The organism is Escherichia sp. R1, from assembly GCF_003000935.1.
GTDB lineage: Bacteria > Pseudomonadota > Gammaproteobacteria > Enterobacterales > Enterobacteriaceae > Escherichia > Escherichia coli.
This window is the reverse complement of record NZ_PSRU01000015.1, coordinates 57,108-114,778: the sequence shown is the minus strand read 5'-3', so window position 1 is coordinate 114,778 and position 57,671 is coordinate 57,108. Positions and strand designations below refer to the sequence as shown.

52 protein-coding genes and 2 pseudogenes (2 of these 54 cut by a window edge) are annotated in these 57,671 nt (G+C 50.5%); 35 read left to right on the top strand and 19 right to left on the bottom strand.

The features are described 5' to 3' along the window. Both ppnN and queF read right to left on the bottom strand, forming a co-directional pair. Window positions 1-556: the start of a nucleotide 5'-monophosphate nucleosidase PpnN gene (ppnN, locus tag C4F37_RS18285; RefSeq protein WP_001774031.1), read on the bottom strand. Its footprint begins 809 nt before the window's first position; 556 of the gene's 1,365 nt are visible here — the first part of the coding sequence; it begins with the start codon at window positions 554-556; its stop codon lies off the left edge, out of view. Window positions 557-667: 111 nt separating this feature from the next. Then, on the bottom strand, window positions 668-1,516 hold the full coding sequence (gene queF / locus C4F37_RS18280) for an NADPH-dependent 7-cyano-7-deazaguanine reductase QueF (RefSeq protein WP_000100429.1): 849 nt from the start codon (window positions 1,514-1,516) through the stop codon (window positions 668-670). 67 nt (window positions 1,517-1,583) lie between these two features. On the opposite strand from queF, the gene syd reads away from it, so the two are divergent. The 7 genes from syd to gudD all read left to right on the top strand — a co-directional run bounded on the left by syd (window position 1,584) and on the right by gudD (window position 8,818). Continuing rightward, window positions 1,584-2,129, top strand: coding sequence for a SecY-interacting protein (gene syd / locus C4F37_RS18275; RefSeq protein ID WP_000342431.1), 546 nt, complete (start codon window positions 1,584-1,586; stop codon window positions 2,127-2,129). A 621-nt stretch (window positions 2,130-2,750) separates the two neighbouring features. Further along, window positions 2,751-3,080: a YqcC family protein gene (locus tag C4F37_RS18270; RefSeq protein WP_000206984.1), complete on the top strand. Its 330-nt coding sequence runs from the start codon at window positions 2,751-2,753 to the stop codon at window positions 3,078-3,080. Beyond that, window positions 3,080-3,862 carry a tRNA pseudouridine(65) synthase TruC gene (gene truC / locus C4F37_RS18265; RefSeq protein ID WP_001539476.1) on the top strand — a complete coding sequence of 261 codons (783 nt, stop codon included), beginning with the start codon at window positions 3,080-3,082 and terminating at the stop codon, window positions 3,860-3,862. The genes C4F37_RS18270 and truC overlap by 1 nt, the downstream gene beginning before the upstream one ends. 17 nt (window positions 3,863-3,879) lie before the next feature. Next, window positions 3,880-4,329, top strand: a complete 450-nt coding sequence (locus C4F37_RS18260; protein WP_000807752.1) for a flavodoxin — start codon at window positions 3,880-3,882, stop codon at window positions 4,327-4,329. A 433-nt stretch (window positions 4,330-4,762) separates the two neighbouring features. After that, window positions 4,763-6,115 carry a galactarate/glucarate/glycerate transporter GudP gene (gene gudP, locus C4F37_RS18255; protein ID WP_000097082.1) on the top strand — a complete coding sequence of 451 codons (1,353 nt, stop codon included), beginning with the start codon at window positions 4,763-4,765 and terminating at the stop codon, window positions 6,113-6,115. 1 nt (window position 6,116) lies between these two features. Further along, complete coding sequence (locus C4F37_RS18250) at window positions 6,117-7,457, top strand: enolase C-terminal domain-like protein (RefSeq protein ID WP_000211785.1); 1,341 nt, start codon at window positions 6,117-6,119, stop codon at window positions 7,455-7,457. Between the two features lie 20 nt (window positions 7,458-7,477). After that, window positions 7,478-8,818 (top strand): glucarate dehydratase, encoded by a 1,341-nt coding sequence (gene gudD / locus C4F37_RS18245; RefSeq protein WP_000098258.1) that lies wholly within the window; start codon window positions 7,478-7,480, stop codon window positions 8,816-8,818. 230 nt (window positions 8,819-9,048) lie between these two features. On the opposite strand, the gene barA is transcribed toward gudD, so the two are convergent. Next, window positions 9,049-11,805 (bottom strand): two-component sensor histidine kinase BarA, encoded by a 2,757-nt coding sequence (gene barA / locus C4F37_RS18240; RefSeq protein ID WP_000186448.1) that lies wholly within the window; start codon window positions 11,803-11,805, stop codon window positions 9,049-9,051. Between the two features lie 56 nt (window positions 11,806-11,861). Between barA and rlmD the strand changes: the two genes are divergently transcribed. The 7 genes from rlmD to eno all read left to right on the top strand — a co-directional run bounded on the left by rlmD (window position 11,862) and on the right by eno (window position 20,220). Next, window positions 11,862-13,163, top strand: a complete 1,302-nt coding sequence (gene rlmD / locus C4F37_RS18235) for a 23S rRNA (uracil(1939)-C(5))-methyltransferase RlmD (RefSeq protein WP_000046817.1) — start codon at window positions 11,862-11,864, stop codon at window positions 13,161-13,163. Window positions 13,164-13,210: 47 nt separating this feature from the next. Continuing rightward, window positions 13,211-15,445: a GTP diphosphokinase gene (relA, locus tag C4F37_RS18230; protein ID WP_000226797.1), complete on the top strand. Its 2,235-nt coding sequence runs from the start codon at window positions 13,211-13,213 to the stop codon at window positions 15,443-15,445. Window positions 15,446-15,522: 77 nt separating this feature from the next. Beyond that, window positions 15,523-15,771, top strand: a complete 249-nt coding sequence (gene mazE / locus C4F37_RS18225) for a type II toxin-antitoxin system antitoxin MazE (RefSeq protein ID WP_000581937.1) — start codon at window positions 15,523-15,525, stop codon at window positions 15,769-15,771. Further along, complete coding sequence (gene mazF, locus C4F37_RS18220) at window positions 15,771-16,106, top strand: endoribonuclease MazF (protein WP_000254749.1); 336 nt, start codon at window positions 15,771-15,773, stop codon at window positions 16,104-16,106. The genes mazE and mazF overlap by 1 nt, the downstream gene beginning before the upstream one ends. A gap of 71 nt (window positions 16,107-16,177) precedes the next feature. Further along, complete coding sequence (mazG, locus tag C4F37_RS18215; protein ID WP_001071648.1) at window positions 16,178-16,969, top strand: nucleoside triphosphate pyrophosphohydrolase; 792 nt, start codon at window positions 16,178-16,180, stop codon at window positions 16,967-16,969. Window positions 16,970-17,196: 227 nt separating this feature from the next. Beyond that, the gene (pyrG, locus tag C4F37_RS18210; RefSeq protein ID WP_001774030.1) at window positions 17,197-18,834 is read left to right on the top strand and encodes a glutamine hydrolyzing CTP synthase; all 1,638 of its coding nucleotides are present in this window, start codon (window positions 17,197-17,199) and stop codon (window positions 18,832-18,834) included. 87 nt (window positions 18,835-18,921) lie between these two features. After that, the gene (eno, locus tag C4F37_RS18205) at window positions 18,922-20,220 is read left to right on the top strand and encodes a phosphopyruvate hydratase (protein WP_000036723.1); all 1,299 of its coding nucleotides are present in this window, start codon (window positions 18,922-18,924) and stop codon (window positions 20,218-20,220) included. A gap of 59 nt (window positions 20,221-20,279) precedes the next feature. Here eno and C4F37_RS18200 read toward each other — a convergent pair whose 3' ends face one another. From C4F37_RS18200 to C4F37_RS18185, 4 genes and pseudogenes are all read right to left on the bottom strand, one after another. Beyond that, complete coding sequence (locus C4F37_RS18200) at window positions 20,280-21,152, bottom strand: TPM domain-containing protein (protein ID WP_011579171.1); 873 nt, start codon at window positions 21,150-21,152, stop codon at window positions 20,280-20,282. 5 nt (window positions 21,153-21,157) lie between these two features. Continuing rightward, the gene (locus C4F37_RS18195) at window positions 21,158-22,306 is read right to left on the bottom strand and encodes a TPM domain-containing protein (RefSeq protein WP_001217999.1); all 1,149 of its coding nucleotides are present in this window, start codon (window positions 22,304-22,306) and stop codon (window positions 21,158-21,160) included. 251 nt (window positions 22,307-22,557) lie between these two features. Next, window positions 22,558-23,229: pseudogene (locus C4F37_RS18190) on the bottom strand (TPM domain-containing protein); the annotation flags it as partial. A gap of 13 nt (window positions 23,230-23,242) precedes the next feature. Beyond that, entirely contained in the window at window positions 23,243-23,845 is a 603-nt protein-coding gene (locus C4F37_RS18185) for a LemA family protein (RefSeq protein WP_001774029.1), read from the bottom strand. 172 nt (window positions 23,846-24,017) lie between these two features. On the opposite strand from C4F37_RS18185, the gene queE reads away from it, so the two are divergent. Further along, entirely contained in the window at window positions 24,018-24,689 is a 672-nt protein-coding gene (queE, locus tag C4F37_RS18180) for a 7-carboxy-7-deazaguanine synthase QueE (RefSeq protein ID WP_001199974.1), read from the top strand. Window positions 24,690-24,773: 84 nt separating this feature from the next. Here the strand turns inward: queE and C4F37_RS18175 are convergent, their stop codons facing one another. The 7 genes and pseudogenes from C4F37_RS18175 to C4F37_RS18140 all read right to left on the bottom strand — a co-directional run bounded on the left by C4F37_RS18175 (window position 24,774) and on the right by C4F37_RS18140 (window position 34,199). Then, entirely contained in the window at window positions 24,774-25,781 is a 1,008-nt protein-coding gene (locus tag C4F37_RS18175; RefSeq protein ID WP_001232702.1) for a LacI family DNA-binding transcriptional regulator, read from the bottom strand. 25 nt (window positions 25,782-25,806) lie between these two features. Next, complete coding sequence (locus tag C4F37_RS18170; RefSeq protein WP_001334220.1) at window positions 25,807-27,216, bottom strand: sucrose-6-phosphate hydrolase; 1,410 nt, start codon at window positions 27,214-27,216, stop codon at window positions 25,807-25,809. Then, entirely contained in the window at window positions 27,216-28,586 is a 1,371-nt protein-coding gene (locus C4F37_RS18165) for a sucrose-specific PTS transporter subunit IIBC (RefSeq protein ID WP_000344912.1), read from the bottom strand. The genes C4F37_RS18170 and C4F37_RS18165 overlap by 1 nt, the downstream gene beginning before the upstream one ends. 60 nt (window positions 28,587-28,646) lie before the next feature. Then, complete coding sequence (locus tag C4F37_RS18160; RefSeq protein ID WP_000277208.1) at window positions 28,647-30,164, bottom strand: carbohydrate porin; 1,518 nt, start codon at window positions 30,162-30,164, stop codon at window positions 28,647-28,649. A 167-nt stretch (window positions 30,165-30,331) separates the two neighbouring features. Then, the gene (locus C4F37_RS18155) at window positions 30,332-31,252 is read right to left on the bottom strand and encodes an aminoimidazole riboside kinase (RefSeq protein ID WP_000107663.1); all 921 of its coding nucleotides are present in this window, start codon (window positions 31,250-31,252) and stop codon (window positions 30,332-30,334) included. A gap of 164 nt (window positions 31,253-31,416) precedes the next feature. Further along, window positions 31,417-32,895, bottom strand: coding sequence for an FGGY-family carbohydrate kinase (locus tag C4F37_RS18150; RefSeq protein WP_000039739.1), 1,479 nt, complete (start codon window positions 32,893-32,895; stop codon window positions 31,417-31,419). A 26-nt stretch (window positions 32,896-32,921) separates the two neighbouring features. After that, window positions 32,922-34,199, bottom strand: a pseudogene (locus tag C4F37_RS18140) (MFS transporter). 317 nt (window positions 34,200-34,516) lie between these two features. On the opposite strand from C4F37_RS18140, the gene C4F37_RS18135 reads away from it, so the two are divergent. The 5 genes from C4F37_RS18135 (at window position 34,517) to C4F37_RS18115 (ending at window position 39,871) form a co-directional block, all read left to right on the top strand. Beyond that, window positions 34,517-35,302, top strand: coding sequence for an SDR family oxidoreductase (locus C4F37_RS18135; protein WP_000021342.1), 786 nt, complete (start codon window positions 34,517-34,519; stop codon window positions 35,300-35,302). A 69-nt stretch (window positions 35,303-35,371) separates the two neighbouring features. Next, window positions 35,372-36,826, top strand: a complete 1,455-nt coding sequence (locus C4F37_RS18130) for an FAD-binding oxidoreductase (RefSeq protein ID WP_000059426.1) — start codon at window positions 35,372-35,374, stop codon at window positions 36,824-36,826. Window positions 36,827-36,847: 21 nt separating this feature from the next. Next, a complete protein-coding gene (locus C4F37_RS18125) occupies window positions 36,848-38,257 on the top strand; it encodes an MFS transporter (RefSeq protein ID WP_001539463.1) in 1,410 nt (469 codons plus the stop codon). Then, window positions 38,235-39,014 carry an electron transfer flavoprotein subunit beta/FixA family protein gene (locus C4F37_RS18120; protein WP_001539462.1) on the top strand — a complete coding sequence of 260 codons (780 nt, stop codon included), beginning with the start codon at window positions 38,235-38,237 and terminating at the stop codon, window positions 39,012-39,014. Before C4F37_RS18125 ends, C4F37_RS18120 begins: the two co-directional genes overlap by 23 nt. Then, window positions 39,011-39,871 (top strand): electron transfer flavoprotein subunit alpha/FixB family protein, encoded by an 861-nt coding sequence (locus C4F37_RS18115; protein ID WP_001539460.1) that lies wholly within the window; start codon window positions 39,011-39,013, stop codon window positions 39,869-39,871. Before C4F37_RS18120 ends, C4F37_RS18115 begins: the two co-directional genes overlap by 4 nt. Before the next feature lie 147 nt (window positions 39,872-40,018). Here C4F37_RS18115 and C4F37_RS18110 read toward each other — a convergent pair whose 3' ends face one another. The 4 genes from C4F37_RS18110 to queD form a co-directional block, all read right to left on the bottom strand. Further along, complete coding sequence (locus tag C4F37_RS18110) at window positions 40,019-40,594, bottom strand: glycerol-3-phosphate responsive antiterminator (protein WP_001130266.1); 576 nt, start codon at window positions 40,592-40,594, stop codon at window positions 40,019-40,021. 16 nt (window positions 40,595-40,610) lie between these two features. After that, complete coding sequence (locus C4F37_RS18105) at window positions 40,611-40,871, bottom strand: ferredoxin family protein (protein ID WP_000109509.1); 261 nt, start codon at window positions 40,869-40,871, stop codon at window positions 40,611-40,613. Continuing rightward, window positions 40,862-42,133, bottom strand: coding sequence for an FAD-dependent oxidoreductase (locus C4F37_RS18100; protein WP_001539459.1), 1,272 nt, complete (start codon window positions 42,131-42,133; stop codon window positions 40,862-40,864). The genes C4F37_RS18105 and C4F37_RS18100 overlap by 10 nt, the downstream gene beginning before the upstream one ends. Window positions 42,134-42,210: 77 nt before the next feature. Then, complete coding sequence (queD, locus tag C4F37_RS18095) at window positions 42,211-42,573, bottom strand: 6-carboxytetrahydropterin synthase QueD (RefSeq protein WP_000108301.1); 363 nt, start codon at window positions 42,571-42,573, stop codon at window positions 42,211-42,213. 318 nt (window positions 42,574-42,891) lie between these two features. Here queD and cysJ point away from each other — a divergent pair, with 318 nt between their 5' ends. The 4 genes from cysJ to C4F37_RS18070 all read left to right on the top strand — a co-directional run bounded on the left by cysJ (window position 42,892) and on the right by C4F37_RS18070 (window position 47,628). Further along, complete coding sequence (gene cysJ / locus C4F37_RS18090; RefSeq protein WP_000211918.1) at window positions 42,892-44,691, top strand: NADPH-dependent assimilatory sulfite reductase flavoprotein subunit; 1,800 nt, start codon at window positions 42,892-42,894, stop codon at window positions 44,689-44,691. Beyond that, on the top strand, window positions 44,691-46,403 hold the full coding sequence (gene cysI / locus C4F37_RS18085; RefSeq protein WP_001290706.1) for an assimilatory sulfite reductase (NADPH) hemoprotein subunit: 1,713 nt from the start codon (window positions 44,691-44,693) through the stop codon (window positions 46,401-46,403). Before cysJ ends, cysI begins: the two co-directional genes overlap by 1 nt. A 73-nt stretch (window positions 46,404-46,476) precedes the next feature. Continuing rightward, window positions 46,477-47,211, top strand: coding sequence for a phosphoadenosine phosphosulfate reductase (gene cysH, locus C4F37_RS18080; RefSeq protein ID WP_000039865.1), 735 nt, complete (start codon window positions 46,477-46,479; stop codon window positions 47,209-47,211). Window positions 47,212-47,475: 264 nt separating this feature from the next. Then, window positions 47,476-47,628 (top strand): Hok/Gef family protein, encoded by a 153-nt coding sequence (locus C4F37_RS18070; RefSeq protein ID WP_000956458.1) that lies wholly within the window; start codon window positions 47,476-47,478, stop codon window positions 47,626-47,628. Between the two features lie 124 nt (window positions 47,629-47,752). Here the strand turns inward: C4F37_RS18070 and iap are convergent, their stop codons facing one another. After that, window positions 47,753-48,790, bottom strand: a complete 1,038-nt coding sequence (iap, locus tag C4F37_RS18065; RefSeq protein WP_000490426.1) for an alkaline phosphatase isozyme conversion aminopeptidase — start codon at window positions 48,788-48,790, stop codon at window positions 47,753-47,755. A 251-nt stretch (window positions 48,791-49,041) separates the two neighbouring features. Here iap and cysD point away from each other — a divergent pair, with 251 nt between their 5' ends. The 11 genes from cysD to nlpD form a co-directional block, all read left to right on the top strand. Next, window positions 49,042-49,950, top strand: coding sequence for a sulfate adenylyltransferase subunit CysD (cysD, locus tag C4F37_RS18060; RefSeq protein WP_000372392.1), 909 nt, complete (start codon window positions 49,042-49,044; stop codon window positions 49,948-49,950). A 1-nt stretch (window position 49,951) separates the two neighbouring features. Next, window positions 49,952-51,379, top strand: coding sequence for a sulfate adenylyltransferase subunit CysN (cysN, locus tag C4F37_RS18055; RefSeq protein ID WP_001090361.1), 1,428 nt, complete (start codon window positions 49,952-49,954; stop codon window positions 51,377-51,379). Then, the gene (gene cysC, locus C4F37_RS18050) at window positions 51,379-51,984 is read left to right on the top strand and encodes an adenylyl-sulfate kinase (protein ID WP_001173653.1); all 606 of its coding nucleotides are present in this window, start codon (window positions 51,379-51,381) and stop codon (window positions 51,982-51,984) included. Before cysN ends, cysC begins: the two co-directional genes overlap by 1 nt. A 49-nt stretch (window positions 51,985-52,033) precedes the next feature. Continuing rightward, entirely contained in the window at window positions 52,034-52,357 is a 324-nt protein-coding gene (locus C4F37_RS18045) for a DUF3561 family protein (protein WP_001246113.1), read from the top strand. 192 nt (window positions 52,358-52,549) lie between these two features. Continuing rightward, window positions 52,550-52,861 (top strand): cell division protein FtsB, encoded by a 312-nt coding sequence (gene ftsB / locus C4F37_RS18040; RefSeq protein ID WP_000517479.1) that lies wholly within the window; start codon window positions 52,550-52,552, stop codon window positions 52,859-52,861. An 18-nt stretch (window positions 52,862-52,879) separates the two neighbouring features. Beyond that, a complete protein-coding gene (gene ispD / locus C4F37_RS18035) occupies window positions 52,880-53,590 on the top strand; it encodes a 2-C-methyl-D-erythritol 4-phosphate cytidylyltransferase (protein WP_001539454.1) in 711 nt (236 codons plus the stop codon). Beyond that, entirely contained in the window at window positions 53,590-54,069 is a 480-nt protein-coding gene (gene ispF / locus C4F37_RS18030; protein WP_001219237.1) for a 2-C-methyl-D-erythritol 2,4-cyclodiphosphate synthase, read from the top strand. Before ispD ends, ispF begins: the two co-directional genes overlap by 1 nt. After that, entirely contained in the window at window positions 54,066-55,115 is a 1,050-nt protein-coding gene (truD, locus tag C4F37_RS18025) for a tRNA pseudouridine(13) synthase TruD (RefSeq protein ID WP_000568931.1), read from the top strand. The genes ispF and truD overlap by 4 nt, the downstream gene beginning before the upstream one ends. Continuing rightward, window positions 55,096-55,857, top strand: a complete 762-nt coding sequence (gene surE, locus C4F37_RS18020) for a 5'/3'-nucleotidase SurE (protein ID WP_001295182.1) — start codon at window positions 55,096-55,098, stop codon at window positions 55,855-55,857. Before truD ends, surE begins: the two co-directional genes overlap by 20 nt. Then, the gene (gene pcm / locus C4F37_RS18015; protein ID WP_000254701.1) at window positions 55,851-56,477 is read left to right on the top strand and encodes a protein-L-isoaspartate O-methyltransferase; all 627 of its coding nucleotides are present in this window, start codon (window positions 55,851-55,853) and stop codon (window positions 56,475-56,477) included. Before surE ends, pcm begins: the two co-directional genes overlap by 7 nt. A gap of 184 nt (window positions 56,478-56,661) precedes the next feature. Further along, window positions 56,662-57,671: the 5' portion of a murein hydrolase activator NlpD gene (gene nlpD / locus C4F37_RS18010; RefSeq protein ID WP_306174120.1), read on the top strand. It continues 85 nt past the right edge of the window; 1,010 of the gene's 1,095 nt are visible here — the first part of the coding sequence; the start codon lies at window positions 56,662-56,664; its stop codon lies beyond the right edge, outside the window.

Genomic DNA, 57,671 nt, shown 5'->3' with positions numbered 1-57,671 from the left:
CACAGCCGGTGCAGATATTCAGCTCACGCAGGCCCAGCTGGTTCCCGACGCGACGGGCATACAAATACTCGTTTTCGTTAATTGAGTGACCGCCCCAGCAGACCACCATATTTGGCGCTTCACCGACATGCAGCGCGCGAGCGTTACGCAAGATGGAAAAGACCAGGTTAGTGATGTGGACGGAGTTGTCGAGATTCAGGTTGGGAAAACGAACGGTGTTATGAATTTGCCCATAAACGAAGAGAATGTCACGCAGAACCGCGAACAAGTTGGCCTGCAAAGCGCGAATAATTCGCCCATCGACAAAAGCCTCTTCCGGGGGATTAATCAGTTCCAGCTTTACGCCGCGTTCACGGCGCAGGACGTTAATATCGAAATTTTCAAAACGAGACAGCAATTCTTTGCTGTTATCGGTCAAACTACCGGAGTTCAGTACGGCAAGTGAACAGTTGCGAAACAGTTGATAGAGGTCGCTGCTGGCGGTGCGTTTAAGCATATCCACTTCCAGCTGCGACAACATATCCATGGAGCCAAGCGGGCTAATATGTGTAATCAAGAAAAACTCCTTATGGGACGAATATCGTCATTCCCTTTGATTACAATAGCCCTGCCTGCTGACCTTTCACAACCTTCTGCGTGAATCCAGCACGCAAAATTGAGAAAAAATTTATTGCCGAACCAGTCTTGTGGTCGATGGGACAAAATCGTTATTACTGCGCCACGGGTTAATGTCCAGACCGCCACGACGGGTATAACGTGCGTAAACGCTCAATTTCTCTGGCTGGCAGAAGCGTAACAGGTCATTAAAGATGCGTTCCACGCACTGTTCGTGGAACTCGTTGTGATGACGGAAAGAAACCAGGTAACGCAGCAGTTTTTCTCTGTCAATTTGGCGTCCACGATACTGAATTTGGATCGATCCCCAATCTGGTTGATGGGTGATCAGGCAATTTGATTTCAGCAGGTGGCTGACAAGCGTCTCTTCCACTACTTTTTCACCGCTGGTGGCATTCTCCAGATAGTCAGTAGTGAATTCATAGTTATCGATAGTGATATCCTGGTCATCAATGCAGGTGCCATTGAAATGACCTATCGGCTGGCCTTCCAGTTCATCAAGACGATATAACGCCACGCTAACCTTACCTTGGGCGCAAGTGCTTAAGTCGCGCTCCAGCGTCTGGCGCACCTCATCCCAGTTATTAAAACGCGTCTGGTTAAAACTGTTGAGATAGAGCTTAAAACTCTTCGACTCAATCAGATTTACGCTGGTGTAATCAAGTTCAACATGACCGACAGCGACCTGCGGCAAACCTTTCGCATTCAGCCAGGAAAGTTCATACAGCGTCCAGATATCCGTACCGTGAAAAGGCAGGTTATCCGCTTTCAGACCCAGCGGGTCGCGATTCAGGCTGCGTGGTACGCCTTGCAGTAGGCTGGCGTCATAGGTATCCCGGTAATCGGTTGATTTTCCAAGTGTCAGGCCCGCAAGTGCCTGATGGTTTGCATAAGAAGACATGTTTCACCGTCATAAACCAGATAAACTAAACGACAAGTGTATCTGGTTTAAGTGAAGAGAGAAATTAGTGGACGATTTGACCGCACAAGCCCTGAAAGATTTTACTGCACGCTACTGCGATGCGTGGCATGAAGAGCATAAAAGCTGGCCGTTAAGTGAGGAACTGTACGGCGTTCCTTCACCGTGCATTATTTCAACTACCGAAGATGCCGTATACTGGCAACCCCAGCCGTTTACCGGGGAACAAAATGTAAACGCGGTTGAACGCGCTTTTGATATTGTGATACAACCCACGATTCATACCTTTTATACGACTCAGTTTGCCGGGGATATGCACGCGCAGTTTGGCGATATCAAACTGACATTGCTGCAAACCTGGAGTGAAGACGACTTCCGTCGGGTGCAGGAAAATCTGATTGGTCATCTGGTGACTCAGAAAAGGCTAAAACTGCCGCCCACGCTATTTATCGCGACGCTGGAAGAAGAGTTAGAGGTCATCTCGGTGTGTAATCTCTCCGGTGAAGTGTGCAAAGAGACGCTGGGAACACGTAAACGGACGCATTTAGCCTCAAATCTTGCGGAATTCCTTAATCAACTTAAGCCTCTTCTGTAATCCAAATACCCCATCTGGTTGTGAGAGATCTCTTACAGACTCTGTAGGAGATCGCCAGGAAATAAGCGAATACTTAAAAAGATAAGAATCGTTATTCTCATTTAAAAACAACATGTTGCTTGTTAATTCTTAACTTTCATATGAAATTTTCCTTAAGGCATTGTCTGTAAGCGCCTTGTAAGACTTCGAGAAAAAGACGATTCTATCTTCGTCGACAGGGAGTCAGACAACGAAGTGAACATCAGGATGATGACACTTCTGAAGGACACACCAGGATGGTGTTTCAGGGAAAGGCTTCTGGATGAAGCGAAGAGGATGACGCAGGACGCGTTAAAGGACACCTCCAGGATGGAGAATGAGAACCGGTCAGGATGATTCGGTGGGTCAGGAAGGCCAGGAACACTTCAGGATGAAGTATCACATCGGGGTGGTGTGAGCAGGAAGCAATAGTTCAGGATGAACGATTGGCCGCAAGGCCAGAGGAAAAGTTGTCAAGGATGAGCAGGGAGCAATAAAAGTAGCCGGAATGCTGCGAAACGAACCGGGAGCACTGTGAATACAGTGCTCCCTTTTTTTATTCCTGCTATTCTTCGCGGCAGTTTTTCTTATTGAGGTTGCTTTATGACCACTCATGACCGCGTTCGTCTCCAGTTGCAGGCGCTTGAAGCGTTACTGCGTGAACATCAGCACTGGCGAAACGATGAACCCCTGCCGCATCAATTTAACAGTACTCAACCGTTCTTTATGGACACCATGGAACCACTGGAGTGGTTGCAGTGGGTGCTGATCCCGCGAATGCACGATTTGTTAGATAACAACCAGCCGTTACCGGGCGCTTTTGCTGTTGCGCCTTATTATGAAATGGCGCTGGCGACGGACTACCCGCAACGCGCGCTTATTCTGGCAGAGCTGGAAAAACTGGATGCTCTTTTTGCGGATGATGCGAGCTAATGCTGGAAATACTCTATCAGGATGAATGGCTGGTTGCGGTAAATAAACCCTCCGGCTGGCTGGTTCACCGCAGCTGGCTGGATCGCGACGAGAAAGTAGTGGTCATGCAAACCGTGCGTGACCAGATAGGCCAGCATGTTTTTACTGCTCATCGTCTGGACCGACCAACTTCTGGTGTGTTGTTGATGGGATTATCCAGCGAAGCCGGACGGCTGCTGGCACAACAGTTTGAACAGCACCAAATCCAGAAACGTTACCATGCGATTGTGCGTGGCTGGTTGATGGAAGAAGCGGTGCTGGATTATCCACTGGTGGAAGAACTGGACAAAATCGCTGATAAATTTGCCCGCGAAGATAAAGGCCCGCAGCCAGCAGTGACGCATTATCGCGGTCTGGCGACCGTAGAAATGCCGGTAGCGACTGGACGTTACCCGACCACGCGCTACGGCCTGGTGGAACTGGAGCCGAAAACTGGACGCAAGCACCAGCTTCGTCGCCATCTTGCCCATTTGCGGCACCCGATTATTGGCGACAGCAAACATGGTGATTTACGCCAGAATCGCAGCGGTGCTGAGCATTTTGGCCTTCAGCGGTTAATGCTGCATGCCAGTCAGTTGTCATTGACGCATCCTTTTACTGGCGAGCCGCTGGCTATTCACGCGGGCCTGGACGACACCTGGATGCAGGCATTATCACAATTTGGCTGGTGCGGTCTGCTTCCTGAAAATGAAAGGGTTGAGTTCAGTGCGCCATCGGGTCAGGATGGAGAGATAAGTTCCTAATCCAGGGAGAAAACGGTATGGCGGAAATTGGTATTTTTGTCGGCACCATGTACGGGAATTCACTGTTAGTGGCCGAAGAAGCGGAAGCGATTCTGACCGCGCAGGGCCACAAAGCAACGGTATTTGAAGATCCTGAATTAAGCGACTGGCTGCCCTATCAGGATAAGTATGTTCTGGTGGTTACGTCCACGACCGGGCAGGGCGACCTTCCTGATAGTATTGTGCCACTCTTTCAGGGAATCAAAGATAGTCTGGGCTTCCAGCCGAATCTGCGTTATGGCGTGATTGCGCTCGGCGACAGTAGTTATGTGAATTTCTGCAATGGCGGCAAACAGTTCGATGCCTTGTTGCAGGAACAGAGCGCTCAGCGGGTTGGCGAAATGCTGTTGATTGACGCCAGTGAGAACCCGGAACCGGAAACGGAATCAAATCCGTGGGTTGAACATTGGGGCACGATGTTGTCCTGATATGTTCAGCGAGCGGTAAATGCCGTTTTAGCGGTGCTGAATCGAATCTTTTCAGGCAAATGCCAGTAAAAACTGCTTCATAGCGCGGATTTTTACTGGCGTTTGCCTGGAGTCAAGCGATCCATTTCATACTCTTCTTTATTTCTTCGTTTTAACCCTTCCTTTCTTGTTCTTGTTTTCATTTCCGTGAAGTGGATTCCACCGTCCAGGGCTAATGCCAAAATCGGGCCTCATTGAACGCATTAATGTTGTGTTGTTGCACGGTGAGCCGCTATGGCGCGCTTTTTATACTGCTATTGCCAGATATAAACACGCGCCGTATTCGGCGAACGACCTATAAAAACGGCAAAAACACCCTACGTCACCTCTGATTTCCTGGCGATGTCGCAGTCCAGAGTGAGCGTGGCTAACGCGAATTTTCAGGAGTGCAACAATGAGTTCTTTAAGTCAGGCTGCGAGCAGTGTGGAAAAACGCACGAATGCTCGTTACTGGATAGTGGTGATGTTGTTTATCGTCACATCCTTCAACTACGGCGACCGCGCTACGCTTTCTATTGCCGGTTCGGAAATGGCCAAAGATATCGGCCTTGATCCCGTGGGAATGGGCTATGTGTTCTCTGCCTTCTCATGGGCGTATGTTATCGGGCAGATCCCTGGTGGCTGGTTGCTGGATCGTTTTGGTTCAAAACGCGTCTACTTCTGGTCGATCTTTATCTGGTCGATGTTTACCTTGCTGCAAGGCTTCGTCGATATCTTTAGTGGATTCGGCATTATCGTTGCCCTGTTTACACTGCGCTTCCTGGTCGGGCTTGCTGAAGCGCCCTCTTTCCCTGGCAACAGCCGCATTGTTGCGGCCTGGTTTCCGGCGCAGGAAAGGGGAACGGCGGTGTCGATTTTTAACTCCGCCCAATACTTCGCAACGGTTATCTTCGCGCCGATTATGGGCTGGTTGACTCATGAAGTGGGCTGGTCACACGTCTTCTTCTTTATGGGCGGTCTGGGCATTGTCATCAGCTTTATCTGGTTGAAAGTCATCCACGAGCCAAATCAACATCCGGGCGTAAATCAGAAAGAGCTGGAGTACATCGCCGCGGGTGGCGCGCTGATCAATATGGATCAGCAAAACACCAAAGTTAAAGTGCCGTTCAGCGTGAAGTGGGGGCAGATCAAACAGCTGCTCGGGTCACGGATGATGATCGGCGTTTATATCGGTCAGTACTGTATCAACGCCCTGACTTACTTTTTTATTACCTGGTTCCCGGTTTATCTGGTGCAGGCGCGCGGGATGTCGATTCTGAAAGCGGGCTTTGTGGCTTCCGTTCCGGCGGTTTGCGGTTTTATCGGCGGTGTGCTGGGTGGGATTATTTCCGACTGGCTGATGCGTCGCACGGGTTCACTGAACATTGCGCGTAAAACACCGATCGTGATGGGCATGTTGCTGTCGATGGTGATGGTGTTCTGCAACTACGTCAACGTTGAGTGGATGATCATCGGCTTTATGGCGCTGGCCTTCTTCGGTAAGGGGATCGGTGCGCTGGGTTGGGCTGTAATGGCTGATACTGCGCCAAAAGAGATCAGCGGTCTTTCCGGTGGCCTGTTTAACATGTTTGGTAACATTTCTGGCATCGTCACGCCAATCGCAATTGGTTATATCGTTGGCACGACTGGCTCCTTTAATGGGGCGCTGATTTATGTTGGTGTTCATGCCTTAATCGCGGTACTCAGCTACCTGGTGCTGGTGGGCGATATCAAGCGTATTGAGCTGAAACCTGTCGCGGGGCAATAAGATGACGACACAATCCAGTCCTGTTATTACTGATATGAAAGTCATTCCGGTCGCCGGACATGACAGCATGTTGCTTAATATTGGTGGTGCACATAACGCATATTTCACCCGCAATATTGTGGTACTCACCGATAATGCCGGGCATACCGGCATTGGTGAAGCGCCGGGCGGAGAGGTGATTTATCAAACACTGGTCAAGGCTATTCCGATGGTGCTGGGCCAGGAAGTTGCGCGCCTGAATAAAGTGGTTCAGCAGGCGCATAAAGGTAATCAGGCAGCCGATTTTGATACCTTCGGCAAAGGTGCCTGGACTTTTGAATTGCGCGTTAATGCCGTGGCGGCGCTGGAAGCCGCCTTGCTTGACCTGTTAGGTCAGGCGCTGAATGTTCCGGTCTGCGAACTGTTAGGGCCAGGCAAGCAACGTGATGCTATTACCGTTCTCGGTTATCTGTTTTATATCGGTGATCGGACCAAAACCGATCTTCCTTATCTGGAAAATACGCCGGGCAACCATGAGTGGTATCAGTTGCGGCATCAGAAAGCGATGAACAGCGAAGCCGTTGTGCGTCTGGCGGAAGCCTCACAGGATCGCTATGGCTTTAAAGATTTCAAACTTAAGGGTGGCGTGTTACCTGGCGAGCAAGAAATCGACACTGTTCGTGCATTGAAGAAACGCTTCCCTGATGCGCGGATTACCGTTGATCCCAATGGTGCCTGGCTGCTTGATGAAGCCATTTCTCTGTGCAAAGGGCTGAATGATGTCCTTACCTATGCGGAAGACCCGTGCGGCGCTGAGCAGGGTTTCTCCGGTCGTGAAGTGATGGCGGAGTTTCGACGGGCGACCGGCTTGCCCGTCGCGACCAACATGATCGCCACCAACTGGCGCGAAATGGGTCATGCGGTGATGCTCAATGCGGTAGATATTCCACTTGCCGATCCGCACTTCTGGACGCTTTCCGGTGCAGTCCGCGTGGCGCAACTTTGCGACGACTGGGGGCTGACCTGGGGCTGCCATTCTAATAACCACTTTGATATCTCTCTGGCGATGTTTACCCATGTGGGCGCGGCGGCACCGGGTAATCCTACCGCTATCGATACCCACTGGATTTGGCAGGAGGGCGATTGTCGTCTGACCAAAAATCCGCTGGAGATTAAAAACGGAAAAATTGCCGTTCCTGATGCGCCCGGTCTGGGCGTGGAACTGGACTGGGAACAGGTACAAAAGGCACATGAGGCCTATAAACGTCTGCCTGGCGGTGCGCGTAACGACGCAGGCCCGATGCAGTACCTGATCCCCGGCTGGACCTTTGACCGTAAACGTCCCGTTTTCGGCCGTCATTGATTCTGAAAAAGGACATAAATATGAGTTCTCAATTTACGACGCCTGTTGTTACTGAAATGCAGGTCATCCCGGTGGCGGGTCATGACAGTATGCTGATGAATCTGAGTGGTGCACATGCACCGTTCTTCACGCGTAATATTGTGATTATCAAAGATAATTCCGGTCACACTGGCGTAGGGGAAATTCCCGGCGGCGAGAAAATCCGTAAAACGCTGGAAGATGCGATTCCGCTGGTGGTGGGTAAAACGCTGGGTGAATACAAAAACGTTCTGACGCTGGTGCGTAATACTTTTGCCGATCGTGATGCCGGTGGGCGCGGTTTGCAGACATTTGATTTGCGTACCACTATTCATGTAGTTACCGGGATAGAAGCGGCAATGCTGGATCTGCTGGGGCAGCATCTGGGGGTAAACGTGGCATCGCTGCTGGGCGATGGTCAACAGCGTAGCGAAGTCGAAATGCTCGGTTATCTGTTCTTCGTCGGTAATCGCAAAGCTACACCGCTGCCGTATCAAAGCCAGCCGGATGACTCATGCGACTGGTATCGCCTGCGTCATGAAGAAGCGATGACGCCGGATGCGGTGGTGCGCCTGGCGGAAGCGGCGTATGAAAAATATGGCTTCAACGATTTCAAACTGAAAGGCGGTGTACTGGCCGGGGAAGAAGAAGCCGAATCTATTGTGGCACTGGCGCAACGTTTCCCGCAGGCGCGTATTACGCTCGATCCTAACGGTGCCTGGTCGCTGAACGAAGCGATTAAAATCGGTACATACCTGAAAGGTTCGCTGGCTTATGCAGAAGATCCGTGTGGTGCGGAGCAAGGTTTCTCCGGGCGTGAAGTGATGGCAGAGTTCCGTCGCGCAACTGGCCTGCCGACCGCAACCAATATGATCGCCACCGACTGGCGGCAGATGGGCCATACGCTCTCGTTGCAATCCGTTGATATCCCGCTTGCGGATCCGCATTTCTGGACGATGCAAGGTTCGGTACGTGTGGCGCAAATGTGTCATGAATTTGGCCTGACCTGGGGTTCACACTCCAACAACCACTTCGATATTTCCCTGGCGATGTTTACCCATGTTGCCGCTGCCGCACCGGGTAAAATCACCGCGATTGATACGCACTGGATCTGGCAGGAAGGTAATCAGCGCCTGACCAAAGAACCGTTAGAGATCAAAGGCGGTCTGGTTCAGGTGCCAGAAAAACCGGGGCTGGGTGTAGAAATCGATATGGATCAAGTGATGAAAGCGCACGAGCTGTATCAGAAACACGGGCTTGGCGCGCGTGACGATGCGATGGGAATGCAGTACCTGATCCCCGGCTGGACGTTCGATAACAAGCGTCCGTGCATGGTGCGTTAAGACAGAAAACCAAAACCGGCTCTATCTGGAGCCGGTTTGAGACTGATGCCAAACGCAAAATTGCCTGTTGCGCTACGTATCAGGGCTACATCATTTTTTAATTCATTGAATTTAATTGGTTTTGCAGGCCGGATAAGGCGTTAACGCCGCATCCGGCATAAACACAGGCACTTGTCACCAATCTGAAACCAGCGTCATAAAAATCCGGTTGCTACTCGACAAGACGTCCATTACCCGAGAATTTTGCTGGCTTCGCGCGCTACATTATCCATCTCGTCCAACAGTTCCAGCAGCTCCGGCTCTAAATCTTCTTCTTTAGTACCGTTACGTAGCTGTTGTTCGATCAGTTGGCAGAGATTCTTCATACGCGGTACACCGCTATAGCCGCAACTGCCATGCAGTTTATGAATCAAATCAACCAGGCCTTCCGGGTTTTCTCCAACCAGCTGTTCCTCAACTTTGTTGCGAACTTCAGGCAGGAAATCGAGTAACATTTGCAGCATATCGCGCGCTAAATCGGTTTTTCCTGCTGCCTGGCGTAGTGCCAGTTGCCAGTCGAGGGTCGCATTCGGGTTGACCACAATTTCGTTGACTTCGGGCGTCACGACGCGAGAGGAAATACCGCTGCCAGGCTTGTAGCGCAACAGCAAATTATGCAATCGCTCTTCTTCGATCGGTTTGGCCAGATAATCACTCATCCCCGCGCCAAGCAGTTTCTCTTTTTGCCCGGCCATCGCATGCGCCGTTACCGCGATAACCGGCGTTTGCTGCTGATGCGGGAGCTGGTGGATGAGCTCACATGCCCGAATGCCGTCCATGTCCGGCATTTGAATATCCATTAAGATTAAATCGAACGGCATCTGTTTCGCCCGTTCAACCGCCTGATGCCCGCTATCGCAAAGTTCCACATGTTGCACCATATCTTCCAGCAATGCGCCGATAAGTTTCAGGTTAGCGGGGTTGTCATCAACCGCCATGACTGTCATTGCCAGCTTACTTTCATCGGTTACAGGCAAAAGCGTGTTTTGTTTGTGATGACAAAATTCCGTCAGGGCAGGCAACAGGCGCGTAGGTGTTAATGGTTTCAGCAGACACGCGCCGATACCATCTTGCTTAAGTTTTTCAGCATTGACTTGTGCATGGCAAGGAAGTGCCAGCATCAGGAAATCGGTCATCGATACTGCTTTCGCTAATCGCTCATGTTGCATTGTTAGCGGCTCGCGGAAGGTCACCGCTATGCCTAATAACATCATGTCGTAATGCGCGGGAGGCAGCGCGGAGAACGTTGGGCTATAAACCACTTCCAGCGGCGTTTCACTTAAAATATCCAGCGTGCATTGTGCTGCTGCGGAGTTTGGTTCGACATAGGCCAGGCGCTTACCAGCGAGGCACTGGGTGGATGGCCCTTCGATAATAATGTTCGGGTTCAGATCGAGATTAATGTGGAACCAGAAAGTTGAACCGCGATTCGGCTGGCTATGGAACGAAATATCGCCGCCCATTTCATTAACCAGTTTTTGTGTAATCACCAGCCCCAGCCCGGTGCCACCATGACGGCGGGAAATACTGGCATCAGCCTGTCTGAAGGCCTGGAATAAGCGCGATTGATCGCGTTCAGGAATACCAATGCCGGTATCCCGAATCTGCACTTCAATTTGCACTTTGGTATTACTCAGCGCACGTTTTTCTACCAGAATATCAATGTTGCCATTCTCGGTGAATTTAATTGCATTCCCTACCAGGTTAGTGATGATTTGCTGTAATCGTAGTGGGTCGCCGATCACGTTATCAGGCACGTCGCTTTTAATATTGAGCGTCAGTTCCAGCCCTTTATCGTGAGAAGAATGTGCCAGCAGGGTAACGACTTCATCCAGCGTGCTGCGTAGTGGGAATGGAATACTTTCCAGAATCAGCTTACCGGCTTCCAGTTTCGAGAAGTCGAGAACATCATTAATAATTGCCAGCAAATTATTTGCCGAACGTTCAATCGTATTCAGGTGATCGCGCTGCGTTGGTGTTAATTCTGTTTTCAGCGTCAGGCGGGTAAAGCCAATAACACCATTCAGTGGTGTACGCAGCTCGTGTGACATATTTGCCAGAAACTCGGATTTAATACGCGCCGCTTCCTGGGCGCGCTTTTTCGCCAGATCCAACTCAACGTTCTGAATCTCCATTTGCTCCAGCGTCTCACGCAGATCGGACGTCGCCTGGTCGATATTGTGTTGCATCTCTTCGTGATAAGCCGCCAGCGACATTGCCATCGAGTTGATACCGTTTTTCAGCATATCCAGCTCGCCGAGCATAAATCCTTCCACCCGGCTGTCGAGTTGCCCGCGACGGATGCGGTCGACGGTATTCACCATGTTGCGAATCGGACCGGTTACATCGCGCATTAAGCGCCAGCCAAAAATAAGCGCAATACCGATACAAAACAGCATCATCACGCTGGAAATAAAGATCTCTTTATATTGCTGCAAGCGAACCGATTTAAGATCCAGCTCCAGCGCAATATATCCCAGCATATTTTGACTATTTTTGGCATCGCTACTGGGCGATTCGTCGGGGGAGTAACTTTCAGAAATAATCGGCGTGCGGAGGATCATAATATCGCCGTCACGAGTGACAGTGAGCTGGCGAGGAAACGGCACGTTGCTGCCGAGCTGCATTGATGAGGGATCAAGATGAAAATTGGAGGTGACAAAGAGTCGGTTATTTTCATCATAAACCGAAATCGCGCGAACAATATCGGAATGGCGACGATGCAGTACGCTTATTAACTGACCGATAGATTCGCGATTTTGCAGGCTCATGCCATATTCAGTAGAAACTGCAAGCGGCTCAATAATACTGGCACCGGCATCTTCCAGTTGACGCTGCAAGTCGTTATAGCGATGCACGACGAAAAAGATACTCAGCAATAAACCAATAAGGACGGTCGGTGCCAGGATCAGAATCATCATGCGTGCGCGCAGGCTGTAGTTGGTCATGGAGTTCCGTTATGGGACAATTAAGGTCACACTGTTAAATTGAGAAAGTCTCGCCAATGGCGCAATTCTACTCTGCAAAACGACGCACGACGACGCGTCAGATCATAACCGTTTCAGTCAACGACCTCGACTCTTTTGGTCAGGGTGTGGCGCGACATAACGGCAAAACATTATTTATCCCCGGATTATTGCCGCAGGAAAACGCGGAAGTTACTGTTACTGAAGATAAAAAACAGTATGCCCGCGCTAAAGTCGTACGTCGGTTAAGCGATAGCCCGGAACGCGAAACGCCACGCTGTCCTCATTTTGGCGTATGCGGCGGCTGTCAGCAACAACACGCCAGTGTGGATTTACAGCAGCGAAGCAAAAGTGCGGCACTCGCCCGATTAATGAAACACGAAGTCTCTGAAGTGATCGCCGATGTTCCCTGGGGCTATCGCCGTCGCGCGCGTTTAAGTCTGAACTACTTACCGAAAACACAGCAACTTCAGATGGGGTTTCGCAAAGCGGGCTCCAGTGACATTGTCGACGTGAAACAATGCCCCATTTTAGTGCCCCAACTTGAAGCATTGCTGCCCAAAGTCAGGGCATGCCTGGGCAGCTTACAAGCTATGCGCCATCTTGGTCATGTTGAACTGGTACAGGCAACCAGCGGCACGCTAATGATTTTGCGCCATACCGCACCGCTAAGTTCGGCAGATCGCGAAAAACTGGAATGCTTTTCGCATTCTGAAGGCCTGGATCTGTATCTCGCCCCCGATAGTGAGATACTCGAAACCGTCTCTGGTGAGATGCCCTGGTATGACTCAAATGGGTTGCGCTTAACTTTTAGCCCGCGCGATTTTATTCAGGTCAATGCGGGTGTGAACCAGAAAATGGTAGCGCGTGCGTTGGAATGGCTGGATGTGGAACCTGAAGATCGCGTACTGGATCTGTTCTGCGGTATGGGCAACTTTACACTGCCATTGGCGACACAAGCTGCCAGTGTGGTGGGTGTAGAAGGTGTTCCGGCGCTGGTGGAAAAAGGCCAGCAGAATGCGCGTCTTAATGGCTTACAGAATGTGACGTTTTATCACGAAAATCTTGAAGAAGATGTCACAAAGCAGCCGTGGGCGAAAAACGGCTTCGATAAAGTGTTGTTGGACCCGGCGCGAGCAGGTGCCGCAGGTGTTATGCAGCAAATTATAAAACTGGAACCTATTCGTATAGTTTATGTATCCTGTAACCCTGCAACGCTGGCTCGGGATAGCGAAGCGTTATTAAAAGCAGGATATACCATTGCGCGACTGGCGATGCTGGATATGTTCCCACACACGGGACATCTGGAATCGATGGTACTTTTCTCGCGCGTTAAATAGTTACGATTTGCCGATTTCGGCAGGTCTGGTCCCTAAAGGAGAGGACGATGGTTGCGGTAAGAAGTGCACATATCAATAAGGCTGGTGAATTTGATCCGGAAAAATGGATCGCAAGTCTGGGTATTACCAGCCAGAAGTCGTGTGAGTGCTTAGCCGAAACCTGGGCGTATTGTCTGCAACAGACGCAGGGGCATCCGGATGCCAGTCTGTTATTGTGGCGTGGTGTTGAGATGGTGGAGATCCTCTCGACATTAAGTATGGACATTGACACGCTGCGGGCGGCGCTGCTGTTCCCTCTGGCCGATGCCAACGTAGTCAGCGAAGATGTGCTGCGTGATAGCGTCGGTAAGTCGGTCGTTAACCTTATTCACGGCGTGCGTGATATGGCGGCGATCCGCCAGCTGAAAGCGACGCACACTGATTCTGTTTCCTCCGAACAGGTCGATAACGTTCGCCGGATGTTATTGGCGATGGTCGATGATTTTCGCTGCGTAGTCATCAAACTGGCGGAGCGTATTGCTCATCTGCGCGAAGTAAAAGATGCGCCGGAAGATGAACGTGTACTGGCGGCAAAAGAGTGCACCAATATCTACGCGCCGTTGGCGAACCGTCTTGGGATTGGGCAACTGAAATGGGAGCTGGAAGATTACTGCTTCCGTTATCTCCACCCGACCGAATACAAACGCATCGCAAAACTGCTGCATGAACGCCGTCTCGACCGCGAACACTATATCGAAGAGTTTGTCGGCCATCTGCGCGCTGAGATGAAAGCTGAAGGCGTTAAAGCTGAAGTGTATGGCCGTCCGAAACACATCTACAGTATCTGGCGCAAAATGCAGAAAAAGAACCTCGCCTTCGATGAGCTGTTTGATGTGCGTGCGGTACGTATTGTCGCCGAGCGTTTACAGGATTGTTATGCCGCACTGGGGATAGTGCACACTCACTATCGCCACCTGCCGGATGAGTTTGACGATTACGTCGCTAACCCGAAACCAAACGGTTATCAGTCCATTCATACCGTGGTTCTGGGGCCGGGTGGCAAAACCGTTGAGATCCAAATCCGCACCAAACAGATGCATGAAGATGCAGAGTTGGGTGTTGCTGCGCACTGGAAATATAAAGAGGGCGCGGCTGCTGGCGGCGCACGTTCGGGACATGAAGACCGGATTGCCTGGCTGCGTAAACTGATTGCGTGGCAGGAAGAGATGGCTGATTCCGGCGAAATGCTCGACGAAGTACGTAGTCAGGTCTTTGACGACCGAGTGTACGTCTTTACGCCGAAAGGTGATGTCGTTGATTTGCCTGCGGGATCAACGCCGCTGGACTTCGCTTACCACATCCACAGTGATGTCGGACACCGCTGCATCGGGGCAAAAATTGGCGGGCGCATTGTGCCGTTCACCTACCAGCTGCAGATGGGCGACCAGATTGAAATTATCACCCAGAAACAGCCGAACCCCAGCCGTGACTGGTTAAACCCAAACCTCGGTTACGTCACAACCAGCCGTGGGCGTTCGAAAATTCACGCCTGGTTCCGTAAACAGGACCGTGACAAAAACATTCTGGCTGGGCGGCAAATCCTTGACGACGAGCTGGAACATCTGGGGATCAGCCTGAAAGAAGCAGAAAAACATCTGCTGCCGCGTTACAACTTCAATGATGTCGACGAGTTGCTGGCGGCGATTGGTGGCGGGGATATCCGTCTCAATCAGATGGTGAACTTCCTGCAATCGCAATTTAATAAGCCGAGTGCCGAAGAGCAGGACGCCGCCGCGCTGAAACAGCTTCAGCAAAAAAGCTACACGCCGCAAAACCGCAGTAAAGATAACGGTCGTGTGGTGGTAGAAGGGGTCGGTAACCTGATGCACCACATCGCGCGCTGCTGCCAGCCGATTCCTGGAGATGAGATTGTCGGCTTCATTACCCAAGGGCGCGGTATTTCAGTACACCGCGCCGATTGCGAACAATTGGCGGAACTGCGCTCCCATGCGCCAGAACGCATTGTTGACGCGGTATGGGGCGAGAGCTACTCCGCCGGATATTCGCTGGTGGTCCGCGTGGTGGCTAATGATCGTAGTGGGTTGTTACGTGATATCACGACCATTCTCGCCAACGAGAAGGTGAACGTACTTGGCGTTGCCAGCCGTAGCGACACCAAACAGCAACTGGCGACCATCGACATGACCATTGAGATTTACAACCTGCAAGTGCTGGGTCGCGTGCTGGGTAAACTCAACCAGGTACCGGATGTTATCGACGCGCGTCGGTTGCACGGGAGTTAGGCCGAAACTTGTTCGTATCTACAATGTAGATTGATATATACTGTATCTACATATGATCGCGGTTTGAGGAAAGGGTTATGATCCACAGTAGCGTAAAGCGTTGGGGAAATTCACCGGCGGTGCGGATCCCGGCTACGTTAATGCAGGCGCTCAATCTGAATATTGATGATGAAGTGAAGATTGACCTGGTGGATGGCAAATTAATTATTGAGCCAGTGCGTAAAGAGCCCGTATTTACGCTTGCTGAACTGGTCAACGACATCACGCCGGAAAACCTCCACGAGAATATCGACTGGGGGGAGCCGAAAGATAAGGAAGTCTGGTAATGGTAAGCCGATACGTACCCGATACGGGCGATCTGATTTGGGTTGATTTTGACCCGACAAAAGGTAGCGAGCAAGCCGGACATCGTCCGGCTGTTGTCCTGAGTCCGTTCATGTACAACAACAAAACAGGTATGTGTCTGTGTGTTCCTTGTACAACGCAATCAAAAGGATATCCGTTCGAAGTTGTTCTATCCGGTCAGGAACGTGATGGCGTAGCGTTAGCTGATCAGGTAAAAAGAATCGCCTGGCGGGCAAGAGGAGCAACGAAGAAAGGAACAGTTGCCCCAGAGGAATTACAACTCATTAAAGCCAAAATTAACGTGCTGATTGGGTAGGTGTTACTAACTCACTTCTATTCTGGTCACAGGTTTCCACCTGACGGACCCGCAATTTTCAGGATAATTCAATGAATCAAATCGACCGTTTGCTCACCATCATGCAGCGCCTGCGCGACCCGGAAAACGGCTGCCCGTGGGATAAAGAGCAGACATTTGCCACCATTGCGCCTTACACCCTTGAAGAAACCTACGAGGTGCTGGACGCCATCGCCCGTGAAGATTTTGACGATCTGCGCGGTGAACTGGGCGATCTGCTGTTCCAGGTGGTGTTTTACGCACAAATGGCTCAGGAAGAAGGGCGCTTTGACTTTAATGATATTTGCGCTGCTATTAGCGATAAATTAGAGCGTCGCCATCCGCATGTTTTTGCTGACAGTTCTGCCGAAAATAGTAGTGAAGTGCTTGCCCGTTGGGAGCAAATCAAAACCGAAGAGCGCGCGCAGAAAGCGCAGCATTCGGCGCTGGACGATATTCCTCGTAGTTTACCGGCTTTAATGCGTGCGCAAAAAATTCAGAAACGTTGCGCCAACGTTGGTTTCGACTGGACGACGCTTGGTCCGGTAGTCGATAAAGTCTACGAAGAGATCGACGAGGTGATGTACGAGGCGCGGCAGGCTGTTGTCGACCAGGCTAAACTGGAGGAGGAAATGGGTGACCTGCTGTTTGCCACGGTCAATCTGGCTCGTCATTTAGGGACAAAAGCGGAAATCGCATTGCAAAAAGCGAACGAAAAATTCGAGCGTCGTTTTCGCGAAGTGGAGCGTATTGTTGCCGCGCGTGGACTGGAAATGACAGGTGTTGACCTCGAAACAATGGAAGAAGTCTGGCAACAGGTAAAACGGCAGGAAATTGATCTCTAAGGGAATTACGCGGTCAAGCGCGATTTGTGTCATTTTTTAAATGACAAGCGCTTGATTTGCGTCAAAAACATTTACCCCAAAGGGGCTATTTTCTCACTCCTGATTTCAATAGTGCGCTGGCGAAGAGGAGGGATAATGAAAGTTTGTGGCACAGGTCATGTTCGGGTATACTGCTTTCCCGTCCTGGTTATTCCATCGTCTTTTCAACCTAACTTCTCAGGTTCAGCATGACAACGAACTATATTTTTGTGACCGGCGGGGTCGTATCCTCTCTGGGTAAAGGCATTGCCGCAGCCTCCCTCGCAGCCATTCTTGAAGCCCGTGGCCTCAATGTGACCATCATGAAACTGGATCCGTACATCAACGTCGATCCCGGTACTATGAGCCCAATCCAACACGGGGAAGTGTTCGTTACTGAAGACGGCGCTGAAACCGACCTGGACCTGGGGCACTACGAGCGTTTCATTCGTACCAAAATGAGCCGCCGCAACAACTTCACCACGGGGCGTATCTACTCTGACGTTCTGCGTAAAGAACGCCGCGGTGACTATCTCGGCGCAACCGTACAGGTTATTCCGCACATCACTAACGCTATCAAAGAGCGCGTGCTGGAAGGCGGCGAAGGTCATGACGTAGTACTGGTCGAAATCGGCGGTACTGTAGGTGATATCGAATCCCTGCCGTTCCTCGAAGCGATTCGCCAGATGGCTGTTGAAATTGGCCGTGAGCACACCCTGTTTATGCACCTGACGCTGGTGCCGTACATGGCAGCGTCTGGTGAAGTCAAAACCAAACCGACTCAGCACTCTGTAAAAGAGCTGCTTTCAATCGGTATCCAGCCTGATATCCTGATTTGTCGTTCAGATCGCGCCGTTCCGGCGAACGAACGTGCGAAGATTGCATTGTTCTGTAATGTTCCGGAAAAAGCGGTTATTTCTCTGAAAGACGTCGATTCCATCTATAAAATTCCGGGCCTGTTGAAATCTCAGGGGCTGGACGATTATATTTGTAAACGATTCAGCTTAAACTGCCCGGAAGCGAATCTGTCCGAATGGGAACAGGTTATCTTCGAAGAAGCGAATCCGGTAAGTGAAGTCACCATTGGTATGGTCGGCAAATACATTGAGCTGCCGGATGCATACAAATCCGTGATCGAAGCACTGAAACACGGTGGGCTGAAGAATCGTGTCAGCGTCAACATCAAACTGATCGATTCACAAGATGTTGAAACGCGCGGCGTTGAAATCCTCAAAGGTCTGGACGCAATCCTCGTACCTGGCGGTTTCGGCTATCGTGGCGTAGAAGGCATGATTACGACCGCGCGTTTTGCGCGTGAGAACAATATTCCTTATCTGGGCATTTGCCTGGGTATGCAGGTGGCGTTAATTGATTACGCTCGCCATGTTGCCAACATGGAGAACGCCAACTCTACGGAATTTGTGCCAGACTGTAAGTACCCGGTTGTGGCGCTGATTACCGAGTGGCGCGATGAAAACGGCAACGTTGAAGTTCGTAGCGAGAAGAGCGATCTCGGCGGTACCATGCGTCTCGGCGCACAGCAGTGCCAGTTGGTTGACGATAGCCTGGTTCGCCAGCTGTACAATGCGCCGACAATTGTTGAGCGTCATCGTCACCGTTACGAAGTCAACAACATGCTGTTGAAACAGATTGAAGATGCAGGTCTGCGCGTTGCGGGCCGTTCCGGGGATGATCAGTTGGTCGAGATCATCGAAGTTCCGAATCATCTGTGGTTCGTGGCTTGCCAGTTCCATCCGGAGTTTACTTCTACTCCACGTGATGGTCACCCGCTGTTTGCAGGCTTTGTGAAAGCCGCCAGCGAGTTCCAGAAACGTCAGGCGAAGTAAGTAAAAAAGTTAGAACGGCAACGCGTACCCTGGGTACGCGTTGTTTGTCTGGAGTTTCAGTTTAACTAGTGACTTGAGGAAAACCTAATGTCCAAAATCGTAAAAATCATCGGTCGTGAAATCATCGACTCCCGTGGTAACCCGACTGTTGAAGCCGAAGTACATCTGGAGGGTGGTTTCGTCGGTATGGCAGCTGCTCCGTCAGGTGCTTCTACTGGTTCCCGTGAAGCTCTGGAACTGCGCGATGGCGACAAATCCCGTTTCCTGGGTAAAGGCGTAACCAAAGCTGTTGCTGCGGTAAACGGCCCGATCGCTCAGGCGCTGATTGGCAAAGATGCTAAAGATCAGGCTGGCATTGACAAGATCATGATCGACCTGGACGGCACCGAAAACAAATCCAAATTCGGCGCGAACGCAATCCTGGCTGTATCTCTGGCTAACGCCAAAGCTGCTGCAGCTGCTAAAGGTATGCCGCTGTACGAGCACATCGCTGAACTGAACGGCACTCCGGGCAAATACTCTATGCCGGTTCCGATGATGAACATCATCAACGGTGGTGAGCACGCTGACAACAACGTTGATATCCAGGAATTCATGATTCAGCCGGTTGGCGCGAAAACTGTGAAAGAAGCCATCCGCATGGGTTCTGAAGTTTTCCATCACCTGGCAAAAGTTCTGAAAGCGAAAGGCATGAACACTGCTGTTGGTGACGAAGGTGGCTATGCGCCGAACCTGGGTTCCAACGCTGAAGCTCTGGCTGTTATCGCTGAAGCTGTTAAAGCTGCTGGTTATGAACTGGGCAAAGACATCACTCTGGCGATGGACTGCGCAGCTTCTGAATTCTACAAAGACGGTAAATACGTTCTGGCTGGCGAAGGCAACAAAGCGTTCACCTCTGAAGAATTCACTCACTTCCTGGAAGAACTGACCAAACAGTATCCGATCGTTTCCATCGAAGACGGTCTGGACGAATCTGACTGGGACGGTTTCGCATACCAGACCAAAGTTCTGGGCGACAAAATCCAGCTGGTTGGTGACGACCTGTTCGTAACCAACACCAAGATCCTGAAAGAAGGTATCGAAAAAGGTATCGCTAACTCCATCCTGATCAAATTCAACCAGATCGGTTCTCTGACTGAAACTCTGGCTGCAATCAAGATGGCGAAAGACGCTGGCTACACTGCAGTTATCTCTCACCGTTCTGGCGAAACTGAAGACGCTACCATCGCTGACCTGGCTGTTGGTACTGCTGCAGGCCAGATCAAAACTGGTTCTATGAGCCGTTCTGACCGTGTTGCTAAATACAACCAGCTGATTCGTATCGAAGAAGCTCTGGGCGAAAAAGCACCGTACAACGGTCGTAAAGAGATCAAAGGCCAGGCATAAGTCTGACTTTATCTGATTTAAAAATGCCAGCCTTCGGGCTGGCATTTTTTATGGTTGAGTTACCAGCGACCGGACGCGCCGCCACCGCCAGAAGAACCGCCCCCGCCGCTAAATCCGCCGCCACTTGAGCCACCACCGGAACCGCTGTTGTCTGAATGATAACTTCTACCAGATGCTTTTTTCTGAAGTACACATAAACAGGTAAAGACCATAATGGTGGTGAAAGTAAAAAAGAAGAAAAATACAGCAATGGAAAAAGTTTTATCGGAGAACAGGAATAAATCTAAAAGATAGATTGCTGAAATACAGACACTGCTTTTACATGCGCGACAAAAATTACTGCCTTGATGAAAAAACCAGAAAGGGAAGAACATCACTGCAAATACCCAAAAAATAGCAAAGTAGTAATGATCGCTGGAAGATGCTGATTCACTTTCTGAAGGATTAACCGAATATTGGTGTTGTGAAGTGAGTCGGTTATTCAAAGCGATTATAGCTAACTCTAATCCCTTAGCTAATTTTTGTTGTTTAAATGCGGGTATCATGTTGCTACGGATGATATCTCCAGCCAGAGCGTCGGTTACCTTTTCTTCCAGCCCATAACCTACCTGGATGCGGACAGTGCGATCCGACCAGGCAACAATGATCAGTATCCCATCATTGCGTTTGGCATCTCCTAAACGCCAATTGTCAAAAACTCTTGTAGCATATTGTTCAATAGAATCGTCTCCGGTGGATGGCACTATTAATACAGCGACCTGTGCCCGTGTTTTTTGTGTAATATCCTGCAGCTGTTGTGTTAGTGATTGTTGTTCAGACGTGCTTAAGGTACCAGTAATATCGGTCACCTGTTGGCGCAGCTCCGGCACAGCAATTTGCTGGGCAAGCACAGGAAGGCACCATAAAGTGAGTAGAAAAAGGATTATACGCATAACGATCACCAACGGTCGGATGAACCGCCGCCTCCTGAAGAACCGCCGCCACCGCGGAAAGAATTTTTCGACGAAGAGCGAGAATGAGCATTACGATTCCCCGTTTTCCTGTTGCTTTTATGTCCTGATCCCAGTTTAAGATTGCCAGTAAATTTGGCCACAATGATCAGCAGAACGATGCCAGCAATGGTTATTGGGCCGATAAAATGATCAATTAGCCCAATAATTGTTGAGATGAATGCTATATCTTTATTACTGGCGAATACCAGGCACCATCCCACAACAATTATCAGCAGCACGACAAACAATGAGTTTCGTTCGGATTGAGAAACCTGCTGAGTCGTCTTTTGTTTTTTCACTTTAGCGTTTTTATTTTTTGGGGCCAGCATCATAGGAAATACGCGATACATATGAAAAATTACCGCGATACGCTGCCAGCAGGTTGCTGCGAAAAATAAACTAAAACAAACGAGCGATACCCGCCGAATGATGACATCATCCTGAAAGAAGAAAAACCAGACCATAGGAGTAATCATCGATATCATCCATATGCCAGGCCCGGGACGGCTGGTAAATCGCCAGAGGACAACGATGGCAACGATCATCAGTAATGTCCAGGCAAGACATGGCAGCGAGCGTTGCGGATTAGCAAACAGATGATTGGCTAAAGCATCCAAAGGGCTAAGATTCGCTTTTATATAGGTAAACTGTGCGATGCCTTCAATTCCCTGCGTTAACCCGGAGAAGAGATTATTTTTTTTGAATTCCGGTTGCATATGGTAATGAACAATTTGCGCAGCTTGTTCCGGTGGCAGCATCTCTTTCAGTCCATGCCCAATCTTCATTGACGCCAGCCCTTCCGGCCAAACGACGAGAATTAAGATACCTTCGCCGTACCGCTTCTCTCCAACGGGTTTCCAGTGATATAACCCGTAGCTCTGAGAGGCTGCAAGTTTAATGTTTTTGCCCCCTGTGGTCGGCGTAACCAACACGGCCACCTGGAAGTGGTTTTGCTGCTCGAGAGTCTGTAATTGTTGATTTAAAGCAGTTTGTTCTTCTGTCGTTAATGTCCCGGTTAAGTCAGTTACTGAAGGCAATTGTTCAGCTAACGCCTGGAAACCATATAGCATCAGAAGTAAGAGAAAAATACGCATTTCAATTCCTTTTGTTACCAGCGCCCGGAGGCGCCACCGCCGCCAGATGAACCGCCGCCGCCGCTGAAATTATCATTGTCAAAAGAGGATGAAGAGGAAGATGACGACGATGATGAAGAACGCCAGGAGGCCGAGTTACTTCTTTCGTAACGTGACGGTCGGTTGGCACTACGCATCGAATCCCGAACCTTTTTGCCGAAGGGGGTAAAAGCGATAGCGACAGCCAGGAACGGTGTAGCGAAGCAGAGTAATGTTGCGAGTACTCCCCAGCTTCCGCTGAAACCTGCTATAGGTAAAACAAAGGCCAGTACAATAGCTGTGAAGCAAATTAGTCCCAGCGTTTTGAAATATCCTCTGGCGGAAATAAAGGTCAGTACTATTGCCCAGACTAACAAAGCCCACCAACCGTTAAAGGGCAAAGGGTGATCGGGCGGTGTTATCGTTGCTAAATTATTCCCCGTCAGACGATTATCAATATCGCTTATTCCCTTTTGCAAGCCGCCAGCCAGGTCGCCATTTTTAAATGCCGGAATAATACTGTTGCGAATAATTTTCCCGGACTGCGCATCCGTAATAACGCCTTCCAGTCCGTAACCGATTTCAATACGCACGGTATGATCCTGCCAGGCGACTAACAGTAGAACGCCATCATCGCGGTCTTTATCACCTGGTTTCCAGCTATCGAATACCCGCGTAGCGTACTGCTCGATGGTTTCATCGCCCGTTGTTTCAACCACTAACACGACCAGTTGTGCGTGGCTTTTTTGCGTCAGCTCTTTAATCTGATTGGTCAAAGTATTTACTTCATCGTTCGTCAATTTACCGGTTAAGTCATTCACATACCTGGGTGATTCAGGCACTGGAATTTGTGTGGCAAACACAGATGAACAGAAGAAAGCCATAAGGAAGATAAAAATTCGCACAGGACTTCCCCGCTTAATGAGCATTAGTATTCTGGCTAAAATCTATTGTCGGGGCTTTACTCACAGCGGCGACATCATCCGGCAAATAATTTTTCTTTGGTGTGTAATCCATGACCTTTGCGGTTAACACTGCGGGGAATTTGCGGATAGTGACATTATATTGTTCAATAGCTTTAATATATCTTCCTCGCGCAACGGCAATTCGATTTTCACTTCCTTCGAGCTGTACCATCAAATTTTGATAGAGTTCCTGGGCCTTTAGCTCAGGGTAACGTTCACTAATTATCGTTAACTGACCGAGAGTGCGAGACACCTGCGCCTGAGCTTGTTGCCAGGTTTGTAATTTTTGTTCATCTCCCGGAATTTGCTGAAGATCGCTACTGGCGCGATTAGCCTGGCTACGAGCCAATGTTACGGCTTCCAGTACATCTCGTTCATGGCTGGAATAACCTTTAATGCTGGCGACAAGATTAGGAATAAGATCGGCGCGACGTTGATATTGATTCAATACCTCAGACCAGGAGGCGTTAACCTGCTCATCATAGGTTTGAATATCGTTATATCCACAGCCTGATAAATTGAAAATAAATATAATTGCGATGAATATTCTGAGCATGGTTAAATTCCTTTTAATTAATTCCTTAAAACATAATACGCCGCTTCATTTTATTCTTAATGATCTGAGCCAATTTTTGCATCAAACCTGCCTGTAACAGAATGTTAATAAGACATGATTGTTGTGGCAGGATCTGCAATAATTAACAATTATCCACTTCACAGAGAATGCTATGCAGTACCCGATTAACGAGATGTTCCAGACCCTGCAAGGTGAGGGTTACTTTACCGGCGTCCCCGCCATTTTTATTCGTTTACAGGGATGTCCGGTTGGCTGTGCCTGGTGCGACACCAAACACACCTGGGAAAAGCTTGAGGATCGGGAAGTCTCCCTTTTCAGCATTCTGGCGAAGACCAAAGAGAGTGATAAGTGGGGGGCGGCGAGCAGTGAAGATTTGCTGGCTGTCATTGGCCGTCAGGGATACACCGCGCGTCATGTGGTGATTACGGGTGGTGAGCCTTGCATTCATGATTTGCTGCCACTGACTGACCTGCTCGAAAAGAACGGTTTTAGCTGCCAGATCGAAACCAGTGGTACTCATGAGGTACGCTGCACACCGAATACCTGGGTTACCGTATCGCCAAAGCTGAACATGCGCGGCGGCTATGAAGTGTTGTCACAAGCCCTGGAGCGAGCTAACGAAATCAAACACCCAGTTGGACGCGTACGTGATATCGAAGCACTGGACGAATTGCTGGCGACGCTGACCGATGATAAACCGCGAGTCATTGCACTTCAGCCAATTAGCCAGAAGGAAGATGCTACGCGTTTATGTATCGATACCTGCATTGCGCGCAACTGGCGTTTGTCGATGCAGACACATAAATATTTGAATATTGCCTGATTTGATTATTCATCATTAATATTTAACGTTCAGGATGAAAATAATCGCCCCGTTTTACAGGGGCGATGCAAGATAGTGACGGGATTATCGGTAGCGTTTTTGTAGACTGGCAGGAAGATAACGCTGTAATGGGGATGGCGTTTCACCTTCAATCAGTTGCGAAATAAGTTCAAAGCAGTGAAAAGCAAGTTGGCGATTATCCTGTTGTATTGTGTCGATTCTTACCGAAAGTGAATCATACAAGTAATGATCATCAAAACTCGCCAGGTGTATTTTACTGTCGAGTAAATTATATTGGCTCATATAGCGCAGAACGCCTTCCAGTAATCCACAAGCGGCAGTGAATAAGGCTTTAGGGGGACGTCCTAAACGAGCGCATAGCGCGGCAAACATTTCATAGCCTGAGCTCGGATGATAATTACCGTGAATAATCCATTCAGGTTGTAGCGTTACTCCGGCTTGCTGCAAGCCTTGTGTAAATCCTTCCAGTCGATCGCGAGTCGGTGACAAACGGGGTTGTCCGCCCAGAAAATAGAATTCATCCGGGTGACTCCGTGCAATATCTGCCACCAGAGCGGCGGTGGGAGAAACAGAGTCAGTAATGACCAATGGCAATGTACTGCCGTTCATGTGGCGATCGAACAACACAACAGGTAATTGCTCGCTAAGTTTTTGATAGTCATTATCATGCAGCATACTGGATGCGACGATTAACCCATCAACTTGGCGGGCAATCATATTGTTCACCACCATTGTTTCCTGTGAAGGATTTTCATCAGTACAGGATATGAGGAGCTGGACGCCCGCTTCCCGACACAATGTTTCCAGTTCATGGGAAAATACTGCAAATCCGTAGTTAGTGATTTCAGGAACGACGAGACCAATGGTATGACTGCGGTTGTCCCGTAATGAGCGGGCATGAATGCTGGGCTGATAATGCTGCTGTTGGGCAATACTCAGCACACGCTCACGCGTTTCCTGCGCAACACGTAACTCTTTGCCACGACCATTGAGAACCAGACTGGCGGTTGCTTTCGACACTCCCGCCAGTTCAGCAATGTCTTTAATAGTAACGCGTTTGGTTTTTCTCACGACGAGGATCCGTAATTCAAAACCCTCATTCTACCATGCAGGCGCGTAGCGACCAGTAGCGTAACGTGACGTCAGACTCACCCTGTAATATCAGCGAAGCTGGATGATGGGGAAAATAACGATTACTCATTACACCTTCACCATTATTGATGAATATCTCTACGCTGGAACTGTCACAGAGAATCTTCAGTGACGTTACGCTTCCTCGCCAGTAACGAGTTAATTTCTCTTGCCCTGCAAGGCTTCTCCTCTGTAGTTGAATACCATCGTCATTAAGATGCAGTGCCAGCGCATTGCCAAAATTCAGATACAGCTCACCCGACGGAATGATGTCCATTTCCAGGCGTTCAATTTCGACATGCGGCGCATGATCCGCTTTTCCTTGCCAGAAGTGTTCAGCTTCACGCAGTTGCGCGAGTTCCCTGATTGGCATCTGAAACAATTTTCCCTGCTGGAATGAGAGTTCGCGAAAACAGGTCATTTGATGCTGCCAATGATGCTTTCTGGTTGGCTGCAACATCTCTTCGCCATCAGGAACCCCCATCCAGCCGACCAGCAATCGTCGCCCGTCCGGGGCTTCCATCGTCTGTGGTGCATAGAATTCAAATCCCGCATCCAGCTCTGAGAAAGCGCCATGCGTAAATTTGCCTGTCTCGTAATCAAACTGTCCATGTAGCCAGGCGCAGGGATAAGTATTCAGATAGCGCTCATGTTCGCGCACCATTCCCTGGGGGCAACAGAGGAGAATGTATTCACCATCAAGGGCGAAAAAATCAGGACATTCCCACATGTATCCTGCGTTATCTATTTCATTCAGACCGTTACCAGCAATTTCTCCATGAAAAGACCAGGTATAGAGATCGACAGAGGAATACAGCAGCACTTTCCCCCGTTTCTCTTTATCTTGCGCGCCAAGCACCATGTACCATTGGCTGTTGTGCTTCCAGACTTTTGGATCACGAACATGTCCGGTGTAACCATCAGGTAACGGTATGACAGGGCCTAGTTTATCAAACCCGCCCTGGTTATTTTCGGTGGCCAGGCATTGCCATGCCGTTCTGCTGCCATCATCAAACTTAACATTACCGGTATAGCAAAGTGTGAGAACGCCCTGATTATTAACCGCGCTTCCTGAGTAACAACCATTACGGTCGTACTCTTTATCGGGCATTAGCGCTAATGGTTCATGCTGCCAGTGCAATAAATCCGTCGAACTCCAGTGCCCCCAACATTTGTACTTATGATCACAAGCCAGTGGATTCCATTGATAAAACAGATGATAGCGTCCTCCAGACCAACAAAAGCCATTTGGATCGTTCATTAGTCCGGTGACTGGAGCGAGATGCCAACAAGGATAGTGGGCATCTGCCAGTGCTTTGGACTGACCTTTCATCACTGCCTGTAAAATCGCGGGCATTTGTGAAGGCATCGACATTACTCCTCGTCCGTTTTGTATTTGAGTAATAAAGAGAGGCTAAAAGCGACAGCGAAAGCAATCACCATTCCAATAATATAATTAACCAACGATGTTGGCTGAACGATTGCCATGCCGGGTATTGCGGTCAGACCAACGGCAGTCATATAAACGTGAACAGAGACAACCCAGGCACCGCCGGCAGCGCCACCAATTAAGGCCGCAATAAAAGGTTTAACAAAACGAAGGTTGATACCAAAAATAGCGGCTTCAGTAATCCCTAACATTGCGGAAAAGGCCGAGGGTAGGGTGATTGCTTTAATTTTTGTATCTTTGGTTTTAAACCATACCGCCAGACATGCACCGCCTTGCGCAACGTTTGCCATTGCCCAAATAGGCAGCAGGAAATTAACACCGATTGCAGGGTTACCTAAAAGTCCTGCTTCAATTGCGTGGAAGCTATGATGAATACCCGTAATAACAATCGCTGAATATAGCCCGCCGAATAACAACCCTGCTAACCAGCCTGCGTGTGCAATCAGCGTGCTGAGAACGAAAGAGATACCGTCACCTAACGCTCGTCCTGCCGGACCAATAATCAAAAGAGCGATAAAGCCAGAAATGACGACAGTCAGAAATGGCGTCAGAATGAGATCCAGAGCATCAGGGATAAACCTGCGTAACTGTTTTTCCACTATGCTCATAAACCATACTGCCAGAAGCACGGGGAAAACCGTTCCCTGATAGCCAATCATGGCGATTTCAAAACCGAAGAAGTTCATTGTCTGAAATCCCGCAGCAACGCCCCAGGCATTTGTGAGTGCCGGGTGAGTCAGAATCCCTCCTAATGTCGCGCCAAGATAAGGATTTCCACCAAATTCACGAGCAGCAGTAAAGCCAATAAGGATGGGGAGAATAATAAATGCGGCTGAACTGCACATATCCAGCAGGATATAAATCGCATTATCGGCATTCACCCAGCCATATGTTTTCACCATTCCCAGGAGCCCCATTAATAAACCAGAAGCAACAATGGCTGGAATGATGGGGACAAAAATATTAGAAAGTAGCCGTGCTATTCGCTGAAAAGGATTGAGTTTTTGAGCGGCGAGTCGAGCGGTATCTGCTTTACTGGATTCGCTAATACCTGCAACCTGAATAAAGGCAGCATAGACTTTATTAACCACGCCGGTGCCAAAGATGATTTGCATTTGCCCTGAATTACGAAAACAACCTTTCACTCCATCAATCTGGCCAATGGCATGTTGATCGGCAAGTGTGTCGTCAACCAGTACCAGCCGTAGGCGAGTGGCGCAATGTGCTGCACTGGCGATGTTCTCCTTACCACCTAATAAAGGAAGCAACGATTGGGCGATTTTATCGAAATCCATATAACCCTCTAATTCATTGTTATTTCAGTAAAAGCCTCACATCCGTGAGGCTGTCTGGTATTAAAACCAGGTTTCCATTTGGACACCAAAATTCCACTCTCCGCCAGTATTGAAACCACTGCTGCCGAAAGCGTCATTGCTGGCAAAATCATCAAGTTTGCTGCTCCAGTCCATCCAGGTGGCAAACAGGCGAAGCTCCGGACGGCTAAAGAAATTATTGATATCGTTAGCTTTTAGAGTTGGAGCAAAGGTGAGTTTATAGAAGCTGCCGTTTACGGCGTTGTGGTTTTGATACCCCTTTGGCTTCAGATCCATATATTGATAGCTACCCTCAAAGGCCAGAGCAAAATTCTGTGTTACCTCTTTGATCAGACGTGTATTGAAGGTCACCCATTCGTAGCTATCGCCTTTGACGTAACGATCTTTACTGCTTTGTGCGAGAATTGCTGGCGCAACATACCAACCGCTTCCCAGAGGTGTTGTGCCGTAAGATGCGAAGCGCCAGGTATTCGCCTCAGACAGCAGAGCGCCATCGGAGCCAATCCCTTTGACTTCCGCACCCAGGCCATGGCCATATAGCAGTGCTGTTTTTGCCGTCCCTTCACGCAGGCCATAGAAAGTGTCATTGTGCAGACCAACTAACGCATGTACGCCAGTATTTGCAGCATCAGTTTGAATGAGATCACCATTGGCATCTTTTCGATCATCATTATCTTTTGCCCGTAATCCGCTAACCATCAACTGGAAGGGGCCTGCATAATGATTCATGGTGAGGATGTAGTTCTGAACGTTATTGTCGATATCATCAAGATCGCCGAAATTACGTCCGTAGAGAGAAAAGTTACTGCGGAATGTATCGTTCCATTTTACGTCATAGATACCGCCGCCCGTTCCCGCTAAAAATACGACATCGGAGTCTAACCAGTGAATATCAAAATTGTCGCGATCAAAGCGTTTACCAGCCCAGACAGTACTGTCTTTGAATGCTCCGGTAAAACTTGGTAATGCGCCCAGTTCGGCAAAAGCCTGTCGGATATTCAGGTTACTGGAGCCGCCAGTCCAGTCGTTGTAATCTCTTTGTCCGTCAGCCAACATTGCTTTAAAGCGTGTGGTCGCACCGTTATCCAGTGTTTGTTTATGTTCTACATTTAACTCGACATAGGTATCGGCTTCATTTCCCAGACGGCCAACAGCTCCACCAGTTTCACCTGCGGGAGTCAGATACGGCCCACTTTTGCTACTGGAAGCGGCATCATTCATCAGTAACCCGGAACGGGCATAGCCATGAAACTCAAAACCACTGTTTTCTGCGGATTTCTGTTCGAGCTGAACTGTTCTCTGTGCTACTTCTTGAGTTGTTAGCTGATTTTGTTGTTGTGTTTCAGCCAGTTTCTGAACCTGTAATTCAGCTGTTTTGGCCCTTGCTTCTGCCGCCTGGGCGCGGGATTCCGCATTTTTTAAACGTTGTTCCAACGCCGCCAGTCGAGATTCGATACTGCTAATATCCGTTTGCGCATGTACCGTTGTAGCACCGGTCAGCAAAGCAATTAACACTGCCAAAGTTGTTTTTTTATACATAATTTGTCGCGTCCCATCAGAGAATTATAAAAATTGCTAAAATGCTAAACCGGTTTAGGTATTGATAATAAAGCTGACTTTTTAGCCAGAGCAATTATTTTCGCTAAACCGATTTAGTAAATGTGACAGGCACGACAAATCGGGTTACAGATACAACAGCAGGATCACTATTGTGAAGGGAGATCGTGTTGTCGGGGTAAGGCGGTCATCGCGCCTTTAGCCGTGGTCGCCAGAGCACCACAAATCTGAGCTTGTGCAATGATTCGTTCAAGCTGTCTGGTATTTGTTGGTATTCCAGAATCAGCCAGACCTGCAAGTAATCCAGCGACAAAAGCATCTCCTGCCCCGGTCGTATCGACGACAGAAACAGGTTTGGCGGGATAGTGGATAAACTGCCCCTGAAAATACACAAGTACGCCATTTTTTCCTTGTGTGATAAGCAATAAAGTCAACGAATAACGTTGTACTAATGAATATGCGCCTTGCTGAACCTGGCTTTCGCCACTGATGAATAGCAACTCTTCTTCGGACAATTTAGCGATATTCGCCAGCGAAAGCGCGCGATCAAGGTATTTTCTTAATAGCGCTTCACTCTGCCAGAGATCGCTGCGGATATTGGGATCAAAACTGATGTTTCCGCCAGCCTGACGTATTTTCTCCATAGCCAGAAATGCGGTACTTCGGGAAGGTTCTGCACTGAGCGCAATGGAACAAAGATGGAGCCATTCACCCGGCCCAAATGTAGGAAGGTCATCAGGTTGTAAAAAAAGATCGGCACTTGGGCGTACCATAAAGGTAAAGTTTCTTTCTCCTTGCTCATCAAGTCCTACAGCCACAATTGAGGTGCGATGTTGAGGATCAAGAGACATATAACGTGTATCAACATTTTCTTTACTCAGTGTCTGATACATAAAGCGACCGAAAGGATCATCGCCAACTTTGCCAATAAAGGCACTTTCCCCCCCCAGCCTTGCGATACCGACTGCAACATTAGCAGGCGCCCCACCAGGACACTGTAGTAGTCTCCCCTGGCTTTCGGGTAATAAATCAACAACCGCATCACCGAGTACCCATACTCTTGTGCTCATAAAGGCTCCAATATACTAACTGCTAAACAAATTAAATCGGTTTAGCAATTAAAGCATAAACGCTGCTCAGGAGAGAACAATATTCAGCAGTGGTTACCCGGTATTTTGTAGTGGAAACGTGAATATGCCGGGATTAATCATCTACCCGGCACTGTTTATCTCACTTACGCATTCGACCAGCTCTGGATCGAATCCGCATTCCCCAATTCCCCATGCATCACTTCATACGATTTTTTCAGGATCACATCAGTATGTTTGGTTAGGTCTTTGAAAATGCCTTTATTCATCGCGTCGTAGCGTTTGGCATTGCTCTCAATCGGTATGAAGATATCTTTCACGCGAACCATTTTATCGACAGCCGTTGTGTAATCCGGGTATAGCCCCAGACCTACCGCCGTATTGATCGCAGCCCCCAGACTTGCACAACCGTTAATGGCGTTTCGGCGTGCCGGAAGGTTGAACACGTCGGCAAAAATCTGCATAAACAGATCGCTGTTCGAACCGCCGCCAGTAATGATCACATGCTTTGCAAAGTGATTCATTTCATGACACATATTGTCGTAATTATTCTTCAGCGTCAGCGCCACGCTTTCCAGTATCGAACGATATATCCATGCGTAATCCATACTGGAATCAAAGCCGATCATAATTCCGCGTTTGTACGGTTCCCACGGATTGGTCAGCCAGTCCAGCACCGTCATCAGCCCATTACAACCAGGTGGCACGCAAGACGCTTTTTTGTTGAGCAAATCTTCCGGTGAAAGATCCTGTGCTTTGGCATCCTGAATTAACGACTCGCCTAACATGTCGCGCAGCCAGCTCACCGTCCACATGCCTTTGCGAATACCGTAACCTTCATACAGCAATGTTTGCGGAATAGAAGACATAATCGGCCAGTACGCGACCGGATCTTTCGGCAGTGCTTTGCCGTTCATCATCAACGCGATATAGGTGCCAAGAGAAATTACCGCCGTTTCATCATCCAGTAACCCGGCTCCCAGAGCTTCTACCGGTTTATCACTGGTGGTACAAACAACCGGCAGCCCAGCCGGGAAATGTGTCGCCAGCGCAGCTTGTGGTGTGATATGCCCAAGAACAGTGCCTGGCATTTGCACGTCAAAAAGCATCTGGCGGGGGATATTAAACTTTTCCATTACCGCGGCATTTTCGCTCCATGCCCAGCTCTTATAATCCACCGGCCACTGACCAAAATAGTTGGCGATATTGTCTTTAAACTCGCCGGTTAAGCGATGTGTCAGATAACCCGAAAAAGAGGTGACATAGGCCACGTCAGGATTAGTGTGTTCGTAAGGGCGTGTAACGCGTGCATCCTGCCAGCTAATCAACGGCGCGGCTGGCGTACCATCGGCTTTCAATAACGCACGGCAGCAACGGATTGAGCCCAGGCCAATGCCGACAATATCTTCTTTATTTCCGGCAAACTGGCTCATCAAATCGTGACTGGCAAAACATAGTGATGCCCATAAATCGTCGTCAGGATGTTCTGCGGTATCGGCATCTGGCGTGTGCATCGGCTGCAATAAGCCTTTGCCTTCGCAAACCACATTACCTTCCAGATCGTACATCACCACTTTTGTGCTCTGACTTCCGCCATCAATCCCTATGATGTATTTTTTCGACATGATTTTTCTCCTGTAATTTTCCTGGCTTACTTGCTGCTAGCCATTGCGGGGGCGCTATCAGCAGTACGAATTTTTTGGAACAGCAAAAAGGTAAAGATGATCACCATGCCAAGCGCCGCCATGCCCATTAGCCACATGTTGCGGTAGGCTTCTGCAGCGGGCAGGGTGTCTTGCCAGTAGCCGATAATCGGTTAAACGAAGACATCCGGCAGGAATCCAATCACCGAACAAATACCTACCGTGGTGCCCATAATGTAAGACGGTGTTCTCGCTTCGCCAGGGCAGGCCCAATACAGCCCGCGTGAGGCGTAACAGGTGAATCCCAGTAATAAAATCAAGCCAATCCCCATCGCGACCGATTGCGGGTTAGAGTTCGTGACGAGCAGGGCTGTCAACGCCAGCAAACCGATGATGGAAAGGATTTGGACCACGCGGGTAGGGGATTTCACTTTACTGTAGGTGGTGATAATGCCGCCAAGTGGGCCGCACAGCGCGCGGAAGATTTTGTTGATCACAATCCCCATGTAGCTCGCCGCCACCAACGACATGCCGTACATTTCGGTCAGATAGTTGGTGGAGTAACTCAGAATGGCGTAGATGGTGAAGACACCAAAAATCACCATGCTGCAATACCAGGTGGTGCTGATGCGCAAAACGGCCAGGATGTCGCTAAGCTGGAATGACTGTTTTTCTTCGTTATTGGCACTGCGCAGATTGTTGTTATCGCTAACAAAAAACCAACACAAAATGCCCAGCAGAATGTAAACCACACTATAGATAATAATGACCGTTTTCAGGCTGGCGCTGTCATCCGGTGCAAAGCGAGAAAAGACCCACATGGTAAACACCGCCAGCGACATTACACCGACGCCGCGCAGCCCTTCCATCCAGCCCATAATTTTCCCTTGCTCGCTATGATCGCCCAGCAACGATGCGGCTTTAATCGACACCGACCACAGCATTAAAATCGTCGTTATCGCAAAGGCGACCTGAATACAGAGCATTACCCACAGCGGTGGATATGTTGCCATTAACAGACCCAGTAATCCGGTAATGATCATCGCGGAAGTAATCATTTTGCGATGTGAAAATTTATCGGCAATAACGCCGCTAGGGGCATAGAAAATAATGGCCGCAATACCAAAGGTACTCATTATTAAACCTATCTCGGTATTGCTGAATCCCATAAATTTTGCCATGGGAATTTGATAAATATAACGTAAATAAGCCAGGTCGAAACTAACGCCGCCGCTAAAACTAATTATCGCGAGGGTTATCCAACGGCGATATGAGTTGTGTTGCATATCGTATTCCCATTTGTAATAGACAAAAAAAGAGAAAAGTAAGCCGCCCTTTCAGGTGGATTACTTTTCTCAGGTCTCTAGTAATTGCAATAAGAAATAACATGGAAAGCAGAGGTGTTGTGTGAGAGTAATCACGCTTCTGCTTTTTTAAATTATTTGACAATACGAACATCACACTGTGATTACGATCACATTAGCAGTTATGTCCTTATGCTAAAAATTATCTCCAGTTACCAGAGATAATGAGAAAGGTAACTTCCCTCTCGCGGGGGAAGTTACCTTTCTTTTTTTTTGCCTTACGGAAATTGGAGCTAACTATGTCAATCGAATCTCTCAATGCGTTCTCAATGGATTTTTTCTCCCTGAAAGGTAAAACAGCAATTGTTACCGGCGGGAATAGCGGTTTAGGCCAGGCATTTGCCATGGCGTTGGCCAAAGCTGGCGCAAATGTCTTTATTCCTAGTTTCGTCAAAGATAACGGCGAAACAAAGGAAATGATTGAAAAACAGGGTGTCGAAGTTGATTTTATGCAGGTGGATATCACCGCAGAAGGCGCGCCGCAGAAGATTATCGCTGCCTGCTGTGAGCGCTTCGGTACCGTCGATATTCTGGTTAACAATGCCGGTATTTGTAAGCTGAATAAGGTGCTGGACTTTGGTCGTGCCGACTGGGACCCGATGATTGACGTGAACCTGACCGCCGCATTCGAGTTAAGCTACGAAGCGGCAAAAATTATGATCCCGCAGAAAAGCGGTAAAATCATTAATATCTGTTCATTGTTCTCTTACTTAGGTGGTCAATGGTCACCTGCTTATTCTGCCACTAAACATGCTCTTGCCGGATTCACCAAAGCCTATTGCGATGAATTAGGCCAATATAATATTCAGGTGAATGGTATTGCTCCTGGTTATTATGCAACCGATATTACGCTGGCGACCCGTAGTAATCCAGAAACTAACCAGCGTGTTCTTGATCATATTCCGGCAAACCGTTGGGGTGATACTCAGGATTTAATGGGTGCAGCCGTATTCCTCGCAAGTCCGGCATCGAATTATGTCAACGGACATTTATTAGTGGTTGATGGCGGTTATTTAGTGCGCTAATTCATAACGGTGGTTTCTGTTTTCTCTTATTAATAACTATTCCATTTTTATTATCAGGAAGGAATTACTATGTCTTTATCTCGCGTAGCGATTGTCGACCAGCTAAAGGAAATTGTTGGTGCAGATCGCGTAATTACCGATGAAACAGTATTAAAGAAGAACAGTATTGACCGTTTTCGTAAATTTCCGGATATTCATGGCATTTATACTTTGCCAATTCCGGCAGCGGTCGTAAAACTCGGTTCCACAGAACAAGTATCCCGTGTGCTGAATTTTATGAATGCGCACAAAATTAACGGTGTGCCACGTACCGGTGCTTCCGCCACCGAAGGTGGGCTGGAAACCGTTGTGGAAAACTCGGTGGTGCTCGACGGCTCCGCCATGAATCAAATCATTAATATTGATATTGAGAATATGCAGGCCACGGCGCAATGTGGCGTTCCGCTGGAGGTGCTGGAAAACGCGTTGCGTGAAAAAGGTTACACCACGGGGCATTCTCCGCAGTCAAAGCCGCTGGCGCAGATGGGCGGCCTGGTGGCGACCCGCAGTATTGGGCAGTTTTCCACACTCTACGGCGCAATCGAGGATATGGTCGTTGGTCTGGAAGCGGTGCTGGCAGATGGCACCGTCACACGCATTAAAAACGTGCCACGTCGCGCGGCTGGCCCGGACATTCGTCATATCATCATCGGCAACGAAGGTGCACTGTGCTATATCACTGAAGTCACAGTGAAAATCTTCAAATTTACGCCGGAAAACAATCTCTTCTATGGCTATGTGCTGGAAGACATGAAAACCGGCTTCAACATCCTGCGTGAAATCATGGTGGAAGGGTATCGTCCGTCGATTGCTCGTTTGTATGATGCTGAAGATGGCACCCAACACTTCACCCATTTTGCCGACGGCAAATGCGTGCTGATCTTTATGGCTGAAGGTAACCCTCGCATTGCGAAGGCGACGGGTGAAGGGATTGCTGAAATCGTGGCGCGCTACCCGCAGTGCCAGCGCGTGGACAGCAAGCTGATCGAAACCTGGTTTAACAACCTGAACTGGGGACCGGATAAAGTAGCTGCCGAACGTGTGCAGATCCTCAAAACCGGCAACATGGGCTTTACCACTGAAGTGTCCGGCTGCTGGAGCTGCATTCACGAAATCTACGAAAGCGTTATTAACCGTATTCGTACCGAGTTCCCGCACGCCGACGACATCACCATGCTGGGCGGTCACTCCTCTCATAGCTATCAGAACGGCACCAACATGTACTTCGTCTACGACTACAACGTCGTTGACTGTAAGCCGGAAGAGGAAATCGACAAATACCACAATCCGCTCAACAAAATCATCTGCGAAGAAACCATTCGTCTCGGCGGTTCGATGGTGCACCACCACGGTATCGGTAAACATCGCGTTCACTGGAGCAAACTGGAACACGGCAGCGCGTGGGCGTTGCTGGAAGGGCTGAAAAAGCAGTTCGATCCTAATGGCATTATGAACACGGGTACTATCTATCCGATTGAAAAATAATGTGTCAGGCAGCGTTCCGCGATGACGGGGCGTTGCCTTTTCGGCTTCTCAGGCGAGAAGCCGTTCTTATTACCGGACAATGAAGGGGTAAAGATGAACACTTCACCGGTGCGAATGGATGATTTACCGCTTAACCGTTTTCACTGTCGAATTGCTGCGCTCACTTTCGGCGCACACCTGACCGACGGTTATGTCCTCGGCGTTATTGGTTACGCCATTATTCAGCTTACGCCCGCCATGCAACTGACGCCGTTTATGGCGGGAATGATCGGCGGCTCGGCGTTACTTGGTTTGTTTCTTGGCAGCCTGGTTTTGGGGTGGATCTCCGACCATATCGGGCGGCAAAAAATCTTCACCTTCAGTTTTATGCTGATTACGCTCGCTTCGTTCTTGCAATTTTTTGCCACCACGCCAGAGCATCTTATTGGATTGCGCATTTTGATCGGCATTGGTCTGGGAGGCGATTACTCAGTCGGTCACACCTTGCTGGCTGAATTTTCCCCGCGCCGCCATCGCGGTATTTTGCTGGGCGCATTCAGTGTGGTGTGGACCGTAGGCTATGTGCTGGCAAGTATTGCCGGACATCACTTTATTTCCGAAAGCCCGGAGGCCTGGCGCTGGCTGCTGGCATCAGCGGCGTTACCAGCCTTGCTGATTACGCTGCTACGTTGGGGCACGCCGGAATCGCCACGCTGGCTACTGCGCCAGGGGCGTTTTGCAGAAGCTCACGCTATCGTTCATCGCTATTTTGGCCCGCATGTTTTACTGGGCGATGAAGTGGCAACGGCGACCCATAAACACATCAAAACCTTGTTCTCTTCGCGCTACTGGCGGCGCACGGCGTTTAACAGCGTCTTCTTTGTCTGCCTCGTAATCCCATGGTTTGTGATTTATACCTGGCTGCCAACTATCGCCCAAACTATTGGTCTGGAAGATGCGTTGACCGCTAGCCTGATGCTTAATGCGTTGTTAATTGTGGGCGCGCTGCTGGGATTAGTTCTGACGCACCTGCTGGCACATCGCAAATTTTTGCTGGGAAGTTTTTTGCTGCTGGCGGCAACGCTGGTCGTGATGGCCTGTTTGCCTTCCGGCAGTTCATTAACCCTGCTGCTTTTTGTTCTCTTCAGCACCACCATTTCGGCAGTCAGTAATCTGGTGGGCATTTTGCCTGCGGAAAGTTTTCCTACTGACATTCGCTCGCTGGGCGTCGGTTTTGCCACCGCCATGAGTCGACTTGGCGCGGCGGTAAGTACTGGCCTGCTGCCGTGGGTGCTGGCGCAGTGGGGAATGCAAGTCACCTTATTGCTCCTGGCGGCAGTGTTGTTGGTTGGTTTTGTTGTGACCTGGCTATGGGCACCAGAAACCAAAGCACTCCCGCTGGTGGCGGCGGGAAATGTAGGAGGTGCGAATGAACATTCTGTTAGCGTTTAAAGCCGAGCCGGATGCCGGAATGCTGGCGGAAAAAGAGTGGCAGGCGGCGGCTCAGGGTAATAGCGGACCGGATGTTTCGCTACTGCGAAGTTTACTCGGTGCTGATGAACAGGCTGCCGCCGCGCTGCTGTTGGCGCAGAGAAAAAACGGTACGTCGATGTCTTTAACCGCGTTGAGCATGGGGGATGAACGGGCGTTGCACTGGCTGCGCTATCTCATGGCTCTTGGGTTTGAGGAAGCTGTAGTGCTGGAGACGGCGGCAGATCTGCGCTTTGCGTCGGAATTTGTCGCTCGCCATATTGCCGAATGGCAGCGTCAGAATCCGCTGGATCTGATAATTATCGGCTGCCAAAGCAGCGAAGGGCAGAATGGACAAACGCCATTTTTGCTGGCGGAAATGCTGGGCTGGCCCTGTTTCACCCAGGTGGAGCGTTTCACTCTCGACGCGCCGTTTATCACCCTCGAACAGCGTACTGAACATGGGTTGCGCTGTTGCCGGGTTCGCTTGCCTGCGGTGATTGCCGTGCGCCAGTGTGGTGAAGTGGCCTTGCCAGTACCGGGAATGCGCCAGCGAATGGCTGCGGGGAAAGCAGAAATTATCCGTAAAACTGTTGCTGCCGAATTGCCAGCGATGCAGTGTCTGCAACTGGCAAGAGCAGAGCAACGACGCGGAGCGACGCTGATTGATGGGCAAACGGTAGCAGAAAAAGCGCAAAAGCTATGGCAGAACTATTTACGCCAAAGGATGCAGCCATGAATATCGCAATTGTGACAATAAATCAGGAGAATGCCGCAATAGCAAGCTGGCTGGCGGCACAGGATTTCAGCGGTTGTACCCTGGCACACTGGCAGATTGAACCTCAGCCCGTAGTGGCGGAACAGGTGCTGGATGCGCTGGTGGAACAGTGGCAGCGAACGCCAGCGGACGTTGTTCTCTTTCCGCCGGGAACGTTTGGTGATGAACTGTCGACCCGGCTGGCCTGGCGTTTACATGGTGCAAGCATCTGCCAGGTGACTTCGTTAGATATTCCAACCGTAAGCGTGCGCAAATCCCACTGGGGAAATGCGCTAACGGCGACGCTGCAAACAGAAAAACGCCCGCTATGCCTTTCGCTGGCACGTCAGGCGGGAGCAGATAAAAACGCCACGTTGCCCTCTGGGATGCAGCAACTGAACATTGTCCCCGGCGCGCTTCCAGACTGGCTTATCAGCGTCGAAAACCTGAAAAATGTTACCCGTGACCCATTAACCGAGGCCAGACGTGTGCTGGTGGTGGGACAGGGCGGAGAGGCAGATAACCAGGAAATCGCTATGCTGGCAGAAAAGATGGGAGCCGAAGTGGGCTACAGTCGGGCACGAGTGATGAACGGTGGCGTTGATGCCGAAAAAGTGATTGGTATTTCCGGACATCTGCTGGCACCTGAGGTGTGTATTGTTGTTGGCGCTTCCGGCGCAGCAGCGTTAATGGCGGGCGTACGCAATAGCAAGTTTGTGGTGGCGATTAATCATGACGCCAGTGCAGCGGTATTTTCACAGGCAGATGTTGGCGTGGTTGATGACTGGAAAGTGGTGCTGGAGGCACTGGTGACAAACATTCACGCAGATTGCCAATAACGTGCTGCCGGATGATCCTGCCTATGGTTCTGGGCTGGGGACTTGTAGGCCTGATAAGACGCGTCAAGCGTCGAATCAGGCGCTGAATGTCGGATGTGGTGTGCAGCCTACAAATCACAACAAATTCAACTTGTTACGATTATCCCGTCAAAGCAATTTTTTCGCTAACGTCCAGACCCCAGTATTCGTGGTGGAAAGCGCCACAACACCCGCGTTAATCGCATTACGCGCATCTTCTTCATCGCACACCAGCCCGCCAGCAATCAGCGGTTGGCGGATTTTCTCCGTCACCCAGCCCAGCACTTTAGGCATGCAGCCTGGCAGGATCTCAATACAATCCGGATTCGATTGCGCAACTTGCTTATCAATGTTGTGAAACGAAATCGAATCAACAATAAACAGTCGATGAATACAGAAAAAACCTTCCGCTCTTGCTGCTTTCAGCATTGAGGCTTTGGTACTGATAATTCCGTCCGCCTCGGTTACCAGTTTCAAAAACTGAATCACCACTTCTTTATTTGACGCGCCTTCCAGCAAATCAACATGAATAAAAGCATATTTCCCGGCGTTCTTAATCTTTTTAACGATATTACTAATGGTGCAGATATTGCCGTACAACACGGAAATAAACTGGCATTCAGAGTCGATTGCCAGTTGCAGGCTGGCATTATCTTTAACGGCAGCAATCACCGGATTCTGGCGGAGCAGGTGTAAGAGGGGCATAAATTATCCTTATTATTTATCCAAAGCGGTAGGTGATGCCGAATCCGGAAGGCGGATAGCGCCACTGTTGTAGTGTTGATTCGTCGCACAGCAAACGGCAGGTGCCACACTCCAGGCAGCCGTGATAATCAACGCGTAAGTCACCTTCAGGTGTGAGCGAAAAAAGACCTGCTGGACAGGCGTTAATCAACCGTTGTGCCGTCTGGCGCTCAACGGAGTCAGCCGGAACAATGTGCGGCGCATCGGCAGCGCGCCAGAGATTACGGGCTACAGACATCGCAGACTCCTGATAACATCGCCCGTCAGATGCCACAAGCCGTGACGACGTAAATGACGCCAGAGCAATTGGCGCAGCGGTGGAACAGGTGTATTCCCCTGATCCCATAAATCACGGGAAATATCCTGCATTAACCCAGGCCACACCCGATACCAGCCAGGGCGTTGCAAAAGCGCCGGAACATGCTGATAACGCTGTAGAACATCCCACAGCAGGCTGCGCTCTACGTTGTGATGATAAAGCGGAAACAGATTTTGCGGCTCGCGGTGCTGGCAGGCGCTTATCAGCGTTTGTGCCGCCGCCTGCGCGCCAGTTAGCGCCATATCCATACCGCGCACGGAAATTCCGGTATTGACGCAACTGCGCAACGCATCGCCCACCAGCAGCCAGCCGTTACCGGCGTATTGCACCGGCATACTGCGCAGGCCACCTTCTGGCACCAGATGCGCACCATACTCCAGTGATTCCGTGTTTTTGATAAGCGGGCGCACTGCCGGATGCGTTTTAAAGCGAGCCAGCAGCTCGCTTGCCGGAACACGACTTTGCGTAAGGGAGGAGAGCGGGCAAACAATCCCTAACGAGAGCGTTTGTTGATTAGTATAAAGAAATGCGCCGCCGGGTAAGTCATCACAGATTCCGCCGCTGAACAGCAACGCTGCGCCTTCGTTATTCTCCAGATGAAAACGTTCTTCAATAGCGGATGGTTCCAGCGTCAGCACTTCTTTGATCCCCAATGCCATCGCTTCGCCAGCAGGACGAGTCACTAACCCGTGGCGTTCCGCCAGGACGCTGTTGGCACCTTCTGCCAGCACCACATAACGGGCGCGAAGAATATCGTCACCACAAATGACACCACACACCCTGCCGTTTTCTTCATACAGTGCATCTACCGTCGCACCGGGGATGCATTCGACACCTTCTTTTTCGGCTTCGGCAACCAGCCACGGATCGAATCGTGCGCGTAATACACTCCAGGATTCACCGCCGGGCAGTAAGCTGGAAAACGTCGTTGCGCCATCTGGCGTTAACAGAGAAAGACTTTCGTGAGTGATGCGTCGTTCAAGAGGCGCGGTCAGGTGAAATTGCGGGAGGAGTTCCGCGAGCGCATGGGTGTATAGCCGCCCGCCGGAAAGATTTTTGCTGCCGGGAATCTCCGCTCGTTCCAGTAACAAAACGGATAAACCCGCTCGCGTGCAGCGTAACGCGCAAGCGGTGCCAGCAATACCGGCACCGATAATAATAATGTCGCAGTCGTCTTCCATGTCATGCCCCAGATATCCAGAACACAACACCCTAACATAGCGTTACTTAAGGGAAATTGACCGCCGACACACTCTTATCATTCGCCGCGATAGATACAACCTGCGGTGCAGGTTTCTTTTACCATCACCGCACTTAACAGCGGCACAACGGGTTTAACCTGATCCCAAATCCATTTTGCTAAAACTTCGCTGGTTGGGTTTTCCAGACCTGGAATATCATTGAGATAATGGTGATCGAGGCGCTCATAAGTTGGTTTAAACGCCGCTTTCAGTTCAGCGAAATCGATAATCCAGCCCGTATGCGGATCGACTTCCCCGGTAATTTCCAGTCGCACCATAAAGGAATGCCCGTGCAGGCGACCACATTTATGCCCTTGTGGGACGTGCGGCAAGCGGTGAGCGGCTTCGAAGGTGAAATCTTTAAATAACGTGGTGGACATCATAATTTCTCTACATGACGATAAAACCGCCGTAGAGTACCGGAAAGGCTGTTTTTTCGCATTATCTAAAACGACTTTGTTGCGCAAAATCGCTGATTTATCTTATTGATGGGCAATATTCATTTGTTTTTCATTGGGTTGGTTAATCTATTTTGTTGTTAAAGACTATTGCTAAAACAGGTTAGTCGATTTGGTTATTAGTTATCGCTATCCCGTCTTTAATCCACACCGTTTACCCCGTTAACCTTACCTTCTCTTCTGTTTTATGGGCGCTGACAGGGCGCAGAAACAGCTTTGCTTACTGGAACATAACAACGCATGACGACACAGGTCCCACCTTCCGCGTTGCTTCCGTTGAACCCGGAGCAACTGGCACGCCTTCAGGCGGCCACGACCGATTTAACTCCTACCCAGCTTGCCTGGGTTTCTGGCTATTTCTGGGGCGTGCTCAACCAGCAGCCTGCTGCGCTTGCAGCGACGCCAGCGCCCGCCGCAGAAATGCCGGGTATAACTATTATCTCCGCCTCGCAAACCGGCAATGCGCGCCGGGTTGCTGAAGCATTACGCGATGATTTATTAGCGGCAAAACTGAACGTTAAGCTGGTGAACGCGGGTGACTATAAATTCAAACAAATCGCCAGCGAAAAACTGCTTATCGTGGTGACGTCAACGCAAGGGGAAGGGGAACCGCCGGAAGAAGCCGTCGCGCTGCATAAGTTCCTGTTCTCCAAAAAAGCGCCAAAGCTGGAAAACACCGCGTTTGCCGTGTTTAGCCTCGGCGATAGCTCTTATGAATTTTTCTGCCAGTCCGGGAAAGATTTTGACAGTAAGCTGGCGGAACTGGGCGGTGAACGCCTGCTCGACCGTGTCGATGCCGACGTTGAATACCAGGCTGCTGCCAGCGAGTGGCGCGCCCGCGTGGTTGATGCGCTTAAATCGCGTGCGCCTGTCGCGGCACCTTCTCAATCCGTCGCTACTGGCACGGTAAATGAAATCCACACCAGCCCGTATAGCAAAGACGCGCCACTGGTGGCGAGCCTCTCTGTTAACCAGAAAATTACCGGGCGTAACTCTGAAAAAGACGTTCGTCACATTGAAATTGACTTAGGTGACTCTGGCCTGCGTTACCAGCCGGGTGACGCGCTGGGCGTCTGGTATCAGAACGATCCGGCACTGGTGAAAGAACTTGTCGAACTGCTGTGGCTGAAAGGCGATGAACCTGTCACCGTCGAGGGCAAAACGTTGCCTCTGAACGAAGCGCTACAGTGGCACTTCGAACTGACCGTCAACACCGCCAACATTGTTGAGAACTATGCCACGCTTACCCGCAGCGAAACGCTGCTGCCGCTGGTGGGCGATAAAGCGAAATTACAGCATTACGCCGCGACGACGCCGATTGTCGACATGGTGCGTTTCTCTCCGGCGCAACTGGATGCCGAAGCGCTGATTAATCTGCTGCGCCCGCTGACCCCGCGCCTGTATTCCATCGCCTCCTCGCAGGCGGAAGTCGAGAACGAAGTGCACGTTACCGTTGGTGTGGTGCGTTACGACGTGGAAGGCCGTGCCCGTGCCGGTGGTGCCTCCAGCTTCCTCGCGGACCGTGTGGAAGAAGAGGGTGAAGTCCGCGTCTTTATCGAACATAACGACAACTTCCGCCTGCCAACCAATCCGGAAACCCCGGTGATCATGATTGGCCCTGGCACCGGCATCGCGCCGTTCCGTGCCTTTATGCAGCAGCGTGCTGCCGACGAAGCGCCGGGTAAAAACTGGCTATTCTTTGGCAACCCACACTTTACGGAAGATTTCCTCTACCAGGTGGAATGGCAGCGTTACGTCAAAGAAGGCGTGCTGACGCGCATCGATCTCGCCTGGTCGCGCGATCAAAAAGAAAAAATTTACGTACAAGACAAACTGCGCGAACAGGGCGCAGAGCTGTGGCGCTGGATCAATGACGGTGCCCACATTTATGTCTGCGGCGACGCTAATCGCATGGCGAAAGACGTTGAGCAGGCACTTCTGGAAGTGATTGCCGAATTTGGTGGCATGGACACCGAAGCGGCGGATGAATTTTTAAGTGAGCTGCGCGTAGAGCGCCGTTATCAGCGAGATGTCTACTAATGAGCGAAAAACATCCAGGGCCTTTAGTGGTCGAAGGAAAACTGACAGACGCCGAGCGCATGAAGCTTGAAAGCAACTACCTGCGCGGCACCATTGCGGAAGATTTAAACGACGGTCTGACAGGCGGTTTTAAGGGCGATAACTTCCTGCTGATCCGCTTCCACGGCATGTATCAGCAGGATGACCGCGACATTCGCGCCGAACGTGCTGAACAGAAGCTGGAGCCGCGCCACGCGATGCTGCTTCGCTGTCGTCTGCCGGGTGGGGTGATTACCACTAAACAGTGGCAGGCGATCGACAAATTTGCCGGTGAAAACACCATCTATGGCAGCATTCGCCTGACCAACCGCCAGACATTCCAGTTCCACGGCATTCTGAAAAAGAACGTCAAACCGGTGCATCAGATGCTGCACTCAGTCGGTCTTGATGCGCTGGCGACCGCCAACGACATGAACCGTAACGTACTCTGCACCTCGAACCCTTACGAGTCGCAACTGCACGCGGAAGCATATGAATGGGCGAAGAAAATCTCTGAACATCTGCTGCCTCGTACCCGCGCGTATGCGGAGATCTGGCTCGATCAGGAAAAAGTCGCCACTACTGATGAAGAGCCGATCCTTGGTCAGACCTACCTGCCGCGTAAGTTCAAAACCACGGTAGTGATCCCGCCGCAGAACGATATCGATCTGCACGCCAACGACATGAACTTCGTGGCGATCGCCGAAAACGGCAAGCTGGTGGGCTTTAACCTGCTGGTGGGCGGTGGGCTTTCCATTGAACACGGCAACAAGAAAACCTACGCCCGCACGGCGAGTGAGTTTGGCTATCTGCCGCTGGAGCATACGCTGGCGGTGGCGGAAGCCGTCGTGACAACTCAGCGTGACTGGGGTAACCGAACCGATCGTAAAAATGCCAAAACCAAATACACGCTGGAGCGCGTAGGGGTTGAGACGTTTAAAGCGGAAGTTGAACGTCGCGCGGGGATCAAATTCGAGCCGATTCGCCCGTATGAGTTTACCGGACGCGGCGATCGTATTGGCTGGGTTAAGGGCATTGATGATAACTGGCACCTGACGCTGTTTATCGAAAATGGTCGCATTCTTGATTATCCGGGACGTCCGCTGAAAACCGGCTTGCTGGAGATCGCGAAGATCCACAAAGGTGATTTCCGCATTACGGCGAACCAGAATCTGATCATCGCCGGAGTGCCGGAAAGCGAGAAAGCGAAGATCGAGAAGATCGCCAAAGAAAGCGGGTTAATGAATGCCGTCACGCCGCAGCGTGAAAACTCAATGGCCTGCGTGTCATTCCCGACTTGCCCGCTGGCGATGGCGGAAGCGGAACGTTTCCTGCCGTCTTTTATCGACAACATCGATAATTTAATGGCGAAACATGGTGTCAGCGATGAGCATATCGTGATGCGTGTAACAGGCTGCCCGAACGGTTGTGGTCGCGCGATGCTGGCGGAAGTGGGTCTGGTGGGGAAAGCGCCGGGTCGCTACAACCTGCATCTTGGCGGCAACCGCATTGGGACACGTATCCCACGGATGTATAAAGAAAACATCACCGAGCCGGAAATCCTGGCGTCGCTTGATGAACTGATAGGGCGCTGGGCGAAAGAGCGCGAAGCGGGTGAAGGCTTCGGCGACTTTACGGTGCGTGCGGGCATCATTCGCCCGGTGCTCGATCCGGCGCGCGATTTGTGGGATTAACCATCAGCCCGGTCTTGTTGGCCTGATAAGATGTGTAAGCGTTGCATCAGGCAAGGCAAACAGTGAGGAACTTATGTCCAAACTCGATCTAAACGCCCTGAACGAACTGCCAAAGGTAGACCGGATTCTGGCGCTGGCGGAAACTAACGCCCAACTGGAAAAACTGGACGCTGAAGGCCGCGTAGCCTGGGCGCTGGATAATCTGCCCGGTGAATATGTACTTTCTTCCAGCTTTGGCATTCAGGCGGCGGTGAGTCTGCATCTGGTGAATCAGATTCGCCCGGATATTCCAGTGATCCTCACCGATACCGGCTATCTGTTCCCGGAAACCTACCGCTTTATTGACGAGTTAACGGATAAACTCAAGCTCAACCTGAAAGTGTACCGTGCTACCGAAAGCGCCGCCTGGCAGGAAGCACGCTACGGCAAACTGTGGGAGCAGGGCGTTGAAGGCATTGAAAAGTACAATGACATCAACAAAGTCGAACCGATGAACCGGGCGCTGAAAGAACTGAATGTGCAAACCTGGTTTGCTGGCCTGCGCCGTGAACAATCCGGCAGCCGCGCCAATTTACCGGTGCTGGCAATTCAGCGTGGCGTATTTAAAGTGCTGCCGATTATCGACTGGGATAACCGAACTATTTATCAGTACCTGCAAAAACATGGCCTGAAATATCACCCATTATGGGATGAAGGATATTTATCGGTGGGCGATACCCATACAACCCGTAAATGGGAACCCGGCATGGCGGAAGAAGAAACGCGTTTCTTTGGCTTAAAAAGGGAATGTGGATTACACGAAGGGTAAATATTGCCGGATAAATTAAACGCCTCTGTCAGAAATGATGGGGGCGTTTTTATTTTGCGAGCAGCATTCCAGCATTTAAACGAGAACGTCGCAGGGAGAATTAACAGGTATAGAATGGCATTGGGTGCTTGAGGCTGTCTGGCGTTAAGCATTCGCGAGGTTCCAGATGGACAAAAGCCCCAGGCGATATTTCTATCAACCTGAGGCCTACGTTCGAACCTAAGCAATTCGGATGTTAGTCTCTTCTTTGCAGGGAGGCAAGACATGCTGACAAAATATGCCCTTGTGGCAATCATCGTACTGTGTTGTACAGTACTGGGATTCACGTTGATGGTAGGCGACTCGTTGTGTGAGTTGAGTATCAGAGAACGTGGTATGGAGTTTAAGGCAGTTCTCGCTTACGAATCGAAGAAGTAGCCACCACGCGGGGTAAAACCCCGCGTACTGAATTGTGATGGTTTGGTCTCCTGCACCCTTTTTTATACTCTGTTTCTGGTGGCATTGATTTCCTGCAGGCAAGGGAGTAATCATTTCAAACCCATTAAGATGCCTTCGCCAGCTCCTTCACCAACGGTAGCATTATCCGCATAACATCACGGCAGCGACGTTCTATTCTTCCAGGAAGTGCCTTATCAATATGCTGTTGATTATCCAGTCTTACGTCATGCCAGCTATTTCCCGCAGGGAATGCGGCTGTTTTTGCGCGTTGCTGATAACCATCCTTATTGCCAAGATTCCAGTTAGTCGCTTCCACCGAAAGTACAGCAATACCGGCTTTGTCGAATATTTCTGCGTCATTACAACACCCGGTGCCTTTCGGATAGTTTTTATTCAAACCTGGATTTGTGGTGGCGGCAATTCCATGGCTGCGGGCAATTGCCAGCGCCCGGTCGCGCGTTAATTTCCTTACTGCTTCAGGTGTTTTTACGCCACTGTTGAAATACAGCTTATCGCCAACAATTAAGTTATCGAGATTAATCACCAGCAGCGTATTTTTCTTTTCGGTGTCACTCATCCGCTTGAGTAAATTCTCAGCGCCTAATTTTCCTTCCTCTTCGCCGCTGGTCGCCACAAATCGAATACCATACTCGGTAGGCGTATTTTTCAGGCGTTCAGCCAGTTCCAGCATGACACCTAAACCTGCGGCGTTATCATCCATTCCTTGTAACGTTAGCCCGCCGAGATTGGCATCGGCGTCAGCATCGCTCAGCGGGGCGTAAGTATCCAGATGCGCCATAATGATGATCTGCTGCGGCGCTTTGCCTTCATGAGCGGCAATCACCGTACTTCCCGTCACGTTATGCCAGCTCTTGCGATTATCGCGGGCGGTATAAATATACCGACTATTAAATGTCCGAATATCACTGCGATAACCCATTTGCTGAAACTGTTGACGAATATAATCGGCAGATAACATTTCTGCAGGAGTTCCGGTCATGCGTCCCGGAAAGAAAGTAGCAATATGTCGTGCCTGGGTATTAGCAAAATCGCCAGGTTTAGGTGACGAGGCGTGTACGGGGAGAATAAAGCATACGCCGAGCGCCAGGGCAGCGGTACGGTGGCGCAATGCGGAAAACATAGTGAGTCCTTAAATACCATGCAAATTTTTTTACCGCCATAGTATGAAACTGCCGCTGCGCTAAAACAATTTCAAATCTTCCTAAACGCCCGAAATCCGGTGCCTTAAGCACTTTTTGATATTAGCTTTGCCAAATCGTTATTCCGTTAAGGAACTACTCATTCTAATTGGTAATTTCATTCGTTCTCTTACGCTCCCTATAGTCGAAACATCTGATGGCAAGAAAATAGCGGTATTGCAAAGGAACGGTTATGGATCAAAAACGACTTACCCACCTGCGGCAACTGGAGGCGGAAAGCATCCACATTATTCGCGAGGTGGCTGCAGAATTCTCAAATCCGGTGATGCTCTACTCTATCGGTAAAGATTCCAGCGTCATGCTGCATCTGGCGCGCAAGGCGTTTTATCCAGGTACGCTGCCTTTCCCGTTGCTGCATGTCGATACCGGCTGGAAATTCCGCGAGATGTATGAGTTCCGCGATCGTACGGCGAAAGCCTACGGCTGCGAGCTGCTGGTGCATAAAAACCCGGAAGGCGTGGCGATGGGGATTAATCCATTCGTACACGGCAGCGCGAAACATACCGATATTATGAAAACTGAAGGCCTGAAACAGGCGCTGAACAAATACGGTTTTGATGCCGCCTTCGGTGGTGCGCGCCGTGACGAAGAGAAATCCCGCGCTAAAGAGCGAATCTACTCTTTCCGTGACCGCTTCCATCGCTGGGATCCGAAAAATCAGCGCCCGGAGCTGTGGCACAACTACAACGGGCAAATTAACAAAGGCGAAAGCATCCGCGTCTTCCCGCTCTCTAACTGGACCGAGCAGGATATCTGGCAATACATCTGGCTGGAAAATATCGACATTGTTCCGCTGTATCTTGCTGCGGAACGTCCGGTTCTGGAACGCGACGGTATGTTGATGATGATTGATGACAACCGTATCGACCTGCAACCGGGCGAAGTGATTAAAAAACGGATGGTGCGTTTCCGCACACTGGGCTGTTGGCCGCTGACCGGCGCGGTGGAGTCAAATGCGCAAACACTGCCGGAGATCATCGAAGAGATGCTGGTTTCCACCACCAGTGAACGTCAGGGCCGCGTAATTGACCGCGACCAGGCGGGGTCTATGGAGCTGAAAAAACGTCAGGGGTATTTTTAAGATGAACACCGCACTTGCACAACAAATCGCCAATGAAGGCGGCGTCGAAGCCTGGATGATTGCGCAACAACATAAAAGCCTGCTGCGTTTTCTGACCTGTGGTAGTGTCGATGACGGCAAAAGTACCCTGATTGGTCGCCTGCTACACGATACCCGCCAAATCTACGAAGATCAGCTCTCATCGCTGCATAACGACAGTAAGCGTCACGGCACCCAGGGCGAAAAGCTGGATCTGGCACTGCTGGTGGACGGCCTGCAAGCTGAGCGCGAACAGGGCATCACTATTGATGTGGCCTACCGCTATTTCTCTACCGAGAAGCGTAAATTTATTATCGCCGACACCCCAGGGCACGAGCAGTACACCCGCAATATGGCGACTGGAGCATCGACATGTGAACTGGCGATCTTACTGATCGATGCCCGTAAAGGCGTGCTCGATCAAACCCGTCGTCACAGTTTTATCTCCACACTGTTGGGGATCAAACATCTGGTCGTGGCGATCAACAAAATGGATCTGGTGGATTACAGTGAAGAGACGTTCACCCGTATTCGTGAAGATTATCTGACTTTTGCCGGGCAGCTGCCGGGTAATCTGGATATCCGCTTTGTGCCGCTCTCCGCACTGGAAGGCGACAACGTGGCTTCGCAAAGTGAAAGTATGCCGTGGTACAGCGGTCCGACACTGCTAGAAGTGCTGGAAACCGTGGAGATCCAGCGAGTGGTGGATGCTCAGCCAATGCGCTTCCCGGTGCAGTACGTTAACCGTCCGAATCTCGATTTTCGTGGCTACGCCGGAACGCTGGCATCCGGTCGCGTGGAAGTCGGGCAACGTGTCAAAGTGCTGCCCTCTGGTGTGGAATCAAACGTCGCGCGGATCGTGACCTTTGATGGCGATCGCGAAGAAGCCTTTGCCGGAGAAGCGATCACCCTGGTGCTGACGGATGAGATCGACATCAGCCGTGGCGATCTGCTGCTGGCGGCAGACGAAGCGTTACCGGCTGTGCAGAGCGCGTCGGTGGATGTGGTATGGATGGCGGAACAGCCGCTTTCCCCGGGCCAGAGTTACGACATCAAAATTGCCGGTAAGAAGACGCGTGCTCGTGTTGATGGCATTCGTTATCAGGTTGATATCAATAACCTTACCCAACGCGAAGTTGAAAACCTGCCGCTGAACGGCATCGGCCTGGTAGATCTCACCTTTGACGAGCCACTGGTGTTAGATCGTTATCAGCAAAACCCGGTTACCGGTGGGCTGATTTTTATCGATCGCCTGAGTAATGTGACCGTAGGTGCCGGTATGGTGCACGAACCAGTTAGCCAGGCAACTGCTGCGCCATCTGAATTCAGTGCATTCGAACTGGAATTGAATGCCCTGGTTCGCCGCCATTTCCCGCATTGGGGTGCGCGCGATTTACTGGGAGATAAATAATGGCGCTGCATGACGAAAACGTCGTCTGGCATAGCCACCCAGTAACTCCGCAACAACGCGAACAGCACCACGGTCATCGTGGTGTTGTGCTGTGGTTTACCGGCCTCTCTGGTTCCGGTAAATCAACCGTCGCGGGGGCGCTGGAGGAGGCGTTACATAAACTTGGCGTCAGTACGTATCTGCTGGATGGCGACAACGTTCGCCACGGATTATGCAGCGATCTCGGTTTTAGCGATGCCGACCGTAAAGAGAATATCCGTCGCGTCGGTGAAGTGGCGAATTTGATGGTTGAAGCCGGACTGGTGGTGCTGACCGCATTTATCTCGCCACACCGCGCCGAACGCCAGATGGTTCGCGAACGCGTAGGAGAAGGGCGCTTTATCGAAGTGTTTGTCGATACGCCGCTGGCGATTTGCGAAGCCCGCGATCCAAAAGGTTTATATAAGAAAGCGCGTGCCGGTGAACTGCGCAACTTTACGGGAATAGATTCCGTTTACGAAGCGCCTGAATCGGCAGAAATTCATCTCAATGGTGAACAATTAGTAACAAATTTGGTACAGCAATTATTAGATCTGTTGAGACAGAACGATATTATCAGATCCTGAGACACCGCCGGGTTTCCATGCCCGGTTCGTCAAAGTAACAGGATCAGATATGCGTAACAGCCACAACATTACATTAACAAATAACGACAGCCTTACTGAGGTTGAAGACACCACATGGTCGCTGCCAGGCGCTGTGGTTGGTTTTTTATCGTGGCTGTGCGCGTTGGCAATTCCGATGTTGATTTATGGCTCTAACACGCTGCTCTTTTTTATCTACACCTGGCCTTTCTTTCTGGCGCTGATGCCCGTCGCAGTGGTGGTGGGGATTGCACTGCATTCATTGATGGACGGAAAGCTACGCTACAGTATTGTTTTCACTCTGGCGACGGTTGGCATTATGTTTGGTGCGCTGTTTATGTGGCTACTGGGTTAATTGTTCTTTCCTCTCTATTCTGTTCATAATTCAATCCGTAACTAATAATGAGATTATGTTCTGCACGCCCTGGGTATACGTAACAATGGACAAATGTGGTACATTTGCCCACGTTGTCGCGGTATCCCCAACAGAGGATGTAGAGTCGTCTTCGGATGCATGGGATGAAGATGCCGTTTTTCAGGGGGCAGGATGGGTAAACTAACGCTGCTGTTGCTGGCTATTCTGGTCTGGCTACAGTATTCGCTGTGGTTCGGTAAGAACGGTATACATGACTATACTCGCGTCAATAATGATGTGGCGGCACAGCAAGCTACAAACGCGAAACTTAAAGCGCGAAACGATCAGCTTTTTGCCGAAATTGACGATCTCAATGGCGGCCAGGAGGCGCTCGAAGAGCGTGCGCGTAATGAACTCAGCATGACCAGGCCGGGCGAAACGTTTTATCGTCTGGTGCCTGACGCGTCAAAGCGCGCACAGTCTGCGGGGCAAAACAATCGATAAATCAGCCCGGGAATTAACATGGCAACCACTCATTTGGATGTTTGCGCCGTGGTTCCGGCGGCCGGATTTGGCCGCCGAATGCAAACGGAATGTCCTAAGCAATATCTCTCAATCGGTAATCAAACCATTCTTGAACACTCGGTGCATGCGCTGCTGGCGCATCCCAGGGTGAAACGTGTCGTCATTGCCATAAGTCCTGGCGATAGCCGCTTTGCACAACTTCCTCTGGTGAATCATCCACGAATCACGGTTGTTGATGGTGGTGAAGAGCGTGCCGATTCCGTGCTGGCAGGTCTGAAAGCCGCTGGCGACGCGCAGTGGGTATTGGTGCATGACGCCGCTCGTCCTTGTCTGCATCAGGATGACCTCGCGCGATTGTTGGCGTTGAGCGAAACCAGCCGCACGGGAGGGATCCTCGCTGCGCCGGTGCGCGATACGATGAAACGTGCCGAACCGGGCAAAAATGCCATTGCTCATACCGTTGATCGCAACGGCTTATGGCACGCGCTGACGCCGCAATTTTTCCCTCGTGAGCTGTTACATGACTGCCTGACGCGCGCTCTAAATGAAGGCGCTACCATTACCGATGAGGCCTCGGCGCTGGAATATTGCGGTTTTCATCCGCAACTTGTTGAAGGCCGCGCGGATAACATCAAGGTAACGCGCCCGGAGGATTTGGCGCTGGCCGAATTTTACCTCACCCGAACCATCCATCAGGAGAATACATAATGCGAATTGGACACGGTTTTGACGTACACGCCTTTGGCGGTGAAGGCCCAATTATCATTGGTGGCGTACGCATTCCTTACGAAAAAGGGCTGCTGGCGCATTCTGATGGCGACGTGGCGCTCCATGCGTTGACCGATGCATTGCTTGGCGCGGCGGCGCTGGGAGATATAGGCAAGCTGTTCCCGGATACCGATCCGGCATTTAAAGGTGCCGACAGCCGCGAGCTGTTGCGCGAAGCCTGGCGTCGTATTCAGGCGAAAGGTTATGCCCTCGGCAACGTCGATGTCACTATCATCGCTCAGGCACCGAAGATGTTGCCGCACATTCCACAAATGCGCGTGTTTATTGCCGAAGATCTCGGCTGCCATATGGATGATGTTAACGTGAAAGCCACTACTACGGAAAAACTGGGATTTACCGGACGTGGGGAAGGGATTGCCTGTGAAGCGGTGGCGCTACTCATTAAGGCAACAAAATGATTGAGTTTGATAATCTCACTTACCTCCACGGTAAACCGCAAGGCACCGGGCTGCTGAAAGCCAATCCGGAAGACTTTGTGGTGGTGGAAGATTTGGGCTTTGAGCCTGATGGTGAAGGTGAGCATATTCTGGTTAGAATCCTCAAAAACGGCTGCAATACCCGTTTTGTGGCGGATGCACTGGCGAAATTCCTGAAAATTCATGCCCGTGAAGTCAGCTTCGCTGGGCAAAAAGATAAACATGCTGTTACGGAACAGTGGTTATGCGCTCGCGTGCCGGGCAAAGAGATGCCCGATCTGAGCGCCTTTCAACTGGAAGGCTGCCAGGTGCTGGAGTATGCGCGGCACAAGCGCAAGCTGCGTTTAGGGGCGCTGAAAGGTAACGCCTTTACCCTGGTACTACGCGAAGTGAGCAATCGCGATGACGTTGAACAACGTCTGATCGATATTTGCGTAAAAGGTGTACCGAACTACTTTGGTGCCCAACGTTTTGGGATTGGCGGTAGCAACTTGCAGGGTGCGCTGCGCTGGGCGCAAACCAATACTCCGGTGCGCGATCGCAATAAACGGAGTTTTTGGTTGTCGGCAGCCCGCAGTGCGTTGTTTAATCAGATTGTTGCTGAACGCCTCAAAAAAGCAGACGTTAATCAAGTTGTTGACGGCGATGCGCTACAATTAGCCGGACGTGGTAGCTGGTTTGTCGCAACCACCGAAGAACTGGCGGAATTACAGCGTCGCGTCAACGATAAAGTGCTGATGATAACCGCCGCATTGCCGGGCAGTGGCGAGTGGGGAACTCAGCGTGAAGCGCTGGCATTCGAACAAGCAGCTGTCGCCGAAGAAACTGAATTACAAACCTTACTGGTGCGCGAAAAAGTTGAAGCCGCGCGCAGAGCGATGCTGCTGTATCCGCAACAATTAAGCTGGAACTGGTGGGATGATGTCACCGTAGAAATCCGTTTCTGGCTTCCGGCGGGAAGTTTTGCAACCAGCGTTGTCAGGGAACTTATCAACACAACAGGTGATTATGCGCATATTGCTGAGTAATGATGACGGGGTACATGCACCCGGTATACAAACGCTGGCGAAAGCCTTGCGTGAGTTTGCTGACGTTCAGGTGGTCGCCCCCGATCGTAACCGCAGCGGCGCTTCTAATTCTCTGACACTGGAATCCTCCCTGCGCACGTTTACCTTTGAAAATGGTGATATTGCTGTGCAAATGGGAACCCCGACCGATTGCGTCTATCTTGGCGTAAATGCTCTGATGCGCCCGCGCCCGGACATTGTTGTGTCCGGAATTAACGCCGGGCCGAATCTGGGGGATGATGTTATTTATTCCGGTACGGTAGCGGCCGCGATGGAAGGCCGTCATTTAGGTTTTCCGGCGCTTGCCGTCTCGCTTGACGGGCATAAACATTACGACACTGCCGCGGCGGTAACCTGCTCAATTTTGCGCGCACTGTGTAAAGAGCCGCTGCGCACCGGGCGTATTCTTAATATTAACGTTCCGGATTTACCCTTGGATCAAATCAAAGGTATTCGCGTGACGCGCTGCGGTACACGACATCCGGCAGATCAGGTGATCCCGCAGCAAGATCCGCGCGGCAATACGCTGTACTGGATTGGCCCGCCGGGCGGTAAATGTGATGCCGGTCCGGGGACCGATTTTGCTGCGGTAGATGAGGGCTATGTTTCCATCACGCCGCTGCATGTGGATTTAACTGCGCATAGCGCGCAAGATGTGGTTTCAGACTGGTTAAACAGCGTGGGAGTTGGCACGCAATGGTAAGCAGACGCGTACAAGCACTTCTGGATCAATTACGTGCGCAAGGTATTCAGGATGAGCTGGTGCTGAATGCACTTGCCGCCGTGCCGCGTGAAAAATTCGTTGATGAAGCGTTTGAACAAAAAGCCTGGGACAATATCGCCTTGCCGATAGGTCAGGGGCAGACAATTTCGCAGCCGTATATGGTGGCGCGAATGACCGAATTACTCGAGCTGACGCCGCAGTCGCGGGTGCTGGAAATTGGCACTGGTTCGGGATATCAAACTGCAATCCTGGCGCATCTTGTCCAACATGTTTGCTCGGTTGAACGGATTAAAGGCTTGCAGTGGCAGGCGCGTCGCCGCCTGAAAAATCTTGATTTACATAATGTTTCAACCCGTCATGGCGATGGATGGCAAGGTTGGCAGGCACGCGCGCCGTTTGACGCTATCATTGTTACGGCGGCACCGCCTGAAATTCCAACTGCGCTAATGACGCAGCTGGACGAAGGCGGGATTCTCGTCTTACCCGTAGGGGAGGAGCACCAGTATTTAAAACGGGTGCGTCGTCGGGGAGGCGAATTTATTATCGATACCGTGGAGGCCGTGCGCTTTGTCCCTTTAGTGAAGGGTGAGCTGGCTTAAAACGTGAGGAAATACCTGGATTTTTCCTGGTTATTTTGCCGCAAGTCAGCGTATCGTGAACATCTTTTCCAGTGTTCAGTATGGTGCCTTGCACGGTAATTATGTCACTGGTTATTAACCAATTTTTCCTGGGGGATAAATGAGCGCGGGAAGCCCAAAATTCACCGTTCGCCGCATTGCGGCATTGTCACTGGTTTCGCTATGGCTGGCAGGCTGTTCTGACACTTCAAATCCACCGGCACCGGTCAGCTCCGTTAATGGCAATGCGCCCGCAAATACCAATTCTGGTATGTTGATTACGCCGCCGCCGAAAATGGGGACGACGTCTACAGCGCAGCAACCGCAAATTCAGCCGGTACAGCAGCCACAAATTCAGGCTACTCAACAACCGCAAATCCAGCCTGTGCAGCCAGTAGCTCAGCAGCCGGTACAGATGGAAAACGGACGAATCGTCTACAACCGTCAGTATGGGAACATTCCGAAAGGCAGTTATAGCGGCAGTACATACACCGTGAAAAAAGGCGACACGCTTTTTTATATCGCCTGGATTACTGGCAACGATTTCCGTGACCTTGCTCAGCGCAACAATATTCAGGCACCATACGCGCTGAACGTCGGTCAGACCTTACAGGTGGGTAATGCTTCCGGTACGCCAATCACAGGCGGAAATGCCATTACCCAGGCCGACGCAGCAGAGCAAGGAGTTGTGATCAAGCCTGCACAAAATTCCACCGTTGCTGTTGCGTCGCAACCGACAATTACGTATTCTGAGTCTTCGGGTGAACAGAGTGCTAACAAAATGTTGCCGAACAACAAGCCAACTGCGACCACGGTCACAGCGCCTGTAACGGTACCAACAGCAAGCACAACCGAGCCGACTGTCAGCAGTACATCAACCAGTACGCCTATCTCCACCTGGCGCTGGCCGACTGAGGGCAAAGTGATCGAAACCTTTGGCGCTTCTGAGGGGGGCAACAAGGGGATTGATATCGCAGGCAGCAAAGGACAGGCAATTATCGCGACCGCAGATGGCCGCGTTGTTTATGCCGGTAACGCGCTGCGCGGCTACGGTAATCTGATTATCATCAAACATAATGATGATTACCTGAGTGCCTACGCCCATAACGACACAATGCTGGTCCGGGAACAACAAGAAGTGAAGGCGGGGCAAAAAATAGCAACCATGGGTAGCAC

Coding starts and splice junctions, on each gene's coding strand:
- queF (WP_000100429.1), bottom strand. CDS start 1,516: ATGTCTTCTTATGCAAACCATCAGGCACTTGCGGGCCTGACACTTGGA.
- C4F37_RS18270 (WP_000206984.1), top strand. CDS start 2,751: ATGACCACTCATGACCGCGTTCGTCTCCAGTTGCAGGCGCTTGAAGCG.
- truC (WP_001539476.1), top strand. CDS start 3,080: ATGCTGGAAATACTCTATCAGGATGAATGGCTGGTTGCGGTAAATAAA.
- C4F37_RS18260 (WP_000807752.1), top strand. CDS start 3,880: ATGGCGGAAATTGGTATTTTTGTCGGCACCATGTACGGGAATTCACTG.
- gudP (WP_000097082.1), top strand. CDS start 4,763: ATGAGTTCTTTAAGTCAGGCTGCGAGCAGTGTGGAAAAACGCACGAAT.
- C4F37_RS18250 (WP_000211785.1), top strand. CDS start 6,117: ATGACGACACAATCCAGTCCTGTTATTACTGATATGAAAGTCATTCCG.
- gudD (WP_000098258.1), top strand. CDS start 7,478: ATGAGTTCTCAATTTACGACGCCTGTTGTTACTGAAATGCAGGTCATC.
- barA (WP_000186448.1), bottom strand. CDS start 11,805: ATGACCAACTACAGCCTGCGCGCACGCATGATGATTCTGATCCTGGCA.
- rlmD (WP_000046817.1), top strand. CDS start 11,862: ATGGCGCAATTCTACTCTGCAAAACGACGCACGACGACGCGTCAGATC.
- relA (WP_000226797.1), top strand. CDS start 13,211: ATGGTTGCGGTAAGAAGTGCACATATCAATAAGGCTGGTGAATTTGAT.
- mazE (WP_000581937.1), top strand. CDS start 15,523: ATGATCCACAGTAGCGTAAAGCGTTGGGGAAATTCACCGGCGGTGCGG.
- mazF (WP_000254749.1), top strand. CDS start 15,771: ATGGTAAGCCGATACGTACCCGATACGGGCGATCTGATTTGGGTTGAT.
- mazG (WP_001071648.1), top strand. CDS start 16,178: ATGAATCAAATCGACCGTTTGCTCACCATCATGCAGCGCCTGCGCGAC.
- pyrG (WP_001774030.1), top strand. CDS start 17,197: ATGACAACGAACTATATTTTTGTGACCGGCGGGGTCGTATCCTCTCTG.
- eno (WP_000036723.1), top strand. CDS start 18,922: ATGTCCAAAATCGTAAAAATCATCGGTCGTGAAATCATCGACTCCCGT.
- C4F37_RS18200 (WP_011579171.1), bottom strand. CDS start 21,152: ATGCGTATAATCCTTTTTCTACTCACTTTATGGTGCCTTCCTGTGCTT.
- C4F37_RS18195 (WP_001217999.1), bottom strand. CDS start 22,306: ATGCGTATTTTTCTCTTACTTCTGATGCTATATGGTTTCCAGGCGTTA.
- C4F37_RS18185 (WP_001774029.1), bottom strand. CDS start 23,845: ATGCTCAGAATATTCATCGCAATTATATTTATTTTCAATTTATCAGGC.
- queE (WP_001199974.1), top strand. CDS start 24,018: ATGCAGTACCCGATTAACGAGATGTTCCAGACCCTGCAAGGTGAGGGT.
- C4F37_RS18170 (WP_001334220.1), bottom strand. CDS start 27,216: ATGTCGATGCCTTCACAAATGCCCGCGATTTTACAGGCAGTGATGAAA.
- C4F37_RS18165 (WP_000344912.1), bottom strand. CDS start 28,586: ATGGATTTCGATAAAATCGCCCAATCGTTGCTTCCTTTATTAGGTGGT.
- C4F37_RS18160 (WP_000277208.1), bottom strand. CDS start 30,164: ATGTATAAAAAAACAACTTTGGCAGTGTTAATTGCTTTGCTGACCGGT.
- C4F37_RS18155 (WP_000107663.1), bottom strand. CDS start 31,252: ATGAGCACAAGAGTATGGGTACTCGGTGATGCGGTTGTTGATTTATTA.
- C4F37_RS18150 (WP_000039739.1), bottom strand. CDS start 32,895: ATGTCGAAAAAATACATCATAGGGATTGATGGCGGAAGTCAGAGCACA.
- C4F37_RS18135 (WP_000021342.1), top strand. CDS start 34,517: ATGTCAATCGAATCTCTCAATGCGTTCTCAATGGATTTTTTCTCCCTG.
- C4F37_RS18130 (WP_000059426.1), top strand. CDS start 35,372: ATGTCTTTATCTCGCGTAGCGATTGTCGACCAGCTAAAGGAAATTGTT.
- C4F37_RS18125 (WP_001539463.1), top strand. CDS start 36,848: ATGACGGGGCGTTGCCTTTTCGGCTTCTCAGGCGAGAAGCCGTTCTTA.
- C4F37_RS18120 (WP_001539462.1), top strand. CDS start 38,235: ATGAACATTCTGTTAGCGTTTAAAGCCGAGCCGGATGCCGGAATGCTG.
- C4F37_RS18115 (WP_001539460.1), top strand. CDS start 39,011: ATGAATATCGCAATTGTGACAATAAATCAGGAGAATGCCGCAATAGCA.
- C4F37_RS18110 (WP_001130266.1), bottom strand. CDS start 40,594: ATGCCCCTCTTACACCTGCTCCGCCAGAATCCGGTGATTGCTGCCGTT.
- C4F37_RS18105 (WP_000109509.1), bottom strand. CDS start 40,871: ATGTCTGTAGCCCGTAATCTCTGGCGCGCTGCCGATGCGCCGCACATT.
- C4F37_RS18100 (WP_001539459.1), bottom strand. CDS start 42,133: ATGGAAGACGACTGCGACATTATTATTATCGGTGCCGGTATTGCTGGC.
- queD (WP_000108301.1), bottom strand. CDS start 42,573: ATGTCCACCACGTTATTTAAAGATTTCACCTTCGAAGCCGCTCACCGC.
- cysJ (WP_000211918.1), top strand. CDS start 42,892: ATGACGACACAGGTCCCACCTTCCGCGTTGCTTCCGTTGAACCCGGAG.
- cysI (WP_001290706.1), top strand. CDS start 44,691: ATGAGCGAAAAACATCCAGGGCCTTTAGTGGTCGAAGGAAAACTGACA.
- cysH (WP_000039865.1), top strand. CDS start 46,477: ATGTCCAAACTCGATCTAAACGCCCTGAACGAACTGCCAAAGGTAGAC.
- C4F37_RS18070 (WP_000956458.1), top strand. CDS start 47,476: ATGCTGACAAAATATGCCCTTGTGGCAATCATCGTACTGTGTTGTACA.
- iap (WP_000490426.1), bottom strand. CDS start 48,790: ATGTTTTCCGCATTGCGCCACCGTACCGCTGCCCTGGCGCTCGGCGTA.
- cysD (WP_000372392.1), top strand. CDS start 49,042: ATGGATCAAAAACGACTTACCCACCTGCGGCAACTGGAGGCGGAAAGC.
- cysN (WP_001090361.1), top strand. CDS start 49,952: ATGAACACCGCACTTGCACAACAAATCGCCAATGAAGGCGGCGTCGAA.
- cysC (WP_001173653.1), top strand. CDS start 51,379: ATGGCGCTGCATGACGAAAACGTCGTCTGGCATAGCCACCCAGTAACT.
- C4F37_RS18045 (WP_001246113.1), top strand. CDS start 52,034: ATGCGTAACAGCCACAACATTACATTAACAAATAACGACAGCCTTACT.
- ftsB (WP_000517479.1), top strand. CDS start 52,550: ATGGGTAAACTAACGCTGCTGTTGCTGGCTATTCTGGTCTGGCTACAG.
- ispD (WP_001539454.1), top strand. CDS start 52,880: ATGGCAACCACTCATTTGGATGTTTGCGCCGTGGTTCCGGCGGCCGGA.
- ispF (WP_001219237.1), top strand. CDS start 53,590: ATGCGAATTGGACACGGTTTTGACGTACACGCCTTTGGCGGTGAAGGC.
- truD (WP_000568931.1), top strand. CDS start 54,066: ATGATTGAGTTTGATAATCTCACTTACCTCCACGGTAAACCGCAAGGC.
- surE (WP_001295182.1), top strand. CDS start 55,096: ATGCGCATATTGCTGAGTAATGATGACGGGGTACATGCACCCGGTATA.
- pcm (WP_000254701.1), top strand. CDS start 55,851: ATGGTAAGCAGACGCGTACAAGCACTTCTGGATCAATTACGTGCGCAA.